33 protein-coding genes, 4 tRNA genes and 11 pseudogenes are annotated in these 42810 nt (G+C 72.8%); 29 read left to right on the top strand and 19 right to left on the bottom strand.

The features are described 5' to 3' along the window. The 4 genes and pseudogenes from ABD794_RS17605 to ABD794_RS17620 all read right to left on the bottom strand — a co-directional run. On the bottom strand, window positions 1-335 hold a 335-nt coding region (locus tag ABD794_RS17605), incomplete at its 3' end, for an MFS transporter (protein ID WP_344964539.1). Window positions 336-385: 50 nt separating this feature from the next. Next, window positions 386-1526: pseudogene (locus ABD794_RS17610) on the bottom strand (PLP-dependent cysteine synthase family protein). Window positions 1527-1729: 203 nt separating this feature from the next. Beyond that, window positions 1730-2125, bottom strand: a complete 396-nt coding sequence (locus tag ABD794_RS17615; RefSeq protein WP_344964490.1) for a hypothetical protein — start codon at window positions 2123-2125, stop codon at window positions 1730-1732. A 49-nt stretch (window positions 2126-2174) separates the two neighbouring features. After that, a complete protein-coding gene (locus ABD794_RS17620; RefSeq protein WP_344964491.1) occupies window positions 2175-3140 on the bottom strand; it encodes a LysR family transcriptional regulator in 966 nt (321 codons plus the stop codon). A gap of 485 nt (window positions 3141-3625) precedes the next feature. On the opposite strand from ABD794_RS17620, the pseudogene ABD794_RS19200 reads away from it, so the two are divergent. The 5 genes and pseudogenes from ABD794_RS19200 to ABD794_RS17645 form a co-directional block, all read left to right on the top strand. Next, window positions 3626-3931: pseudogene (locus ABD794_RS19200) on the top strand (CurL C-terminal domain-containing protein); the annotation flags it as partial. Window positions 3932-4214: 283 nt separating this feature from the next. Continuing rightward, complete coding sequence (locus tag ABD794_RS17630; protein WP_344964495.1) at window positions 4215-5045, top strand: acyltransferase domain-containing protein; 831 nt, start codon at window positions 4215-4217, stop codon at window positions 5043-5045. Between the two features lie 178 nt (window positions 5046-5223). Next, on the top strand, window positions 5224-5451 hold the full coding sequence (locus ABD794_RS17635) for a heavy-metal-associated domain-containing protein (protein ID WP_344964498.1): 228 nt from the start codon (window positions 5224-5226) through the stop codon (window positions 5449-5451). Between the two features lie 100 nt (window positions 5452-5551). Then, a complete protein-coding gene (locus tag ABD794_RS17640; RefSeq protein ID WP_344964500.1) occupies window positions 5552-7813 on the top strand; it encodes a heavy metal translocating P-type ATPase in 2262 nt (753 codons plus the stop codon). A gap of 238 nt (window positions 7814-8051) precedes the next feature. Next, window positions 8052-8507: a hypothetical protein gene (locus tag ABD794_RS17645; protein WP_344964502.1), complete on the top strand. Its 456-nt coding sequence runs from the start codon at window positions 8052-8054 to the stop codon at window positions 8505-8507. A gap of 66 nt (window positions 8508-8573) precedes the next feature. On the opposite strand, the gene ABD794_RS17650 is transcribed toward ABD794_RS17645, so the two are convergent. Next, the gene (locus tag ABD794_RS17650) at window positions 8574-9965 is read right to left on the bottom strand and encodes a metallopeptidase domain-containing protein (RefSeq protein ID WP_344964503.1); all 1392 of its coding nucleotides are present in this window, start codon (window positions 9963-9965) and stop codon (window positions 8574-8576) included. Window positions 9966-10817: 852 nt separating this feature from the next. After that, window positions 10818-12236 (bottom strand): serine hydrolase domain-containing protein, encoded by a 1419-nt coding sequence (locus ABD794_RS17655; RefSeq protein WP_344964504.1) that lies wholly within the window; start codon window positions 12234-12236, stop codon window positions 10818-10820. 140 nt (window positions 12237-12376) lie between these two features. On the opposite strand from ABD794_RS17655, the gene ABD794_RS17660 reads away from it, so the two are divergent. Next, the gene (locus ABD794_RS17660; protein ID WP_344964506.1) at window positions 12377-13144 is read left to right on the top strand and encodes a TetR/AcrR family transcriptional regulator; all 768 of its coding nucleotides are present in this window, start codon (window positions 12377-12379) and stop codon (window positions 13142-13144) included. 1342 nt (window positions 13145-14486) lie between these two features. On the opposite strand, the gene ABD794_RS17665 is transcribed toward ABD794_RS17660, so the two are convergent. After that, window positions 14487-15068, bottom strand: coding sequence for a hypothetical protein (locus tag ABD794_RS17665; protein ID WP_344964507.1), 582 nt, complete (start codon window positions 15066-15068; stop codon window positions 14487-14489). 303 nt (window positions 15069-15371) lie between these two features. Between ABD794_RS17665 and ABD794_RS17670 the strand changes: the two genes are divergently transcribed. Further along, window positions 15372-17618: a HelD family protein gene (locus tag ABD794_RS17670; protein WP_344964509.1), complete on the top strand. Its 2247-nt coding sequence runs from the start codon at window positions 15372-15374 to the stop codon at window positions 17616-17618. A gap of 49 nt (window positions 17619-17667) precedes the next feature. Here ABD794_RS17670 and ABD794_RS17675 read toward each other — a convergent pair whose 3' ends face one another. Together ABD794_RS17675 and ABD794_RS19205 are read right to left on the bottom strand one after the other, a co-directional pair. Beyond that, the gene (locus tag ABD794_RS17675; RefSeq protein ID WP_344964541.1) at window positions 17668-18261 is read right to left on the bottom strand and encodes an alpha/beta fold hydrolase; all 594 of its coding nucleotides are present in this window, start codon (window positions 18259-18261) and stop codon (window positions 17668-17670) included. Between the two features lie 73 nt (window positions 18262-18334). Next, window positions 18335-18541: pseudogene (locus ABD794_RS19205) on the bottom strand (alpha/beta fold hydrolase); the annotation flags it as partial. 179 nt (window positions 18542-18720) lie between these two features. Between ABD794_RS19205 and ABD794_RS17680 the strand changes: the two are divergent. From ABD794_RS17680 to ABD794_RS17695, 4 genes and pseudogenes are all read left to right on the top strand, one after another. Continuing rightward, window positions 18721-19473, top strand: coding sequence for an SDR family oxidoreductase (locus tag ABD794_RS17680; RefSeq protein WP_344964511.1), 753 nt, complete (start codon window positions 18721-18723; stop codon window positions 19471-19473). 37 nt (window positions 19474-19510) lie between these two features. After that, window positions 19511-20105: pseudogene (locus tag ABD794_RS17685) on the top strand (HhH-GPD-type base excision DNA repair protein). Window positions 20106-20266: 161 nt separating this feature from the next. Then, window positions 20267-20565, top strand: a pseudogene (locus ABD794_RS17690) (type II toxin-antitoxin system VapB family antitoxin). 135 nt (window positions 20566-20700) lie between these two features. After that, window positions 20701-21363, top strand: a complete 663-nt coding sequence (locus ABD794_RS17695; RefSeq protein WP_425586059.1) for a LytR C-terminal domain-containing protein — start codon at window positions 20701-20703, stop codon at window positions 21361-21363. 4 nt (window positions 21364-21367) lie between these two features. On the opposite strand, the gene upp is transcribed toward ABD794_RS17695, so the two are convergent. Continuing rightward, window positions 21368-22003: a uracil phosphoribosyltransferase gene (gene upp, locus ABD794_RS17700; RefSeq protein WP_199892021.1), complete on the bottom strand. Its 636-nt coding sequence runs from the start codon at window positions 22001-22003 to the stop codon at window positions 21368-21370. 138 nt (window positions 22004-22141) lie between these two features. Between upp and ABD794_RS17705 the strand changes: the two genes are divergently transcribed. The 8 genes from ABD794_RS17705 to ABD794_RS17740 all read left to right on the top strand — a co-directional run bounded on the left by ABD794_RS17705 (window position 22142) and on the right by ABD794_RS17740 (window position 27421). Further along, on the top strand, window positions 22142-22354 hold the full coding sequence (locus ABD794_RS17705; protein WP_344964516.1) for a hypothetical protein: 213 nt from the start codon (window positions 22142-22144) through the stop codon (window positions 22352-22354). A 186-nt stretch (window positions 22355-22540) separates the two neighbouring features. Continuing rightward, window positions 22541-23065: a tRNA adenosine deaminase-associated protein gene (locus ABD794_RS17710; protein WP_344964543.1), complete on the top strand. Its 525-nt coding sequence runs from the start codon at window positions 22541-22543 to the stop codon at window positions 23063-23065. 34 nt (window positions 23066-23099) lie between these two features. Then, window positions 23100-23606, top strand: a complete 507-nt coding sequence (tadA, locus tag ABD794_RS17715) for a tRNA adenosine(34) deaminase TadA (protein WP_344964517.1) — start codon at window positions 23100-23102, stop codon at window positions 23604-23606. Window positions 23607-23675: 69 nt separating this feature from the next. Next, a tRNA-Ser gene (locus ABD794_RS17720) sits at window positions 23676-23763 on the top strand. 358 nt (window positions 23764-24121) lie between these two features. After that, window positions 24122-24637: a hypothetical protein gene (locus ABD794_RS17725; RefSeq protein ID WP_344964544.1), complete on the top strand. Its 516-nt coding sequence runs from the start codon at window positions 24122-24124 to the stop codon at window positions 24635-24637. Between the two features lie 94 nt (window positions 24638-24731). Then, the gene (locus ABD794_RS17730; protein ID WP_344964519.1) at window positions 24732-25574 is read left to right on the top strand and encodes a DUF4097 family beta strand repeat-containing protein; all 843 of its coding nucleotides are present in this window, start codon (window positions 24732-24734) and stop codon (window positions 25572-25574) included. A gap of 75 nt (window positions 25575-25649) precedes the next feature. Further along, window positions 25650-26633: an ATP-binding cassette domain-containing protein gene (locus tag ABD794_RS17735; protein WP_344964521.1), complete on the top strand. Its 984-nt coding sequence runs from the start codon at window positions 25650-25652 to the stop codon at window positions 26631-26633. Continuing rightward, complete coding sequence (locus ABD794_RS17740; protein ID WP_344964523.1) at window positions 26630-27421, top strand: ABC transporter permease; 792 nt, start codon at window positions 26630-26632, stop codon at window positions 27419-27421. Before ABD794_RS17735 ends, ABD794_RS17740 begins: the two co-directional genes overlap by 4 nt. Window positions 27422-27534: 113 nt before the next feature. Here ABD794_RS17740 and ABD794_RS17745 read toward each other — a convergent pair whose 3' ends face one another. Further along, on the bottom strand, window positions 27535-27915 hold the full coding sequence (locus ABD794_RS17745; RefSeq protein WP_344964525.1) for an STAS domain-containing protein: 381 nt from the start codon (window positions 27913-27915) through the stop codon (window positions 27535-27537). A 649-nt stretch (window positions 27916-28564) separates the two neighbouring features. Here ABD794_RS17745 and ABD794_RS17750 point away from each other — a divergent pair. From ABD794_RS17750 to ABD794_RS17765, 4 genes and pseudogenes are all read left to right on the top strand, one after another. Then, complete coding sequence (locus ABD794_RS17750; protein WP_344964527.1) at window positions 28565-28729, top strand: hypothetical protein; 165 nt, start codon at window positions 28565-28567, stop codon at window positions 28727-28729. A gap of 28 nt (window positions 28730-28757) precedes the next feature. Continuing rightward, window positions 28758-29052: pseudogene (locus ABD794_RS17755) on the top strand (Dabb family protein). Window positions 29053-29250: 198 nt separating this feature from the next. Further along, window positions 29251-30095, top strand: a pseudogene (locus tag ABD794_RS17760) (RNA polymerase sigma factor SigF). A gap of 295 nt (window positions 30096-30390) precedes the next feature. Further along, a pseudogene (locus ABD794_RS17765) lies at window positions 30391-31187 on the top strand (SigB/SigF/SigG family RNA polymerase sigma factor); the annotation flags it as partial. Window positions 31188-31513: 326 nt separating this feature from the next. Here the strand turns inward: ABD794_RS17765 and ABD794_RS17770 are convergent. Further along, a complete protein-coding gene (locus ABD794_RS17770; RefSeq protein ID WP_344964529.1) occupies window positions 31514-31675 on the bottom strand; it encodes a hypothetical protein in 162 nt (53 codons plus the stop codon). A gap of 988 nt (window positions 31676-32663) precedes the next feature. On the opposite strand from ABD794_RS17770, the gene ABD794_RS19360 reads away from it, so the two are divergent. Genes ABD794_RS19360 through ABD794_RS19370 form a run of 3 tightly spaced genes read left to right on the top strand, consistent with a single transcriptional unit; the run spans window position 32664 to window position 34144 of the window. Further along, complete coding sequence (locus ABD794_RS19360; protein ID WP_486389124.1) at window positions 32664-33098, top strand: hypothetical protein; 435 nt, start codon at window positions 32664-32666, stop codon at window positions 33096-33098. A gap of 39 nt (window positions 33099-33137) precedes the next feature. Next, entirely contained in the window at window positions 33138-33269 is a 132-nt protein-coding gene (locus tag ABD794_RS19365) for a hypothetical protein (protein ID WP_486389125.1), read from the top strand. After that, window positions 33269-34144, top strand: coding sequence for an MFS transporter (locus ABD794_RS19370; RefSeq protein WP_486389126.1), 876 nt, complete (start codon window positions 33269-33271; stop codon window positions 34142-34144). The genes ABD794_RS19365 and ABD794_RS19370 overlap by 1 nt, the downstream gene beginning before the upstream one ends. 153 nt (window positions 34145-34297) lie before the next feature. On the opposite strand, the gene ABD794_RS17780 is transcribed toward ABD794_RS19370, so the two are convergent. The 7 genes and pseudogenes from ABD794_RS17780 to ABD794_RS17810 form a co-directional block, all read right to left on the bottom strand. Next, window positions 34298-35089 (bottom strand): TetR/AcrR family transcriptional regulator, encoded by a 792-nt coding sequence (locus ABD794_RS17780; RefSeq protein ID WP_344964531.1) that lies wholly within the window; start codon window positions 35087-35089, stop codon window positions 34298-34300. A gap of 38 nt (window positions 35090-35127) precedes the next feature. Then, window positions 35128-36664 (bottom strand): annotated as a pseudogene (locus ABD794_RS17785) (MFS transporter). Between the two features lie 108 nt (window positions 36665-36772). Further along, a complete protein-coding gene (locus ABD794_RS17790; protein ID WP_344964533.1) occupies window positions 36773-37138 on the bottom strand; it encodes a winged helix-turn-helix domain-containing protein in 366 nt (121 codons plus the stop codon). Between the two features lie 41 nt (window positions 37139-37179). Continuing rightward, window positions 37180-38077, bottom strand: a pseudogene (locus tag ABD794_RS17795) (amidohydrolase family protein). A 61-nt stretch (window positions 38078-38138) separates the two neighbouring features. Then, window positions 38139-38212, bottom strand: a tRNA-Met gene (locus ABD794_RS17800). 47 nt (window positions 38213-38259) lie between these two features. Next, window positions 38260-38332: transfer RNA gene (locus ABD794_RS17805), tRNA-Arg, on the bottom strand. Window positions 38333-38624: 292 nt separating this feature from the next. After that, window positions 38625-38715, bottom strand: a tRNA-Ser gene (locus ABD794_RS17810). 209 nt (window positions 38716-38924) lie between these two features. Between ABD794_RS17810 and ABD794_RS17815 the strand changes: the two genes are divergently transcribed. From ABD794_RS17815 to ABD794_RS19210, 3 genes and pseudogenes are all read left to right on the top strand, one after another. Beyond that, a complete protein-coding gene (locus ABD794_RS17815; protein ID WP_344964535.1) occupies window positions 38925-39362 on the top strand; it encodes an SSI family serine proteinase inhibitor in 438 nt (145 codons plus the stop codon). Between the two features lie 205 nt (window positions 39363-39567). Further along, the gene (locus tag ABD794_RS17820) at window positions 39568-41856 is read left to right on the top strand and encodes a PAS domain-containing protein (protein WP_344964537.1); all 2289 of its coding nucleotides are present in this window, start codon (window positions 39568-39570) and stop codon (window positions 41854-41856) included. A gap of 500 nt (window positions 41857-42356) precedes the next feature. Beyond that, window positions 42357-42810: pseudogene (locus tag ABD794_RS19210) on the top strand (PAS domain S-box protein); the annotation flags it as partial.

Raw genomic sequence — 42810 nt, forward strand, 5'->3', positions numbered from 1 at the left:
TCCGCGGCGAGGTACGCCCGCACCGCGGGGTTGAACAGGGCGCCGGCGAACCCGGTCGCTGCGGAGGCGACGACGAGGGCGGGCAGGCTGTCCACCCAGCCCAGCACGGCGAATCCGACGGTGCGCAGCAGGCATCCGGCGATGATCGGGACCCTGTAGCCGTAGCGGTCGGCGAGCGTCCCGCCGATCAGGAACATGCCCTGCTGCGAGAGGTTCCGCACGCCCAGCACCAGGCCGACGGCCCACGCGGCCAGCCCGAGGTCGTCGGTCAGATGGGCGGCCAGGTAGGGCATGAGCATGTAGAAGGCCAGGTTGATCGCGAACTGGTTGGCCATCAGCAGCCGGACCACCGGCGGGAAGGAGCGCGTGGTGCGCCAGAGGCCCCTCACCGGCCCGCCCGCACGGCGTCCCGGCCGGTGGCCAGCGGGTCGGCGACGGCGGTGCAGCGCGTCCAGCGGGTGACGGTCCGCTCGCCGGGGTGGCCCAGCTCGTCGGGCCCGTCGGCCGGTACGTGCCCGAGGAGCCGGTGCTCGCGGCAGTACGCGTCGTCGAAGACGGTGCCCACGTAGCGCTGCGGGCCGTCGGGGAAGACGGCGGCGATCCGGGTCTCGGCCGGGAGGGCCGCGGCCAGGTGGCGGGCGACGAGGGCCACCGCGCCGACGCTCCAGCCACCCGTCGCGTACTGGTTCCTGGCCAGGGCGCGGCAGGCCCAGACGGCCTCCGGGGCGGCGACCCAGTGCACCTCGTCGAAGAGCGCGTAGTCCACGTTGCGCGGGTAGATGCTGCTGCCCAGCCCGCGCATCAGGCGCGCGGCCGCGGGCTGGGCCGAAGATCGTGGAACCCGTCGCGTCCACGCCCACCACCCGCAGCCGGGGGAAGAAGCCGCGCAGGACGGAGGCGACGCCGGCCGAGTGCCCGCCGGTGCCGACGCTGACCACCAGCACGTCGATGCGGCCGAGTTGGGCGATCAGCTCGTGGGCCAGACCGCGGTAGGCGGTGACGTTGTCGGGGTTGTTGTACTGGTCCGGGCACCAGGCGTCGGGGGCGGTCATGAGGAGCTCGTCCACCCGCTCGCGGCGGGCCTGTTGCCAGCCGCCGGACGGGTGCGGCTCGCGCACGACGTCCACCTCGGCCCCGTGGGCCCGCAGCAGGCCGCGCATCAGCGGCTCCATGCCGGGATCGGTGACCACGGTCACCGGGTGCCCGTAGGTGACCCCGGCCAGGGCGAGGCCCAGCCCGAGCGTGCCGGAGGTCGACTCGACGATCCGCGCGCCGGGCAGCAGGTCGCCGCGTTCCCGGGCGCGGGCGGTCATGTACAGGGCGGTGCGGTCCTTGATGCCGCCCGGGTTCCGGCCCTCCAGCTTGGCCCAGAAGCCGCGGCCGGGGGCGGTGAAGGGGGCGCCGATCCACAGCACGGGGGTGTCGCCCACCAGCCCGGCCGGGGTCTGCGCGGGACGGACGGCGGCGGTGAGCACCTGGGCCGGCGACAGCGGGCAAGGAGCGGAGGACAGGGAGGAAAGGGGCATACCGGAAGAGTTCATCGCGTAGGTCTCCTGCGCGCCTCACCCGGGACTCGGCACGGGAACGGCGAAGTGCCGGGCGGGAGCGCGGTGTCGGGGCGAGTGACGCCGAGGACGCGGTGCCGGGGAAAGTGGCACCGGGGACGCGGTGCCGCGACGGCGGGGACGGCCGGCCGGGCGGCGGCCGCGTGCCGTACGGGCGGGACCGGTCAGGCCCGCCAGACCCCCAGCACCGCGCGGGTGCGCGCGTGATCGACGCCGCACCCCGGCGTCCGCTCCGGCCCCTGCGGGGCACCGCCCGCGCCGGGAGCGTCCGCGGGCGCGCACACCGGCGTACCGGCGTGGTCAGGGCGGTGCGGAGCGACGGTCCGCGGGGCGGCCGGGCCGGCCTCGGGCTCCCCTTCGCAGCGGTGGGGGTGGGCGCCGTGCCCGTGCGAGTCCAGCGCGGCGGACGACGCGACGACGGCATCCGTGACCTGCTGCTGCGCGGACGGCTGACCGTGGGCGCAGCAGAGCACGTACAGCAGCCCGGTCAGCACCACGGCCAGGAGGACCCGGCCGGACGACGCGGACCGGGGCGCGAGCGGAACGGCCCCTGATGCCACGCCGGTCACGGTAACCGATCAACGGCGCGCTGGATACGGGTGCGCCGGATCAGCCCCCCGCGTTCCCTCTCCGTTGCAGTGGAATCTCCACCACCTTCCCCAACTGGCCGCTCGCCGAAGGGAGGTGGGGCGGGACGAGACAGGCGTGCCGGGCGAGGGTGTCGATGAAGGCGGCCGTCAGCGCGTCCGGGTGGCCGCGGGTGTAGGCGGTGAGCATGCGGTGGACCGGCGGGTCCGGGACGCGGACGCGCGGGGCGAGGGCCACGGGGACGATGTTCGCGGGGAAGAGCGTGGGTCCCAGCCCGGCGGCGGCCAGTTGGAGGGCCGTGGCGGTCTGCTGGGTCCGGACCGCGACGCGCGGCTCGAAACCGGCGTTGGCGCAGGCGTAGTCGAGGATCCGGGCCAGCCCGTTCGGCGCCGTGTAGTGGATCCATTCGCGCCCCGAGAGCTCGGTGAGGCGGATGTGCGTGCCCGTCCGTCTCGTCAGCGGGTCGTCCGCCGCGAGGACGACGACGAACTCCTCGCTGCCCAGCGGGAAGACCGGCCCCGGCCAGTCCACCGGCGGGGGTCCGACGGCGACGTCCGCCTCCCCGGCCGTCATGGCCTCCTGGAGGTCGCCCGCGTGCAACTGCTCGGTGAGCGACAGCAGCGCCTCCGGGCGCTCGCGCCGCCACACGGCGAGGGCCGGGGGCAGCACGCCGAAGCTGACCGAGTACAGCGTGGCGACCCGCAGCTCGGGGCGCCGGTTGCCGGCCACCCGCCGGGCGGCCGAGCCGGCCCGGTCCACCTCGGCCAGGGTCGCGCGGGCGTGGGGCAGCACGGCGCGGCCCAGCGGCGTGAGGACGACCGGCCGCGCGCCCCGCTCGACCAGCGGACCCCCGCAGGAACGCTCCAGGCTCTGCAACTGGCGTGACAGCGCGGGCTGGGAGACGTGCAGCCGCTCGGCGGCGCGGGTGAAGGACCCCGAGTCGACGATCGTCACGAGGTACTGAAGCTGCCTCAGAGTCATAGCCATAACCAAAGGTTATGTGGTCCTTGTTGAACAAGCCTTGGACAGGTTCGGACCCGACCGGCCATAGTCAAGGGGTCGGCGCCGTACGCGATTTCCTCCGTGCGGACTCACGTCCGGTGCCCGTCCAGCGAGCTGTCCGCCAGCGGAATTCCCGTGGTGGCAATGCGTTCACCCGGTATACGAATGTCGAGGTTTGCCGTGGTCGTCATCGCCGGTCGGCCGGACGACGGATCCGCCCCCGCGCGCCCGCGCGCCGTCCCGGCGCCCCTCCGGCGGGGTGCCCTCCGGCACGGACCCCGGACCCGCGCCCGCTCCTGAGACCGGCCGGGGCCGCTCGCGGTGCCACCACCCCCCCACACCGTGCGGCCCCGGCCCCATTTCCGCTTCCCCACACGGCAGTTCGCCCCCGGCCGTCACCGGCGTCCATGTCCGCGGTGGCACCGCCCCCCCCTACGCACCGGCACTTCGGAGGACCACCGATGTCGCTCATGGAACGGACGGCGTACGGGGACCGCGTCGCCCCCGGTTCGACGGACCGGTTCCGCGCCGCCCTCGGCCCCCTTCTCGACCGCCTGCGGGCCCCGGGCGGTGTCCCCACCCAGGGACCCTCGACGCCTTCGGTGTGCCCCTTCTCCTTCTCCCCGCCCGCCCGTCACCAGCTGCTGGTGGTCTCCGCGCGGACCGCGGCGGCGGCCGACGAGGAGGCGCGGCGGCTCGCCGACCGCCTGGAGGGCCGGCCCGGCACGGACCTCGCCCACGTGGCACGGACGCTCCAGACCGGCCGTACGCACCACCCCCACCGCAGGTTCGCCGTCGCCCGGGACGCCGACGGCGCCGCGGCGGCGCTGCGCGCGGGCACCGGGGCGGGGGCCCCGGGCGGCGCGGAGCCGCTCTTCCTCTTCGCCGGCCAGGGCGGCCAGCACCTCGGCATGGCGGAGGGGCTGTACCGGGACGAGCCGGAGTTCCGCCGGCATCTCGACGACGCCGCCGCGTGGGCTTCCGGGCCGCTGGGGCTGGACCTGCGCGAGACGCTCTTCCCCGGCCGAAGAGGCCGAACGCCCGGCGGCCGCCGCCCGGTTGGCCACCATCGCGCTCTCGCAGCCGGCCGTCTTCGCCGTGCAGTACGCGACCTCGCGGCTGCTGGAGTCCTGGGGGATCCGGCCGGGCGCGGTGGCCGGGCACAGCCTCGGCGCGTACGCCGCCGCCTGCGCGGCCGGGGTGTTCGCGCCGCGGGACGCGATGCGGCTCGTCGTCGAGCGCGCCCGGCTGCTCGGGACGGTGCCCTCGGAGGCCATGGCGGCCGTACGGCTGTCCGAGGACCGGCTCGTCCGCCTGCTGCCGCCGGAGCTGTCCGTCGGCGCGGTGAACGGGCCCGGCCAGTGCACCGTCATGGGGCCGGCCGAGTCGGTCGCCCGGCTGGCCGGGGAGCTCGGCGGCCGCGGCGTCGAGACGCGGCTGCTGCGGATCGACGCGGTGGGGCACTCCCCCGTCGTCGAGCCGATCCGCGACCGGTTCGCCGCGTTCCTGGGAACGGTGGCGCGCGAGCGGCCCGTCCTGCCCGTCCTCTCGGACACCACCGGACGGTGGGCCGCCCCCGAGGAGCTGCGCTCGGTGGCGTACTGGATCCGGCACCTGCGCGCGCCCGTCCGGTTCGGCGAGGCGCTCTCCACCGTCTTCGCCGGACCCGCGCGCCCCCTGGTCGACGCCGGTCCGGGCCGGGTCCTCTCGGCGCTGATCCGCCGGCACCCCGGGTACGACGCGCGGCAGCCCGTCGTACCCCTCGCCGCGCGCCCCGCCGGGGACGCGTCCCAGACGGCCACGCTGCTGGCCGGCGTCGGCGCGCTGTGGGCGCGGGGCGCCGACGTGGACTTCGCCGCCCTGCGCCGGGGGAGCCGCGGGCCGTCCTGACCCCTGCGCGGCCGTACGCCGCCGTCGTACGCACGGAAGCGGGTGTCCGCCCTTCGGGGCGGGCACCCGCTTCCGCGTTCCCGCCCTCACTCTTTCCAGATACCCCCAGGGGGTATACCGTAGGGGAACGAGAGACACCGCGCGCCCCGCGCGCACCACGCGATCCGAGGAAGCAGCCATGACTTCTCAGCCCAGCACCACCACCGTCTACAAGGTGACCGGCATGACCTGCGGCCACTGCGAGGGCGCGGTCACCGAGGAGGTCTCCGCGATCGCCGGCGTCACCTCCGTCGAGGCCCTGGCCGCCGACGGGCTCGTCACCGTCGTCTCCACCGCACCGCTGGACGACGAGGCCGTCCGCGCCGCCGTGGACGAGGCGGGCTACGAGCTCGTCGGCCGCGCCTGACCCCGAGCGCCGAGGACGAGGCACACCCCGCACCCGCGCCGGGCCGTACCGCCCCACTGATATGGCCGCCGTACACCCGGCCCTCCTCCTGGGAGAACCCATGACCAGCACCGCCCTCGCCACGCCCACCAGGCCCGGCACCGACGTCGAGCTCTCCATCGGCGGCATGACCTGCGCCTCGTGCGCGGCCCGCGTCGAGAAGAAGCTCAACCGCATGGACGGCGTCAGCGCGACCGTCAACTTCGCCACCGAGAAGGCCAAGGTCACCTACGCCGCGGACATCACGGTCGCCGACCTCATCGCCACCGTGGAGAAGACCGGCTACACCGCCCGCGAGCCGGCCCCGCCCGCGGCGCCGGAGCCGACAGTCGAGGCTGTCCCGAATGCGGGCCGCGACGAGACCGAGGGCCTGCGGCAGCGGCTGTGGATGTCCTTCGCGCTGTCGCTGCCGGTGGTGCTGCTGGCGATGGTCCCGGCCCTCCAGTTCGACAACTGGCAGTGGCTCTCCCTGACGCTGGCCGGACCGGTCGTCGCCTGGGGCGCATTCCCCTTCCACAAGGCGGCCTGGACCAACGCCCGGCACGGCACCGCCACCATGGACACCCTGGTCTCGATCGGCACGCTCGCCGCCCTGGGCTGGTCGCTGTGGGCCCTGTTCCTCGGCCACGCGGGCATGCCCGGCATGCGTCACGGCTTCGACTTCACGGTCTCGCGCGGCGACGGTTCGTCCTCCATCTACCTGGAGGCCGCGGCCGGGGTGACCACCTTCATCCTCGCCGGGCGCTACCTGGAGTCCCGCTCCCGGCGGAAGGCGGGCGCGGCCCTGCACGCCCTGCTGGAGCTGGGGGCGAAGGACGTGGCCGTGCTGCGCGGCGGGCGCGAAGTGCGCGTGCCGGTCAAGGAGTTGGCGGTCGGCGACCGGTTCGTCGTCCGCCCGGGCGAGAAGATCGCCACCGACGGCACCGTGGTCGAGGGCAGCTCGGCCGTGGACGCCGCCATGCTCACCGGCGAGTCCGTGCCCGTCGACGTGACCGTGGGCGACGCCGTCACCGGCGCCACGGTCAACACCTCGGGCCGCCTGGTGGTGGAGGCCACCCGGGTCGGCTCCGACACCCAACTCGCCCGCATGGCACGGCTGGTGGAGGACGCGCAGAACGGCAAGGCCGCCGTCCAGCGGCTGGCCGACCGCATATCCGGGATCTTCGTCCCCGTCGTCCTGCTGATCGCCCTCGGCACCCTGCTGACGTGGCTGTTCATGACGGGCGACACCGCCGCCGCGTTCACCGCCGCCGTGGCCGTCCTGATCATCGCCTGCCCCTGCGCACTGGGCCTGGCCACCCCGACCGCACTGATGGTCGGCACGGGACGCGGCGCCCAGCTCGGCATCCTCATCAAGGGACCCGAGGTCCTGGAGTCCACCCGGCGCGTGGACACCGTCGTCCTCGACAAGACCGGGACCGTCACCACGGGCCGGATGACGCTGCGTGACGTCGTCACCGCCCCGGGTACGGCCGAGACCGAACTGCTGCGCCTGGCCGGTGCGTTGGAGCACGCATCGGAGCACCCCATCGCCCGCGCCATCGCCGACGGCGCCGAGGAGCGCACCGGACCGCTTCCCTCGCCCGAGAGCTTCGAGAACGTCGCCGGGCTCGGCGTCCAGGGTGTCGTGGACGGACACGCGGTGCTGGTCGGCCGGGAGAAACTGCTGGCCGACTGGGCCATCGAGCTCCCCGACGGCCTCGCCGCCGCGAAGGCCGCCGCCGAGGCCGAGGGCCGCACCGCGGTCGTCGTCGCCTGGGACGGCGCGGCGCGTGGCGTCCTCACGGTCGCCGACGCGGTCAAGGACACCAGCGCCGCAGCCGTCGCCGAACTGCGCCGCCTCGGCCTGACCCCCATCCTGCTCACCGGCGACAACCGCGCCGTCGCCGAATCCGTCGCCCGCGAGACCGGCATCGACCAAGTGATCGCCGAAGTCCTCCCCCAGGACAAGGCCGACGTCGTACGACGCCTCCAGGACGAAGGACGCACCGTCGCCATGGTCGGCGACGGCGTCAACGACGCCGCCGCCCTCGCCACCGCCGACCTCGGCCTCGCCATGGGCACCGGCACCGACGCCGCCATCGAAGCCGGCGACCTCACCCTCGTCCGCGGCGACCTACGAGCCGCAGCCGACGCCATCCGCCTCTCCCGCCGCACCCTCGGCATCATCAAGGGCAACCTCTTCTGGGCCTTCGGCTACAACATCGCCGCACTGCCGCTGGCGGCGCTGGGCCTCCTCAACCCGATGATCGCAGGCGGGACGATGGCCTTCTCGTCGGTCTTCGTCGTCGCCAACAGCCTCCGGCTGCGCGCCTTCAAGTAACCGCGCCGAGAAGCCCCGTTCACCTCCGCTTCGCTCCCCTCGCCGCCTCCCGCGGCGGGGGGAGCGTCACCTTGACGCCCGGCATTCCTACTGTCGAACCTGTCACATCATCCGGACGGAGGAACCCGGCCGCGAATCTCCCCAACTCCCCTGCCGGGCCGACAGGATGCGCTGCGTACCGAGAACGAGGCTTCCGCGCAACGGCAACCCGGTGGAAGCCCTGAGCCAGGAGAAACGCATGTCTCACGCAGGAATGCGGCGCGCCGCCATGGTCGCCGCCTCGGCCGCGCTGCTGACCGGGGCCGCCGCGGCCGCCGGGAGCACGGCCTCCGCCGACGTGTCCCACCACGACCACGGGGTCGTCTCCCACCTGCACAAGGCCGCGGGCGACCACGCCAAGCAGGCGGGCCAGCAGGCCCAGGGGACGGTCACGGCCACCACGGTCAAGACCCAGGGCGCGGTCAAGGACGCGGTCAAGGACCAGGGCCAGGGCAAGGACAAGGGCAAGCACCTGGGCTGGGACAAGGCCGTCGACAAGAAGGCCGACCACTGGGACGCCAAGCACAAGTGCTGGCAGCGCTGGGACGGCGACTCCCGCAGCTACGCCCAGTGGGACGAGCACGCCCACTGCTGGAAGCGCCACCACAACGGCCACTGGCAGAAGTGGGACACCGGACACAAGGCGTGGAAGTAACCACCGCGCCACAGGCGTTGTGTCGCCGGCCCGCCGGGGCGGGCCGGCGACACGCGTCCGCGCCGCTCAGCCGCGCAGCGAGCACGTGGCCCGCGCCGTGCGGCTCGGGTCGCTCTCCGAGCGGGCGGTGAGCGTCACCTTCCCGTGCCGGTCGGCACCCGGCTTCGCCGCGACGGCGACGTCGACCGGGACCGAGGCGCCCGCACGAGCGGTGGCCAGCCGGTTGGGCAGCCACGCGGACCAGCCCTTCCCGGCGGCCGAGGCCGACAGCCGGTAGACATCGGATCCGGTGTACGGATCGCCGCCCGCGGCCCGTCCGGTGTTGGCGAGGGCGAAGGTGCACACGGCCCGCCCGTCGGCCGGCCGGCCCTTCTGCGCTCCGCCCCGCAGGGCGACGCCCCGCGCCTGCGAGCCCGCCCCGTCAAGGGACTTGACGCCCACGCTGTAGGAGAGGATCCCGGACGCGTCGCGCCGGACGTCGAGTATGTAGAAGTGGAGCCGGTTGGCCTTGTCCTCGTACTCGTACGAACTCCCGGAGTCGGCCCCCGCGTGGAACAACGCGTCGCTGAGCTGCCGGTAGTCCCCCATGGTGATCCTCTGCGGGGTCCCGTCGGGGCGGACGAAGTCGGTCAGCCCGATGTCCTCGGGGTGCGCGTCGACCACCCAGGCGAACGGGGCCCGGTCCGCGTTCTTGGTCTTGCTCAGCAGGACGCCGCTGTCCGGGGTGAACGAGTCCATGCCCATCCGGTCGACGACCTCCACGGTGTAGTTGTCGTAACCGCCGCCGTCGCACAGCGGGTCCTTCGTGCGGTCGCAGGCCGGGGAAAGGTCGCGGCCCATGCTGATGTTGACGCCGGTCAGCCCCTTCTCGCCGGGCGGCGCGGACCGCGCGGTGACCCGGGCGACGACCGTGCCGGACTTCCTCAGCGCGTCGCGGTCGAGCCGCAGCACGTTCTTGTCGTCGACGATGCCGAGCTTCATCTTGTCCCGGAGCACGTGCTGGGCTCCCATCGAGCCGCCCGCCGTGGCGGGGACCATCCACCGGGTGTGCGGACCGCCCGGACCGTTGAACGAGCCGCGCGAGAGCATGCCCCATATACCGGTGTAACTGCGGCTCAGTGGTGTGCCGTAGGGGTTGTTGTAGTTGTCGCCTATGCCCAGGATGTGGCTGAGCTCATGGGCGAAGGTGGCCATCCCGGAGCTCTCCGCCTGCGTGGACGACCCGTTCTCGGCGTTGGGCCAGATGCGGGCGGCCGCCTGCCAGGAGGTCCACGGCACGTACCGCGTCGCGGCCGCGTTGCTCCCGGAGGCCAGCGGCGAGGGCGGCCCCCAGGCGGCCGGCACGTCCTGCGCCGACCGGAACTTCATCTGGCCGAACTCCTGCCAGGCGGACGACTCGTCGACCCCCGCGGTCAGGTAGAAGACGAAGTCGAACTTCTTGGTCTTCTCCGCTCCCACATCGGCGACCCAGGCCCGCTTGCCGTCGGCCCGGATGTCTTTCCCGCAGCTGTCGCCGACGGGACAGGCCCCCCGGGTTCATCCCCGGCTCGATGCCGTACTGGTAGGACTTCCACGGCATCCGGTACACGCCGAAGGAGGTCAGATCGACCCCTACGCGCCCTCCCGAATCCTCCATCCAGTACTCGTTGATGGTGTGACCGTGGTTGAGCGTCCCGGGCTTGTTGAGAAAGTCACCGTAGAACCGGGCCAGTTGATTCCTGGGGACGTTGGACGCGGTGGACTGCGGGTTGCCGAACTTCCCGGCCCCCGGCGCCTTGCTGACCGAGAACTCCTCGTCCGGGTAGTCGAGGAGCACGAGCGCGCCCTTGAACATCCGCTTCGTGGGCTTCACCGCCGGGTCGGCCCAACGGGTCCCGGGCACCGACCGGTACTCGGCCCAGGTCATGTCGTCGGGGTTGCGCCAGTGCTGCGGGTCGATGGGGTGGACGAGGGGCTGCCGGGGCCGGGCGGCATCGCCGTCCGTCGCCAGCGCAGGCCCGGCGGCCGCGGCGGCCAGGATGCCGAGGAGGCCCAGGACGACGCGTATTCGCCGTAACCGGCCGGGTCTCGAGTGACGTTTGGGGGACAAGACTCACCTCTGGTCTGATGGGGGACGTGGCAAGCCGTTCGGTGGGAGCGCCCACCGCGGTCACGGTAGGGCGAGGGACTGGCGGGGCGCCAGAGGGTGCGCGAGCCCTCCCGATACGGACCGCCGGACCCTCACACCGCCCGCAACCGCCCCGCACGCGGTGCCACTCGGCCACAGCCGCCGGTCCCCTCGCGGGACCGGCCGGCCGCGGTCGCCGCGGATCACGCCGCCTTGGGCGCCGCCCGCATCCCTATGCAGCAGTAGTGGCTCCCGTCGGCCATGGTGGTGAAGACCACCGGCATCCAGTCCTCGCTGAAGGCCGCGCCGACCCCCGACGCGGCGAACACCGTCTCCGTCGTCGCCCCCGACACCGTCCGGGACACCGGCACCAGCTCGGCCTCGATCGGCGGGGAGAAGTCCTTCATCCCGTCCACGAACTCGTACACCAGGCGCCCCGCGCCGTCGTGTTCGGCGACGGTGATGACGACGCCCGCACGGGTGTAGGTGCCGGTGAAGGGCGCGAGGTCCACGGCCGGCGGCACGGCCGGGGGCGCGAAGGCGTCCGGCATCCGGGCCCCGGCCAGCTCGTCGAGCAACTCCCGGAAGAGCTCCGCGTAGAGCAGGCGGGCACCGCCGCCGTTGGTGGTCAGGGCTATGGCCACGCCCGCCTCCGGCGCCACGCGCAGATAGGCGTACTGACCTATCGAGGCGCCGTCGTGGCCGTAGCCCCGCACCCCGTTCCAGTCGTAGAGGCTCCAGCCCAGGCCCCAACCGTCCGCGCTGACGGACCACTTGTCCGGGCAGTCGACCTCGCGCCGCTGCATGGCGGCCACCGTGCCGGGGGCGAGCACCGGGGAGCCGTCCGACGCCACCCCGCCGTCGAGGTGCATCCGGGCGAACCGCACGATGTCACCGGCGCTGGCGATGACCCGGCCGTACGGGCCGGCCGAGCGCGGCATCAGATCCCACGCGGGGGCCGGCTCGGGGTCCTGTCCCGGCTCTCCCAGATGCCCCATCGCGGCGCGGAACCGCAGGGCCTCCTCGGGCAGAGTCATCGTCCGCTCCAGGCCCAGCGGTTCGAACAGGCGCTGCTTCAGCGCCTCGTCCCACGTGAGCCCCGTGAGCACCTCGATGATGCGGCCCAGCACGTTGTACGCGATACCGCTGTAGGAGAGGGCCGTCCCGGGCGGGCAGTCGAGGGCGACGCCCTTGGCGGCCTCGACATAGCGGGCGAGACAGTCGTCGCCACGGCCGGTGTCGAGTGTGAAGTCACAGGTCAGCCCGCTGGTGTGGCTGAGCAGCCGACGGACCGTGATGCCCCGGGTGGCCTCGGGATCGGCCACCGAGAAGTCGGGCAGGACATCGGTCACCGGGGCGTCCAGGTCCAGCTCGCCGGCCTCGGCGAGCTGCATCACCAGCGTCGCCGTGTAGATCTTCGCGATCGAACCGAGCTGGAACACCGAATCGGTGGTCGCCTCCACCCCCGTGCCCCGGTGCAGCACCCCGCTCGCCAGCTCGTGCACCGTCCCGCCGACGAGCACCGCCAGCGACGCCCCGGGAACCCGGTGCTCGGCACGGAGCGCGTCCAGCCGCGCCTGCCAGCGTGCGGCGTCGAACGTGGTCGTGAGGTTGCTGGGCATGACGTCCCCCCGTCGTGAATGGCTCGGACCCCGGCGGCCCGGCCTGACACCGAACACTGTACGGACTTCCGCACGGTGTGCGCAAGAGCGCACAGCGTTCGGCTGTGCGGGTATCCTGGGCGCGAGAGAAGGGAGGCCGCATGCCGGCCGACGACAGGGACCAGCCGAAGCAGCCGATCACCTCGGTGTGGACCCGCCCCCGCCGGGGCAGACGCGAGCAGCCCTCGCTGAGCCGCGAGCAGATCGTGTCCGCCGCCCTCGAACTGCTCGACGCGGAGGGCGTGGGCGCGCTGAGCATGCGGAAGCTCGGCACCCGGCTCAACGCCGGGGCCACCTCGATGTACACCCACGTGGCCAACAAGGACGAGCTGATCGAGCTGGTCGTGGACGCCGTCTACGGCGAGGTCGAGGTGCCCGCGCCCGACGGCCGGGACGGCTGGCGGGACACGACGGAGCGCTGCGCGCACAGCCTCCGCGCGACGGTCCTGCGCCACCCCTGGATGGCCTCGGTGGCCGGCGAGCTGGGCGTCACCCAGCTCGGGCCGAACGTGATGCGGCTCTCCGAGGGCATGCTCGCCCTCTTCGAGGCGGCGGGCCTGCCCACCGGCGAGGCCGACCTCGCGGTCTCCACGCTCACCTCGTACGTCATGGGCATCACCACCGCCGAGGCCGCGTGGCTGACGACCCTCGCCCGGCACGGGCAGAGCGAGCGCGAATGGATGGAGAGCCTCTGGCCCGCCGCCGAGGAGGCCGCCGACGGCCACCCCCAACTGCAGGTGCACTACGCCTCGTTGCGCCACAAGGACCCGCGCGAGACGCGTGAGGAGAAGTTCGACTACGGCCTGCGCATGGTGCTCGACGGCCTGGAGGCCCGGCTGACGGGCACGGGAGACACCGGCACCGGCTGACGCGGCACCGGCGTCAACACCCGGCGGTGACGCGGCGACCGCCCGTTCCACCCATCGGGGGAATCACGGCCCGAACACGGCTGGATCGGCAGCCCGTTGTACAAGCTGTCCGCATGCGGGGGCGGGTGGGGGAAGTGCTGAGGACGGGGTTGCTCGCGGGGGTGGCCACCGCCGCGTTGCTGGGTCCGGCGCCGGCGGCCGCGGCCGCCGCGGCCGGGGATCCCGGCGGGGGCACCGCGTCCCGGGCCGTCACGGCGGATGCAGCCGCCCGGGCCCAAGTCCCGGCCCCGGTCCGGGTCGAGGCCCAGGCTCACGCCGGGGCCCGGCTCCAGGCCCTGCCCTTGCACGCCGCCGTCGGCGCGGAGGCCGTCGTCACCGTGGGAAACCTGCGGTTGTGCGTCGTCGCCCACGGCACCGCCTCCCTCGGTCCCGGGCCCCATGGGGTATCCGCTGCCGCGGAGTTGTGGATCCGCTGCCCCACGCCCCGCCCGCCGACGCCCCCGCCACTCCCACCGGCTCAGCCGGCTCCGCCCGCCCAGCCACCCGCCGTTCCTCCCGTACCCCCTGCTCAACTCCCCCCGCCTCCCGCCCCGCCCGCTCCCCCCGCGCCGCCCCCACCGGCACCTCCTGCACAGGCGCCACCCCCTCCAGCACCTCCTGCTCCAGTACCTCCTGCTCCGGCGCCACCCGCACCGCAACCTCCTGCCCCCGTGCCACCCGCACCGCAACCCCCTGCTCCAGTGCCACCCGCCCCACAACCCCCCGCTCCGGCACCGCCGCCGCGTGCCCCCAACCCCGTACCTCCCGCCCCTGCCCCACCCGCACCCGCACCTCCCGCCGCCATGCCGCCGCAGCGGCCGCCGGCGCCGGTGCCACCCCGCGTACCGGCCGCACCCCCGCCACCGAACCCCCCTCTCCCGCCGACACCCCCGCCCCCGCCTGCGCCCTCACCTCCACCGACCACGGCGCCATCACCCCCGACACCGACGCCCCCGGCACAGAACCCACGACCATCACCCCGCACGTCACACCGCTACCGGGTCGGCGCGACCACCGCGCGCTCCCAACCCCCCGTTCGCCACACCTCGTTGGTCACCCTCACCCTCCTGCTGATGACCCCGGCGATCCTGGGCGTCGCGCTGCTCCGGCCCCGCTCCGGCAGCAGCCGACGGGGCGGCTGACCCGGCGGGGCAGGAGCGCGCCGGACGAAAGAGGGCACAGAGGGAAGAGGGCGCGGAGAGGGACAGGAAAAGGGCAGGGAAAAGCCGCGGCCGGTGGAACCGGCCGCGGCTTCGGGTTGCGCGGGAGGCCGTGCAGGGTTGCAGGAGAGATACCGCCGGGGTCATCGCCCCATGTGAGCGCTGAACGTGCCGTCGAAAGTCAGCACGATGTACATGCCGTTCGCGTCGAGACCGGCATCGCGCCCGTTCGCGTCCATCTTCGCGACCACATGGCCCCGGCTGATGATCTCCATCTTGGCGTGAGAGCGCTTCACCCGGGTGACCTTGGCCTTGCTGCCGTCGGGCAGGCGGTACGTGCCCGCGCCGTAGTGCGCGCCGCCCACCCAGGAGGTGACGCGGCCGTCGGGGGTGAGGACGATGTAGACGCCGTTGGCGTCGAGCCCGCCGTCACGGCCGTTCGCCTCGACGTCGCCGAGCACGCGCCGGCCGTCGCCGATGTCGAGGCGGTAGTGGTGCCCGCCCAGCTTGTAGAGCTTGGCCTTCCAGCCGCCGGCCACCTTCACGTCACGGACGAACGTGCCCTTCTTCCCCTTCTGTGCCGGGGACTTGGCGACGGTCCGCACCGCGGCGGGGGCGTCGGAGGGAGCGGCGAAGGCACCGGCCGCCGGAGCGAGGAGCAGCGCGGCCAGGGTGGCGGTGACGGCGGCGCGGGCGGCGGTACGGCGGCGGACGTTCGTGGACACGTGTGGCTCCCGATCAGTTCGTGGACGGAGGCGGCTGCGCCCGGCAGTGGCCGGCCGCAGCAACGAATCTACGGACGCCGGTTGCCGGATTCGTCCGCTCCCCGTCACAGCCGCGTGACAGGAGGGACGGGTGTTGTCACACGCCGATCCCCCATGGATTGCCCACCGATTCCGCACAAAGAAATGCCCCGGACATATTGACGTCCGGGGCATTTCTCTGCGTATATTGAGTATTTCTGCGCCCACAACTCGTGGTGCACAGAGAAGCTTTGTTAGGGCCATGATATCGGGGCGGGAGTCACCATGTCAAATGCATCGGATCAAGAATTGCGCCGGGAACAGGAATTCGTCGACAACCTCCACACACGCCTCGAAGAACTCATCGCGCGGACCGAAAGCGGGGTGACGGAGGCGCTCGCCGCGACCGGCGGCACCTTCCAGGCCAGGCTGGAGCGCGACATCCTGGTCGCCGAGCGGTCCGGGCTGCTCGCCGCGTTCGAGGCCGGGGAGCACGGGCTGTGCTTCGGCCGACTGTTCTTCCGGGACGGAAACGACCACCACATCGGCCGCATCGGTATCCGGCGTGACGACGCCGAGCGCACGCCGCTGGTCATCGACTGGCGGGCCGAGGTGGCCCGGCCGTTCTATCTCGCCACCGGCCACACTCCGATGGGTTTGCGCCGCAGGCGTCACATCAGCACCCAGGGCCGCAGGGTCACCGCCCTGCACGACGAGATCCTCGACCTCACCGACACCGAACGCACCGGCCACGAGGGCAGCGACGCCGACACCGTGCTGCTGGCCTCGCTCGACGCCGCGCGCACCGGCCGGATGCACGACATCGTGCAGACCATCCAGGCCGAGCAGGACCGGATCATCCGCGCCCCGCACCGCGGCATCCTGGTGGTCGAGGGCGGCCCCGGCACGGGCAAGACCGTCGTGGCGCTGCACCGCGCCGCGTACCTCCTGTACGCGCACCGCGAGCAACTGGCCCGCCGCGCCGTGCTGATCGTGGGCCCCAACCCGGCGTTCCTCGGCTACATCGGCGAGGTGCTGCCGTCGCTCGGCGAGACCGGCGTCCTGCTGGCCACGCCCGGCGAGCTCTTCCCCGGCGTGACCGCGACCGGCACCGACACCCCGCGGGCGGCCGCCGTCAAGGGCGGTGCCGCGATGGCGGACGCGCTGGCCGCGTACCTGCGCGACCGCCAGACCCTGCCCGACCCCGCGCTGGAGATCCCGCACGACGACGGCGACCTGCTCCTCGACGCCGACATCGCACGCGAGGCGCGGCGACGGGCCCGCGCGAGCGAGCTGCCGCACAACCTCGCCCGCGCCACCTTCGCGTTCTCGGTGATCGACGCGCTCACCGAGCAACTGGCCGACCGGCTGGGCGCGGATCCGTTCGGCGGGCCCAACCTCCTCGGCCCGGACGACGTCGCCCAGTTGGGCAAGGCGGTGGCGGCCAGCCGCGCGGTGCACTCCGCGATCGCCGAGCTGTGGCCCCCGCTCACCCCGCAGCAGCTGGTGACGGACTTCCTCGCCGAGCCCGTCCACCTCCCGGAGGCCGACGCGGACGCGATCCGCCGCGCGGAGGGTCCGTGGACGCCGGCCGACGTGCCGCTGCTCGACGAGGCCGCCGAGCTCCTCGGCGAGGACGACTCGGCCGCCCGAGCCGCCGCCGAGGCCGAGCGGCAGCGGCAGATCGCGTACGCCCAGGGGGTGCTCGACCTGTCGTACGGCTCGCGCACCCAGGAGTTCGAGGACCTCGCGGACGACGACTCGGAGGTGCTCGCCGCCCACGACCTCGTCGACGCCGAACGCCTCGCCGAGCGGCACGAGGAGGCCGACCACCGCAGCGCCGCCGAGCGCGCCGCGGCCGACCGCACCTGGGCCTTCGGCCACATCATCGTGGACGAGGCCCAGGAGTTGTCCGCCATGGCGTGGCGGCTGCTGATGCGGCGCTGCCCGACCCGCTCGATGACCCTGGTCGGCGACCCGGCGCAGACCGCCGAGCCGGGCGGCTGCGGGGCGTGGGCGGAGGCCCTCGCCCCGCACGTCGGCGACCGGTGGGAACACGTCCGGCTGGGGGTCAACTACCGCACTCCGTCGGAGGTCATGGAGGTCGCGGCCGAGGTCCTCCGGGCCGCGGGGAATCCTTCCTTCCGTCCGCCGCGGTCGATCCGGTCCACCGGGGTGCGGCCGTGGGCACGGCGGGTCGACGACGTGGCGGGAGCGGTGGCGTCGGCCGTCGCGGAGCACGCGGGCGAGGGCGGCCGGGCAGCCGTCATCGCGCCGACCCGCCACCACGCGGCACTGTCCGCCGCGCTCCCGCAGGCCTCCTGCGGAGCGGCGCCGGATCTCACACGCCCGGTGGTGCTGCTGGATCCGCGGCAGGCGAAGGGGCTGGAGTTCGACACGGTGATCGTGGTGGAACCGGGTGAGTTGGGGTTGAGCGATCTGTACGTCGCCCTGACACGGGCGACGCAGCGGGTGGGAGTGGTGCACGCGGGGGCGCTGCCGGCCGGGCTGGAGGCGGCGCTGACGCGCTGAGCACACCCGCCCAAGTGCCGCTCCTCGCAAGCGGAATCCACAACCGGAATCACTTCCCGAGGAAGTCCAGGATGCGCCGGTTCACCTCCTCCGGCGCCTCCACCATCGGGAAGTGGCCGACGCCCTGGAGCAGGACGCCGTCCGAGCCCTCGGGCAGGGCGGCGACGATGTCCGCGAGGATCTCCTCGTCGACGACCGGGTCCTCGCTGCCGTGCAGGTACAGGGTCGGCTGCGTGGGCAGCCCGGCGAGCAGCCGGCCCATCTCCCACTTCTCCGTGCCGAACGCGTCGGCGGGGAAGTTCTGCCGGTAAAGGCCCAGCCCCATGCGGAGGTTGGCCGGATCGCGCAGGGCCTCCTTGCCCGCGCGGATGTCCTCGGCGGGGTCGTAACCGGCGATGTCGCCGCTCCAGTGGTTCCACAGCCAGTCGAGGTAGCCGAAGTCGTTCACCGGCACGAGCTGGTCGGCCACGCCCATCTGGAAGAAGTAGAAGTGGCTGTTCTTGTGGATCTGTTCGGGGACGGCCGCCCGGCGCTCGTAGAAGCGCACCGGCGGGACGTCCGCCACCACGACCTTCGACCAGCGCTCCGGGGCGAGGGCCGCGGCGCCCCACGTGGTGAAGCCGCCCCAGTCGTGACCGACGATGACCGCGTCGCCGTCCCCCGCCCAGCGCCTCGTGCAGCGCGTTGGCGTCCGCGACCAGGTCCTTCATCAGCATGCTGCCGTCCGGCGGCACCTGACTGGGGGCGAAGCCCCTCATGTACGGGGCGACGGCCCGGTATCCGGCGGCCGCGAGGACCGGCATCAGGTGCCGGTACATGCCCGGGGTCTCCGGGAAGCCGTGCAGCAGCAGGGCGAGCGGGCCCTCGCCCTGCTCGACGTAGGCGAGCTCGATGCCGTTGACGGTGATGCGCTTCGTTTCCATGGGTCCTCCCCAAGTCCTGTAAACGAACGTTCTAGCCAGACCGTAGCACGCATTGGAACGAACGCTCTATCCATTCGGTCGACCGTAGACCTCCGTGACGCCGCACCGGCATCCGGGCGAAGCGGGTGACCCCCCGCCGCCGAGGGGGTACCACTGCATCACCGACCCCGGGAGCCCCCATGCGCGTCCAGAACGCCGTCGTCCTCGTCACCGGCGCCAACCGCGGCATCGGCAGCGCCCTCGTCACCGCGTTCCTGGAACGCGGGGCGGCGCGGGTCCACGCGGGCGCGCGGGACCCCGGGACGCTGGCGGCGGTGACGGCGCAGGACCCGGAGCGGGTCCACCCGCTCGCCCTGGACATCACCGACCCCACCTCCGTCACCTCCGCCGCCCTGACCGCGTCCGACGTGACGGTCCTGGTCAACAACGCGGGAACACACGCGATGGGGCACCTGCTGGAGATGGACCTCAGGGACGTCGAGGCCGTGATGAACACCAACTGGCTGGGCACGCTGCGCGTCCTGCGCGCCTTCGCGCCCGTCGTCGAAAGCAACGGCGGCGGGGCCGTGGCCAACGTCATCAGCGTCGGCGCCTTCGGCGGGACGCCGTCGATGGGCGGCTATCCCGCCTCGAAGGCCGCGCTCAACGCACTGACGCAGGCCGTGCGGCTCGACCTCGCCCCGCGCGGCATCGCCGTGCACGCGGTCTTCCCCGGTCCGGTCGACACGGACATGCTGCGCCTCACCACGGACACCCTCCCCGCCATGACCGGCTTCCCCCGCGCGACCACCGCCGACGTCGCCCGGGCGATCGTCGACGGCGTCGAGGCGGACGCGGAGGAGATCTTCCCCGACCCGTTCGCCGAACAGATCGGGGAGGAGTGGCGCCGCGATCCCAAGGCCGTGGAACGGCGGCTCACCGCCATCGAGTGACATGCGACGGGGGCGGCCCGGAGGGATCATCGGTGCCATGGACGCCACGGAGCACCCCCTGCGGCTCGCCCAGCAGACCGAGGCCGACGCGCTGCTCTCGCGCAGCCCGCTGGCGGCGCTGACCGGCATGCTGCTGGACCAGCAGATCCCCCATGGAATGGGCCTTCACCGGCCCGTACACCATCACGCAGCGCCTCGGCCGCGACGACCTGGACGCCCACGAGATCGCCGCCTACGACCCCGAGGCGTTCGAGGAACTGTGCGCGCGGAAGCCGGCCGTGCACCGCTACCCGGCAGCCATGGCGAAACGCGTGCAGCTGCTGTGCCGGTACCTCGTCGAGCACTACGACGGCGACGTCACCGCGCTGTGGTGGGACGTCGGCACCGGCCGCGAGCTGCTGGCCCGGCTGGAGGACCTGCCCGGGTTCGGGCAGCAGAAGGCCCGGATCTTCCTGGCCCTCCTGGGCAAGCAGCTCGGGGTGCGGCCGGAGGGCTGGCGCGCCGCGGCGGGCCCGTACGGCGAGGAGGGCAGCCGCCGCTCGGTCGCCGACATCACCGGGCCCGGTTCGCTGGCCGAGGTCCGCGCGTACAAGCAGGAGATGAAGCGGGCGGCCAAGGCCGCGAAGGGCTGACGCCCCCGGATCCCGCGCCGCGGAGACCGGCGGCCGCCGGTCCACAGCCTGTGCACAGAGAGCCGCCGCCACGGGGAGGCTCCCGGTATGCGGCCGATTGTCGCCTTCCGACTCCCGTGCCATGGCTGCGCCGGGAGCCGCGGGCCCGGTAGGCTTTCCGTGTGATCTTCAAGCGCATCGGAAACGGTCGGCCGTACCCCGACCACGGCCGGGAAAGCACCCGCCAGTGGGCGGACGTCGCCCCGCGCCCGGTACGCCTTGACCAGCTGGTGACCACCAAGCAGCAGCTCGACCTCGAAACGCTGCTCGCGGAGGACTCGACCTTCTACGGCGACCTCTTCGCCCACGTCGTGAAGTGGCAGGGCGACCTCTACCTGGAGGGACGGCCTGCACCCGCGCGGTCCGCGCCGCGCTCCAGCAGCGTCAGGTCCTGCACGCACGCGTGCTCGAACTGGACTGACCAGTAGGCCCTTTCATGGCCCCTCGTCCCTGATTTCACAGCGGTTTACGGCCGGTATTGGCCCTTTTGGGTTGGGGTCGGCGCAACCGTTGATCATCTAGTAGGCACCGGCCCCGCCCGCACTACGCTGCGCCCATGAGCATGCTCACCCCTCCTGGCATGGGCGGAAAGTATCGCGTCACAGGTCGTCGCTTCCCGCACATGCGCCGGCCGAGGAGCCCGAAAAGGATCGTGCTCGCCGCCGTCACCGCGGTGGCCGTCCTGGGACTGGGTGGCTGGGGGACGCTCCAGCTCGTCGACGTCTTCTCGGGCGGCGGGGGCTCCCCACAGGCGGCCCGGAAGAACGGCGACTGCGGCAGGGCCGCGCACGGCGACCACACCGACGCACGGGCGGCCGGTCACGCCGCTCCGCGCGAGCAGCTCCCCAGGCCCGGCGACATCACCGTCAACGTCTACAACGCCACGCCGCGCAGCGGCCTCGCCAAGACCACCGCGGACGAGCTCAAGCAGCGCGGCTTCCGCATCGGCAAGGTGGGCAACGCCCCGGCGCCCTACGACAAGAACGTGAACGGAACGGCGCTGCTGCTGGGTGCCCCGGAGGACACCGACACGGCGATGCGCGTGCTCCAGGAGCAGGTGGAAGGTGCCGAGGTCAAGGCCGACGTCCGCAAGTCCGAGGAGATCGACCTGATCATCGGCGCCGGGTTCAAGGAGCTCGCGCCCCAGAAGGGCACGAGCCCCCGGCCGGCGGCCTCCCCGCCGGCGGCCTCGCCGTCCGGGGGTGCCACCAAGTGCTGACGGATCAGCCGGCCGTCCCGTACATGCGGTCGCCCGCGTCGCCGAGACCCGGGACGATGTAGCCGTCCTCATTGAGGCGCTCGTCCACCGAGGCGGTGACCACGGTCACCGGCGCGCCGGCCAGCTCGCGCTCCATGACCTCGACGCCCTCCGGGGCGGCGAGCAGGCAGATCGCCGTGACGTCGTCCGCGCCGCGGGTGATCAGCTCGTTGATCGCCGCGACGAGGGTGCCGCCGGTGGCCAGCATCGGGTCGAGGACGTACACCTGGCGGCCGGAGAGGTCGTCCGGCATGCGCGTCGCGTAGGTCTCCGCCTTGAGGGTCTCCTCGTTGCGGATCATGCCCAGGAAGCCGACCTCGGCCGTGGGCAGCAGGCGGACCATGCCGTCGAGCATGCCCAGGCCCGCCCGCAGGATCGGCACGACCAGCGGCCGCGGGTGCGACAGCTTGACGCCGGTGGTCGCGGTGACCGGCGACTCGATGTCGACCTGCTCGGTCCGCACGTCACGCGTCGCCTCGTAGGCGAGCAGGGTGACCAGCTCATCGGCGAGCCGCCGGAACGTGGGGGAATCGGTGCGCTTGTCGCGCAGCGTGGTGAGTTTGTGCGCCACCAGCGGGTGGTCGACGACGTGGATCCGCATGACAACGACATTAACCGAGCTTTCGGACACCGGCTCCCGGCCGCACGGTGGCATCAAACCATCACTTAGGGGGAAAGTGGGCACGTACGCCCGGTGCGCCCCGCCGGGCGAGGACCTCGGCACGAGGTGGTGCTGCCCATGGCCGACCGTGACGAACGAGAAGCGAGGCGCCCCGAGGGCGCCGACGGGCCGGAGGCGTCCGCCGACGGCGACGCGGAGCGACGGCGCAGGCGCGCACAGTTCCTCCGTGAGCTGAACGAGGCGAGGGAGCTGCGCGACCGGGTGCAGCCGCGCAGGGCGAGGGCCGCCCGGATGCGCCAGCAGATGCGGATGCGTACGTTCCGGTGGTGACGGCCCGGCCCGGCGGGCGCCCGGATGGCTGCGGCCCGGCCGCCGGGTGAGCCACATCTCTCGGACTACTGCACGACGCAGCGCGGAAGACCTCTCGCAACGGCCGGGTTTCTGCCACGATTCCGAGTGGGCGGGGTGCTGTCCCCGTCCGGCCCGGCACCGCCTATGACCAGTGGGAGAGTCACGGTGTACTTCGCCGCATTGCTCGCGCGCTCCGACGACGGGTGGCAAGCGAGCGACACAGACCTCGACAATGTGGAGACCCTGACCGATCTCGCCGACCTGGCCCGCGAGGCCGCGGTCGACGACGACACGGTCCTGGTGCTCATCGAGCAGGAGGACGCCTGGTTCGGCATCATCCGGGTGGACGGCGACGACGACCCCCGCGTCTTCATCTCGGACGCCACCTCCGCCGCCCGCAGCTCCTACGGCGCCCTGCTCGTCGACGAACTGCTCGGCCGGGACAAGGGCGAGGACGACGACCTCGACACCCTCGACCTCGACGGCACGGAGGACGGCGAGCCCGAGGCCGAGGAGCGGGACGAGGAGCCCGAGGCCGAGGAGGCGGTGCCGAGCGGCCCGCTGGGCGACTCCCATCTCCTCGACGACGTCGGGGTGGGCGAGAAGCGGCTCCTCGCCCTCGACGGGGACGCCCTGGGTGAGATCGCCGACGCGCTCGGCTGCACCGAGGTCCTGGAGGCCGTCCGCTGACCGTCCCCGCGGCCCCCTCGCTCACACTGGTCCCATGAACGACGCCCACCCCGGAGCCGACCCCGGCTTCGATCCCGGCCTCGACCCCGTGCGAGCACCCTGGCAGGAGCCCATGCGCGCCGCCCTGGAGGAGGCCGGGCTGGCCCCCGCCACCGGCGATGTCCCGGTCGGGGCCGTCGTCCTGGCACCGGACGGCACCGTCATCGGCCGGGGCCGCAACGAACGCGAGGCCACCGGCGATCCGACCGGGCACGCGGAGGTTCTCGCCCTCCGCGAGGCCGCCCGCGCCGTCGGCGAATGGCGGCTCTCCGGCTGCACCCTCGTGGTCACCCTGGAGCCGTGCACCATGTGCGCGGGGGCCATCGTCCTCTCCCGTCTGGACCGCGTCGTCTACGGCGCGGTCGACGAGAAGGCCGGGGCGGCCGGCTCCCTGTGGGACGTCGTGCGTGACCGACGCCTCAACCACCGCCCGGAAGTGGTCTCCGGGGTTCTCGCGGACGAGTGCTCCGCGCTCCTCACCCGCTTCTTCCGCGACCGCTGACGACCTCTCCGCCCGGGGTTCCGGGAACCGATTTCGGAGTACGGCCCATCGTCCGCTAAGCTTCCTCTCGGTAGCGTGTCCGAGCGGCCGAAGGAGCTCGCCTCGAAAGCGAGTGTGGGGCAACACCTCACCGAGGGTTCAAATCCCTCCGCTACCGCTCTTCGCCCGAGGGCCCGACCTGAACCAGGTCGGGCCCTCGGCCGTTTCCGGCGGCTGACGGTGCGTCGGACGACCGGCCACCCCCAGGCCGCGGCAGGGCACTCGACCGTCCCCGAGATCGTGGGCGGCGTACCGGACCGGGGCCGGGATGGCACACATGGCATCACGTGGCGCCAGGCGTGGCGCCTTGGCGCCACCACCACCCTCCGAGAGCGCCCGACAGACATGGCGGCACCGCAGACCCAGACCTCCCCTCTTCGAGTTTCCGCAGGTCAGAGCCACTTCCGCCCTACCTGGCACCACGAGATGCCATCTAGCGCTTGCACATGACGCCATCGTGGTGCCATGATGGCGTCATGGACCTCACCCCGTATGTCGAAACCCTCCGCCGCGAACTCGCGGTGGCCGCCGAAGCCGGCGGGGAGGACGCTCGCGAGCTGGCCGACAGGCTCACCGCTCCCCTGGAGTCGGCGACCCGGCTGACCATGCTCAACGTGCTCTCCGCCGCGACGGACGAGATCACCCGCGAACTCGCCCCCGGTTCGGTCGACGTACGGCTGCGCGGGCTGGACCCCGACTTCGTGGTGACACTGCCGCCCACCGCCGGCGCCCCCGCGGAGCCGGCCGAGGCCGTCGAACCGCTCGGTGCCCCGGTTCCGGCCGACGGCGACGAGGGCGGCACCGCGCGCGTCAACCTGCGTCTGCCGGCGCACCTCAAGGCCCGCGCCGAGGAGGCCGCGAGCCGCGCGGGCCTGTCGGTCAACGCCTGGCTGGTGCGGGCCGTGTCGGCCGCGGTCGACGGCGGCACACGGCCGCGCACGGCGGAGAAGACCCAGACCGTCGGACAGAGCATCACCGGCTGGGTGCGCTGACCGCGCCCCGCCCGCACCGCCCCGAAAAAGCACCGCACCCACACCACGTCCCACCAGCAGGGACGCCCCACGGACCCATGAGGACGGTACAGCCATGCCTTCTTTCGACGCCCCCGCACCCATCTCGGCCACGACGCACGTGGAGGCCGGTTCCCTCCGGTTCATCGCGGGCGACCGCCCCGACACCGTCGTCGAGGTGCGGCCCCGCAACCCGCAGAAGGACCTGGACGTGCGGACGGCCGACCAGACCGAGGTCATGTACGCGAACGGCGTGCTGACCGTCAGGACGCCCAAGTCCAATCTGTTCGGCCGCACCGGCATCGTCGACGTGACGGTCGAACTGCCCACCGGCTCAAGCGTCGACATGACCGGCGCCTGGACCCAGATCCTCGGCGAGGGCCGGCTCGGTGAGGTCCGCGCGAAGACCTCGTCCGGCGACGCCCGCTTCGACACGACCGGCCCGCTGAACCTGACCGCGTCGCACGGCTCGATCACCGTGGACCGCGTCGAGGGCTCGGCCGAGATCACCACCAGCACCGGCAGCCTGCGCGTCGGCTTCGTCGACGGCTCCGCCGTCCTGAAGAACTCGCACGGCACCACGACCGTCGGCGTCGTGACCGGCGAGCTCCGGGTGCGCAACGCCAACGGCGACATCGACGTCCGGCGCGCCGAGGACTCGGTCACCGCCACCACCGCCCACGGCACCCTGCGCGTGGACGAAGTGGCCCGTGGAACCGTCGAGTTGGAGACGTCCTACGGTGCCATCGACATCGGCATCCGCGAGGGTTCGGCCGCCTGGCTCGACGTCAGCGCGGGCTCCGGTCAGGTGCGCAACACGCTCACCGCGTCCGAGGCCCCGGAGAAGAGCGAGGACGCGGTCCGGATCCACGCCCGCACCCGGTACGGCAACATCGACATCCGCCGCGCCAAGCCCTGAGCGCCCCGGCGTCAACCGGCCCCGCCCCCGGCCCACTTCAGCCCTCAAACGGAGGACCCCATGGCTTCTTTTGTCATGCCCACAACCAGGCAGGGCGGCGGTCACCCGGCGCCGGCCGCCGTCTCCGCCGTCGGTCTGCGCAAGTCGTACGGCGACAAGACCGTCCTCGACGGCATCGACCTGCACATCCCGACCGGGTCCGTGTTCGCGCTGCTCGGGCCCAACGGCGCCGGCAAGACCACCGCCGTGAAGATTCTGTCCACTCTCGTCACCGCCGACGGCGGGCAGGCCCGGGTCGCGGGCCACGACATCGCCACGTCCCCGGACGGGGTGCGCGCCGCGATCGGCGTCACCGGCCAGTTCTCGGCCGTCGACGGGCTGATCACCGGCGAGGAGAACATGCTCCTCATGGCGGACCTGCACCACCTGTCCAGGCGGGAGGGGCGGCGGGTCGCCGCCGGGCTGCTGGAGCGGTTCGATCTGACCGACGTCGCCAGGAAGCCCGCCCAGAGCTACTCCGGCGGCATGAAGCGCCGCCTGGACATCGCCATGACCCTGGTCGGCAACCCGCGGATCATCTTCCTCGACGAGCCGACCACCGGCCTCGACCCGCGCTCCCGCCACAACATGTGGCAGATCATCCGCGAGCTCGTCTCCGACGGCGTCACCGTCTTCCTCACCACCCAGTACCTGGAGGAGGCCGACGAACTCGCCGACCGCATCGCCGTGCTGAACGACGGCAGGATCGCGGCCGAGGGCACCCCCGACGAACTGAAGCGGCTCATCCCCGGCGGACACGTGCGACTCCGCTTCTCCGACCCGGCCGCGTACCGGTCCGCCGCTCTCGCGCTGCGCGAGGCCGCCGGGGACGACGAGGCGCTGTCGCTGCAGATCCCCAGTGACGGCAGCCAGCGCGAGCTGCGCTCCATCCTCGACTGGCTGGACTCCGCCGGCATCGAGGCCGACGAACTGACCGTCCACACCCCCGACCTCGACGACGTGTTCTTCGCCCTGACCGGCTCCGACCGGCCGAACCAGCCCATGGAGGCTGTCCGATGAGCTCCCTCTCCCTCGCCGTGCGCGACTCGTCCACGATGCTGCGGCGCAACCTCCTGCACGCACGCCGCTACCCGTCCCTGACGCTGAACCTCCTGCTGACGCCCATCATGCTGTTGCTGCTCTTCGTCTACGTCTTCGGCGACGTGATGAGCGCGGGCATCGGCGGCGGCGGCGCGGACCGCTCCGAGTACATCGCGTACCTCGTCCCGGGCATCCTGCTGATGACCATCGGCGGCACCCTGGTCGGGACCGCGGTGTCCGTCTCCAACGACATGACCGAGGGCATCATCGCCCGCTTCCGCACGATGGCGATCCACCGCGGTTCGGTGCTCGTCGGGCATGTGGTCGGCAGCGTGCTGCAGGCGGTCATCAGCGTGGTCCTCGTGGGCGCCGTCGCCGTGGCCATCGGCTTCCGGTCCAAGGACGCCGGCGTCCTGGAGTGGCTGGCGGCGTTCGGACTGCTCGCGCTCTTCGCCATGGCGTTCACCTGGATCGCGGTCGGCATGGGCCTGGTCAGCCCGAACGCCGAGGCCGCCAGCAACAACGCGCTGCCGCTGATCCTGCTGCCGCTCGTCTCCAGCGCCTTCGTCCCGGTCGACGCCATGCCCGGCTGGGTCCGGCCGGTCGCCGAATACCAGCCGTTCACACCCGCCATCGAGACCCTGCGGGGCCTGCTGCTCGGCACCGAGATCGGCGACAACTGGTGGATCACCATCGTCTGGTGCCTGGGCCTGACCGTGCTCGGCTACTTCTGGTCGACCTCGAAGTTCAACCGCGACCCGAAGTAACCGCCGTGACAGCGCGGGCCACCTCCCGCAACTCGCCGCGCCCGAGGGCGGCTTGCTCCGACACCGCGTCGGCGCAATCCGCCCCGTCGGCGCTCCACCACGGGGACCGGCGGCTACGCCGGCACGCTCCCGTCCCGCGGGCCGCACGCCACATCGGCCACCGGCGGAGCGTCCAGCCAAGTGAACGCGGTCTCCAGCTGGACGATCCGGATCACCTTGGACACCCTGGGCCCGCCCCGCACGACGCGCAGCCGACCGCCGCAGCGCACCGCCCGGTTCCGCGCCCGGAGCAGCAACCGCAGCCCGCTCGCGTCCAGAAACGTCACTCCCCGCAGGTCGATGACGAGGTCGGCACGGCACCGGCCGGCCAACGCCTCGATCCGCGGAGCCAGTTCCTGCTCCGCCAAGATGTCGATCTCTCCCACCAGTTCAATGGTGATCGCTCCCCCCGCCACACGCTCCCGCATGGTGAAGGCGAGCTCGTACCCGCCCATGCGAACCTCACCGTTCTCCCTCACTGGTAAGCCGCCCCGGGACACAGGTCTGCCCCACAAGGGACCCGCTCGCACGCACCGGGACGGCCGGACCCGCAATCCGGGGGAACGCCTCGGGCCGTGTGCCCTTTTGGTGCCCCGGGCATGGGCGCTTCTCACCTCAACAGACCCAGACTTCATCGGAGTTCGGGAAATCGTGGCCGGGTGCGCGCCGGAAATGCACGGAGCCCCGGCTCCGGACCGAGTGCGCGAAACGGTCCGGAGCCGGGGCTCCGGCTGTCGCAGGAGGGGGGAAGCGGCATCGGGGGGACAAGCCGCTTCCCCCCATGAGGACACGGCCTCCGAGTTCGGGCCGCAGTCAGGGGGGAAGCGCGCGGCCCGGACCCCGCAGAGAGGATCCATGTCCCCGCCCTTCGAATTCCTGCCAGATCCGAACGGGCGTTCCTCCATCCTCCGCCCCCGAATACCGTGGACCGGTGGGCGAAGGGCCCGCATTGCAGGGCCTTAAGTCCTTAAAGACGGCGTGAGTACGGACCGGGCCCGACCTGCGCACGACCCGCGTTCGGGCCTGATCGCTCGTCCGTGTGTGCGGTTAGACTCTCGCGAGCGCTCCGGGGGACGGACGACGGAACGGGGAGGCGGATACGTCATGGCGCAAGCCAAGAAGGTCACATTCTGGGTCCTCGCCGTATTCGTGGGGTACACGATCATCCACTCCCCCGCCCGGGCGGCCGAACTCGTGCAGATAGGCTTCGAGGGGATCTCGGACGCCGCCAAGAGCATCGGCGAGTTCATGACCCAGCTCATCAATTGAGTCCCGCGGCCCGGAAGGCGGCATGACCGTGATCCGTCACCTCGTCCTGTTCAAGCTCAACGAGGGCGTCGAGCGCGACGACCCCCGGGTGCTCGCCGGCGTGGAGGCGTTCGAGCGGCTGGACGGCACCGTCCCCGAACTCCGCTTCTGGGAGTGCGCCTGGAACATCTCGGACCGGCCGATCGCCTACGACTTCGCCGTCAACTCCGCCGTCGAGGACGCCGAGGCCCTCCAGCGCTACCTGGACCACCCGGCGCACCGGGCGGGCCGCCGGCCTGTGGCGGGAGTTCGCCACGTGGGTGATCGCCGACTACCCGTTCTGAACCGCGGATCCGCCCCCGCACCCCTCAACGGCCCCCCGCCCCACGGCAGGGGGCCGTTTCGCATGCCGTCCACAGCCCACCCCCACGGTCAACACGGAGTAATGCGGTGCTTGCACACAGTGGACATGTCTTGTGATGCTATGACCGCTTTTGACGGATGAGTTGCCCTGGAGCCTGATCGCGAAGGGTGGTGTGATCGTGCCGGCCCCAACAGCGTCAGAGGAGACGGCGTCGGAAGAGAACCCCCCGCAGGCCCCGGAGACGCCGACCCGGGAGAGCCGGGGCGCGGACGCCAGGGCGCTGACCCAGGTGCTCTTCAAGGAGTTCTCCCGACTGGAGCCGGGCACCCCCGAGCACGCCCGCGTGCGCGCCGCCCTGATCGAGGCCAACCTCCCGCTCGTGCGCTACGCGGCGGCGCGTTTTCGCAGCCGCAACGAGCCGATGGAGGACGTGATCCAGGTCGGCACCATCGGACTCATCAACGCGATCGACCGGTTCGACCCCGACCGGGGCGTCCAGTTCCCCACCTTCGCCATGCCCACCGTCGTCGGTGAGATCAAGCGTTACTTCCGCGACAACGTGCGCACGGTGCACGTCCCGCGCCGGCTGCACGAGCTGTGGGTGCAGGTCAACGGCGCCACCGAGGACCTCACGGTGCTGCACGGGCGGTCGCCGACCACCGCCGAGATCGCCGAGCGGCTGAAGATCGGCGAGGACGAAGTGCTCGCCTGCATCGAGGCGGGACGCTCGTACCACGCGACCTCGCTGGAGGCCGCCCAGGAGGGCGACGGACTGCCCGGCCTGCTGGACCGCATCGGCTACGAGGACCCGGCGCTCGCCGGCGTGGAGCACCGCGACCTCGTGCGCCACCTGCTCGTCCAGTTGCCGGGAGCGCGAGCAGCGCATCCTGCTGCTGCGCTACTACAGCAATCTGACCCAGTCGCAGATCAGTGGCGGAGCTGGGGGTGTCCCAGATGCACGTGTCGCGGCTGCTCTCCCGGAGCTTCGCCCGGCTGCGCTCCGCAAATCGAATCGATGCGTAACCCGTGTTGGGGGATACGCCCCTTGACCTCCCTGATGCCCCGTGAGGTCATGCGGCAGATATGTCGACTTGACGCTACAGCGTGTTTGCCGACATGTGACATTCTGCTGGAACTTGCGTTTTGCCACAGCGCAGCCTCCGGTATTCAGGTGGAGGCTGAACCCCTCGCGTGATGATGGTGGGTTGCTGTGATCCGTCCGCGACCTCAAGGGGGTGGCATGTCCGTAGACCTGGGAGCAGGCGCGACAGGTGCTCGCCACTGACGACGCACCGCACGCGCGTGCCGTACCGACTGCGAACTCATCTACACCCGCACCCTCTCCTCCGCTCCCCTGTTTCCTGCGGCTGGCGGCCCTGGACCGGGACAGCGCCGCGAGCGTACGTACGTCCGTGACACCCCTCATCGAGACTCAACCTCCCCCTCGTGCGGTACGCGGCCGCGCGCTTCCGTGAGCCGCAACGAGCCGATGGAGGACATCGTCCAGGTCGGCACCATCGGGCTGATCAAGGCCATCGACCGCTTCGACTGGTCGAAGCGGGGCGTGGATTCCCGACGTTCGCGATGCCCACCGTGGTCGGTGAGATCAAACGCTTCTTCGCGGGACACCAGCTGGTCGGTCCGGGTGCCGCGCCAGGCTACCAGGAGCTCCGGCTCGCCCTGACGAAGGCCAGCGACGAGCTCGCGCAGAAGCTGGACCCGCTCCGCCGACGGTGCCCGAGCTCGCCCTGTGCCTGGGCCGTCTCCGAGGAGGACGCGTGGTCGACGGTGCCTCGCGGTCGCAACGCCTACACGGCCAGCTCGCTGGACTCCCCCTCGCCGAGGACGACGGCGGCGAGGGCTCGCTGGCCGACCGGCTGGGCTACGATGATACACGGCGGCTGGGAGGGCGTGGAGTACCGCGGAGTCGCTCCAAAGCCGCTGCTGGCCAAACTGCCGCCGCGGACGCGCCAGATCATCATGCTCCGGTGTGCTTCGCGAACATGCACGCAGTCCCAGATCGGCGAGGAGGTCGGCATCTCCCAGATGCACGTCTCACGGCTGCTGACCGCGGACGCTCTCCCCAGCTGCGCGAGGGCCCTGATCGCCGACTGACGGGCGCTGCACGGGCGCCCTGACCCTTCATCACTCCGTCAACCGTACCACCGACCACCGTCCTCCGGACATGCAGCGGCGGCGCGGCCACCACATCGCGCGCGGGGGCCGCGGGCCGTCCGGCCGGACCGACGTCCACCGCACCACCGGCCGACCGCCCCACACCCCGGGACGGCCGCAGCCCGCGCCTCACCGCCGACAGACACCCCCGTCTGCGCAGAAGGCGCCCGTCGTGAACGCGCCGCCCGTCGCGGGCAGGCCACAGCGGCGCACCGCCGCCGAAGCGGCCGTGCGCCGGGGATCCGCAGCGCCCTCGGGGCGCCGCGTCAGGCGAGCGCCACCCAGGCCACCGTCGCCACGACCACGATCGCGACGATCACGCGACGATCAGGCCCACGCGCGGACCGGAGGAGGCCGCCCGACGGCCCCGGAGGACGGAGCGGTGCCTGCCGGCCGCCCGTGCCCTCGTCGACGAAGGCGCGGAACATCTGGGTGGTGCTGCCACGCCGGTCCTGGTTGCCCTCGGGCTGGTACTGATGGGGTTGCCATGGCTCAGGACCCTAGCGAAGACGGTCCCGGACCGCGCGCAGGGGGCCGGGAATTCCGGCCGTCCGTACCGCCCTTCACTGCCCCACATTCCTTGATCGGTCATCGCCCGCTCCTCGTGCCGAACGCCGCCCACTCCTTGATCGTTGAACTTTGACCGCCCTTTTACCCCTTTTCGTTTGCCTTCGGCAACCAAACTTCCTTATGTGCCCTAAGCAACCTAAGCGGGAGGGTCCGGATTTGGCCGCGCACGAGCAGTACCACGAGCTCGCCCAGCAGCTCGGCGCCATCGGCGTCACTCAAGCGCGCCTCGCCCCGGGTCCCTCCCCCCCCGACTGTCCGCCCCACCTCGGTCATCGTGCTCGAACTGCTCAGGTCGGTACGGCGAGATGCGCAATGAGCAAAGCTCGCGGAGCTGCTGGTCGTCGACATATCGCGTGACCAGCCGGCACGTCGCGTACGCCGCCGAACGCGGCTGGCTCGTAGCGCCGGCCGGACCACCTGGACAAGCGCTCCCGCCTGCTGAGCCTCACGCCCGGCGGAGCGGCACTGCTCGACGAGGTGGCACCGCTACACCGAGGTCGACTGGCGCACTGCCCTGAGCGACTGCGAGCGACGCGACGTCGCCCACGCCATCGGGCTGCTCGCCCGCGCTCCCCGCGAGAGCTTCGGCGAGTGCCGTCCGCACCTCCCGCCCCGGAACTCGCGCCCCGCACCGCCACATGACCGTACGAAGCATGATGAAAGGAAGTCCATGGCCAAGACCCACACCGTCAGGTGTGCGGGATGGAGCACACCGAACCTCACGGCCCGAGGCCGCCGGCGCCATGACGCACGGCCAGATCATGCGGGCGCTGTCCGGGCTGCTGCTCGGGATGTTCGTGGCGATCCTCTCCTCGACGATTCGTCTCCAACGCCCTGCCGAAGATCATGCACGATCTGCACGGCCAGCCAGTCCGCCTACACCTGGACCGTGACGGCCTCCCTGCTGGCCATGACCGCCACGCACCCCCGCTGTGGGGCAAGCTCTCCGACCTCTTCAGCAAGAAGCTGCTGGTCCAGGTGGCCCTCGTGGTCTACGTGGCCGGCTCCGCGCTGGCCGGTCTCTCGCAGAGCACCAGCATGCTGATCACCTGCTCGCGTCGTCCAGGGCATCGGCGTCGCCGGGCCCTCTCGGCCCTGGCGCAGATCGTCATGGCCGCGATGATCTCCCCGCGCGAGCGCGGCCGTTACAGCGGCTACCGTCTGCGCGACTTCGCCGTCCGCCACCCGTCGGCGGCCCGCTGCTCTGGCGCGGCGTCATCACCGACACCAGCTGGCTGGGCTGGCGCTGGTGCTTCTACGTCGGCGTGCCCTTTGCCGTGATCGCGCTGATCGTGCTCCAGCGCACCCTCCACCTCCCCCGTGGTCAGCGCCAGTGTGAAGGTGGACTGGCTCGGCGCCTTCTTCATCTCCGCCGCGACCACGCTGCTGCTGGTGTGCGGTGACCCTCGGCCGGCAAGAACTACGACTGGCTGTCCTGGCAGACCGCCGTGATGGTGGCCGGCTCCGTGGCGCTCGGCGCGATCTTCGTGTTCTGTCGAGTCCAAGGCGCCGAACCGATCATCCCGCTGCGGCTGTTCCGCAACAAGACGATCGCCCTGACCTCCGCCGCGAGCCTGTTCGTCGGTGTGGCGATGTTCGCCAGCACCGTCTTCCTCTCGCAGTACTTCCAGCTCTCGCGGGGCGAGACGCCGACCATGTCGGGCGTCATGACCATCCCGCTGATCGCCGGCCTGTTCATCTCCTCGACGGTCTCCGGCAACATCATCACCAGGAACGGCCGTTGGAAGGCGTGGCTGCTCGCCGGCGGCGTCCTGCTCACCGCGGGCATAGGCCTGCTGGGCAGCATCCGCCACGACACCCCGTACGGGCAGCTCGCCTGCTACATGGCGCTCATGGGCCTCGGCCTCGGCATGATGATGCAGAACCTGGTGCTCGCCGCGCAGAACCAGGTGGCCCCCCGGGACCTCGGCGCCGCCAGCTCGGTCGTGACCTTCTTCCGCTCCCTGGGCGGTGCGGTCGGCGTCTCGGCGCTGGGCGCCGTGATGGCCACCCGGGTCAAGGACTACGTCGTGGACGGCCTGACCGCGCTCGGCCCCAAGGGCGCCGCGCTCGCGCAGCAGGGCGGTGGCGGCGGCAGCATCCCCGAGGTCAAGAAGCTGCCCGAGCCGCTCCGTTCGATCATGGAGGACTCCTACGGGCACGGCGTCGGCGACGTCTTCGCCTACGCGGCGCCGACCGCGCTGATCGCCTTCCTGCTGACCCTCTTCATCAAGGAAGTGGCCCTCAAGGGCCGCCCCGGTGCCCCGGCGGACGCGAACGCCCCGGCGGACCAGGCGGCGGAGGCCACGCCGGCCAAGGCCGGCTGACAAGCCCCGGCCGGTGCCTCCACGAGCGGGGAGGCACCGGCCGGCGACCCGGGGACGGCACGGCCGGTCCCGGGCGAACGGCCCCGGTGACGGTGCGCGCGACTACGGCAGGGGACGGCCGGCGCGCACCGCCCGGGGCCGCTGCATCTCCCGTCACGCGTCCCGCAACCGGTCCCGCATCGCCTCGATGCCCGCGATCACCGTGTCCAGCCCGACCTCGAAGTCGCGTTCCCACATCTGCTCGACGCCCTCTTCGGCGCGCGCCTGCGTGAACTCGGCCGTCTCGCCGTACGAGGACAGGAACGCCTTGTTCCCGACGACGGCCTCCATGACCTGCTTCAGATACGCGTCCCGCGTCATGCCCGCGGCGCGGCACCGTTCCCGGTACAGCGCCTCCACGGTGGCGAAGCCGTAGACGAACTGGAACACCGCCCCGATCGCCCCGGTGGCGCGGCTCGGTTCGACCCCGCTGCGCCGCATCACCCGCAGCGTCGTGTCGGAGAAGCGCAGCGAGTGCGGGCCGACGTTCAGGTACCGGCCCACCAGGCTCGCCACCCACTCGTGGGTCACGAGCAGTCCGTGGTAGCCGACGGCCAGCCGGCGCAGCTGGTCCTGCCAGGACTCGCCCTCGTCGTCGGGGTCGGGGAGCGACATCTCCCCGGCGACCTCGTCCAGGGCCAGTTCCAGGAGGTCGTCCTTGTTGTCGACGTACCAGTAGACCGACATCGCGGTCACCCCGAGCTCGGCGGCGAGGCGGCGCATCGAGAACTTGGTCAGCCCCTCGGCGTCCAGCAGCCGCACCGTGGTGGCGACGATCTTCTCCCGGTCGAGCCCGCCCGCCTGTTCGCGGGCACGCTCCGCGTCCGCCCGGCGGCGTGGTGAGGGCTTCTCCCCGGTCAGCCAGACACTGATCCTGGGATCTCTCGCGCCGCTGCTGCTCGCCATGTCGGTCTCTCCGCCCTGCCGGTGGTCTGCTTCCGATGCTAGGCCCTGGCCTGCGCGGATTCCTCCGCGCCTGCGGGCCGTTCCGCCCGGCGGAGCAGCACCGCGGCCACCACGCCGCCCGCCAGCACCGCGGCCGCGCCGACCAGCTGGCCCGCCTGCACACCGGAGGCGAAGGCGTCCTCGACCGCCGAACGATCCACGTCGGTACGGGACTTGGCCAGCGCCACGGGCAGCGAGCCCGCCCCGGCCGCGACCGCCGGGAGCAGCGCGGCGAAGCGGGAGTTGAGGACGGCGCCGAGCACGGCGACGCCGAGGCCGTTGCCGAACTCCTGGAGGGTGCCGTTGACCCCCGGCGCCGACGCCGGCCTTCTCCGGCGGGATCGCGGACATGACCGCGTTCGCCATCGCGGGTGCCGCCAGCGCGATGCCGCCGCCCATCAGCACCAGGCCGGCGAACATCCCGCCGTAGCCGTGCGAGCCGAGGAGCGCGATCACGGCCAGCCCGACGGCCAGCAGCGTCATGCCGCCGGCGATGGCGAGCGGCCCACCGATCTTCGCCATCAGCCGGGCGCCGACGCCGGCGAGGTTGAGGACGACGATCATCAGCGCCAGCGGCGTCATCCGCAGGCCGGTCTCCAGCGGCCCGTAGTGCAGCACCAGTTGCAGGTGCTCGGTGAGCAGGAACAGCGAGCCGCCCATGCCGAAGGCCACGAGGATGCCGCCCATCACCGCGGCCACGAACCGCTTGTGGCGGAAGAAGTGCATGTCGAGCATGGGGTACGGGATGCGCAGCTCCCACAGGACGAAGAGCGCGAGGACCACGATCCCCACCGCGCCGGAGACCATCACCCGTGCCGAGGTCCAGCCGTGCTCCGGGCCGGAGATGATCGCGAAGACGGCGCCGGTCATGCCGATGGTGGAGAGCACCGCGCCGAGCGGGTCGGGCCGCTCACCGGCCGGGTTCTTCGACTCCGGCACCAGCTTGAGGACGGCGAACAGGGCCAGCGCGGCGACCGGAACGTTGATCAGGAAGATCGATCCCCACCAGAAGTGGTCCAGCAGCACGCCGCCGATGAGCGGTCCGCTGGCGAATCCCAGTGAACTCACCGCGCCCCACAGGCCGATGGCCTTGGTGCGCTCCTCGGCGTCGAAGGTCTGGACGACGACCGCGAGCGTGGTGGTCATCAGCAGCGCGCCGCCGATGCCCATGCCGGCGCGGGCGGCGATGAGCTGCCCGGTGGACTGCGACAGTCCGGCGGCGAGCGAACCGATGCCGAACAGGGCGAGACCGGTGGCCAGCATCTTCTTGCGTCCGTAGCGGTCGGCGACGTTGCCGGCCGTCAGCAGCAGCCCGGACTGCACCAGGGAGTACGCGCTGATCATCCACTGGATGTCCGAGGTCGCGGCGCCCATCTCCTCGGTGAGGGACGGGATGGCCACGTTGAGAACGGTGTTGTCGAGCAGCACGGTGAGCTGCGCGAGGCATATGACGCCCAGGATCAGCCACCGCGTGGGCAGCCGGGACGGACCGGCGGACGCGGAGGGGGCCTGGGAATCGGTGACGGGCGCCGACATGGGTGCTCCTTGCACGGGTGACGCAGAGGGACCGACGAGATCGATCTACACCGTACAGGGAACTCTTATACGCCGTACATTCTTTTTTTCGCGGCAGTCCGCGCGCCGCTACGGGGCGGGCTTCAGCACGTACCCCATGCCGCGCCGCGTGTGGATCATCGGAGGGCGGCCGGCGTCGATCTTCTTGCGCAGGTACGAGATGTAGAGCTCGACGAGATTGCCGCGGTCGCCCGGCCCGAAGGCGTGGGCCCAGACCCGGTCCAGCAGCAGCGACTTGCTGAGCACCCGGCCCGGATTGCTCATCAGCTGGCGCAGGAGCGCGCATTCGGTGGCGGTCAGCCGGATCTCCGCGCCGTCGCGGTACGCCACACGGTCCGCCACGTCGAGGACCAGGTCCCCTACGGCCAGCGGGCGCACGGCACTTGGGACGCCCGGTACGGGACGGGTGCGTGCTTCGGAGGATGCGGTGGTCATGACGGTGATGCTCGGTACGGCCCGTGAGAACCGCCTTGCCCTCACCTGGGAATCGTCTGAGAATCCCCCGGCAGCCCGAACAGCCGGGCGGCGTTGTCGTGGCAGACCCCGCGCAGCCAGGCGTCGTCCTGGCCGAGGCGGGTCAGGGCCGCCAGCGCATGCCCGTATCCGTAGGGGATGTTGGGGAAGTCGCTGCCGAAGAGGATCCTCCCGCCGAGCTCCGCCAGGCGGGGCCGCTCGGCGGCCGGGAACGGCGCCACGGCCTCGATGAAGTCGGTGAAGGCCATGGTCGTGTCCAGGTGGACGCCCGGGTACCGCTCGGCCAGGCCGAGGAAGGCGCCGTACTCGGGCACCCCCATGTGCGCGACGACCAGCCGCAGGGACGGATGCCGGGCCAGCACCTCGCCCACCGGCCCCGGCCCGGTGAACGCCCCCGGCACCGGCCCCGAGCCGCAGTGCACCACCACCGGCGTCCCCGCCTCGGCCAGCAGCCCCCACACACCGTCCAGCAGCGGGTCGCGCGGGTCGTAGCCCGCCCACCTGGAGGTGCGACTTGAAGATCCGCGCCCCCGCGCCGAGCGCCTCCCGGACGTAGTGGACGGCGTCCGGCTCGGGGAAGAAGGTGGCGGTGTGCAGGCAGTCGGGCGTCCGGGCCGCGAAGTCCGCCGCCCAGGCGTTGAGCCACCGCGCCATGTCCGGCTTGTGCGGATAGATCATCGAGGTGAAGGCGCGGACCCCGAAGCCCCGCAGCACGGCCAGCCGCTCGTCCTCGGTCCGCCGGTAGGTGATCGGCCAGGGCCTGCCGGTCAGCGGACCCGCCGCGTCGAAATGGGCCCAGACCTTCGTCAGGACCCGCTCGGGCATGAAATGCGTATGGACGTCGATCAGGCCCGACAGCCCCAGGCTCCGCCGGAAACCGGATATCTCCTCGTCGCGCACCGTCGCCCCTCCCGGGAAACGCCGCAGGCCCGGTACATGAGTACCGGGCCTGCGATCGAAGTAGCGGGGACAGGATTTGAACCTGCGACCTCTGGGTTATGAGCCCAGCGAGCTACCGAGCTGCTCCACCCCGCGACGGTCGAGTGACCGGAGCCAATTGCTTGGCACCGACCCCTCGGCTGTGCGCTCGGCAGGATTCGAACCTGCAACCTCTTGATCCGTAGTCAAGTGCTCTATCCGTTAAGCTACGAGCGCTCGGCTTCCCGGCGGTTTTTCTTGCCGGTCGGCGTTGCGGGAACAACATTACATGAACTGCGCCGAGAGGCGAAATCCTTTGCCGTCACCCACTCTGACCTGGGGAAACGTCTCGTAGCACCCCGCAGCGGGGGCGGCGCGGAGATCACCGGAAGCGGGTCGTCCGGGCAGCACGGCCGGCGAACGTGACCGGGAGCCCTGGTGGGAAACCCGGTCGGGAACCTGGCCGGGAACCTGGCCGGGAATACAGAGGAGCCCCGGTCGTCATGACGACGACCGGGGCTCCCGGCTGCGGAGGCGGAGGGATTTGAACCCTCGATGGGCTTTAAGACCCAAACCGCATTAGCAGTGCGGCGCCATAGACCGGACTAGGCGACGCCTCCAGCCGCACCCGCGCGTGGGCGAATGCTGCATGCAGATGATGACACAGCACAGGGCCTCGCCACCAACCGCACTCCAACGGTACCGGTCTCCGCGCCCCGCGGGCAAAGCAGTTCCGGGCGCGCAACGCCCGGCGCACCCGCGCGTTAGAGGAGTGGGGCTCCGGCCATGCCACCCGCCCCGCACCACTCGCACCCCCTGGAGTCCCCGCATGCCGCTCCGCCGTCTCGCCCTCGCCGCCGCGCCGGTCCTGCTGCTCGCCGCGCCCGCGGCGGCCGCCGCACCGCTCCCCCTGCCCCCCGGACCGGGGGCCGGCGACCACCTCACGGTCACGGTCACCGACAGCGGCCGGCAGGACGGCCGGTACGAGCTGTACTGCCACCCGGCCCACGGCACCGTCCGGGACCCGAAGGGCGCCTGCGCCCAGCTCGACGAGCAGACACGCTGGGGCAAGGATCCGTTCGCCCCCGTCCCGCCGGGCGCCAACTGCACGATGATCTATGGCGGTCCCGACCACGCACACGTGTCCGGCACCTGGGCCGGCCGGCCGGTCGACACCGGCTTCAGCCGGACGAACGGCTGCGAGATCGCCCGCTGGAACAAGTTCTCCCGGCTGCTGGGGGATCCGCCGCGCCCGTCCGGCAAGTGATCTTCCCCGCGCCCCCGATGCCCCCCGAATGCCGCGCGACAGGCTGCGGCGCACCCCTCATCCGCCGTCGCGCCGGACTCCGCAGCCCGTAGACTTCCCCCCAGCAACACGCCGCAGGGGCGGCGGTAGTCCACCGGCCGCCGTGCCGGGGGTGCCCCCGGTCCTGCGGCTCGCACGGTGCGGTAACCAGGGAGGAAGCGTCGCAGTGAGCAGCAGGCCATCCCGAGGCGCTGCTCGCCTCGCAGCCATACTCGACGCCCTTCCCGACGCGCTGTTGCTCGTCAACTGCAACGGTACGGTCGTCAACGCCAACCACATCGCGCTGGAGACGTTCGAGGTCCCGGGCACCGGGCTCGTCGGGCGCGGACTCCTCGACCTGCTGCCCGCGTTCGACTCGCGCCGCATCCCCGGCTCGATGCGGCTGCCCGACCACGACGCGAACGGCGGGCGCACCAAGCCCACCCGCATGATCGCCCGGCGCACGGACGGCACCCAGTTCCCCGTCGAGGTCAGCAGCGCCAACCTCACGGACGGCCGCACCCCGTACGCGGACCAGGGCTCCTACACCGGCGACGAGCTGCTGATGCTCGTCGTCCGCGACCTGAGCGGCACGCTCGACACCGAGGCCGAACTCGCCCGCCAGCAGCGCCAGACGGAGATGATCCTGCGCGCGGCGGCCGAGGGCGTGGTCGGCGTCGACATCGCGGGCAAGGTCGTCCTCGTCAACCCCTCGGCCGCGCAGATCCTCGGCTACCGCGCCAGCGACCTGGGCGGGCGGGAGCTGCACCCGCTGATCCATCACTCGCGGGCGGACGGTTCCCCGTTCCCGTACGAGGACTCGCCGATCGCCGACACCCTGCGCTCCGGGCGCAAACACCGGGTGCGGAGCCAGGTGCTGTGGGCCAAGGACGGCCGCGCGGTGCCGGTCGATCTGACCACCGCCCCGGTGCGCGACGGCGACCAGCTCGTCGGCGCGGTGATGACCTTCACCGACCGCCGCCCGTACGACGCGCTCGCCGCGCGCCACGCCCAGTTGGTGGCGGTGCTCGACAGTTCGCTGCGCGGCCCGCTGGACCGCCTCCGCGGCGAGCTGGGCACCCTGGCCGCCGACCCCGCCGGGCAGTTGTGGCCGGAGGCGAACCAGATCCTGCACCATCTCGCCGCCGGCTACGGGCGGATGGCGCGCCTCGTCGACAACGTGCTGGAGTACCAGCGGCTGGAGGCCGGCGAAAGCAAGATCGTTCGCGCGAAGGCGAAGCTGGACGAGGTCGTCGCGGCCGGGGTCGAGGGGGCCGTCGAGCTGATCGGCCCGGGGCGCGCACAGTTCGCCGTGCACGCCCCCGCCATAGAGGCCGAGGTCGACGCGGAGTGGTTCGCCCGTGCGCTGGCGCATCTGATCGCCGACGTCGCGGGCGTGGACTCCACCGGTGACGCGCCCGCCGGGGGCACACCCTCCGGCGACTCCACGATCGTCGTCGCGGCGGCGAAGCGCGACACGGCCGTCCGCATCGAGGTGCGCGGCCCCCGCCCGGGCGGCGACCCGGTCCACGGGCCGGTCGTGCGGGGCATCGTCCAGCGGCACGGCGGCGTGCTGCAGACCCACGACGTGCCCGGCGCGGCGGGCGGCAAGGCGTACGTCCTGGAGGTCCCGGTCTCCGCGGAGGCCGGGCCGGTGACGCCCGCCGACCGGCCGGACTCGCCGCCGAGCATCGGCAGCGGGACGACGATCATGCCGATGCCGGGGCAGCGGACGGCGTCCGCGCCCGCCGCGGGCACCGGTTCCGGCGGCGAGGGTCCGGCGGCGCCCGGGGCGTCCGTCCCCACCCAGCCGACGGGCCGCCGGCGCGGCCCCGCCCGGGCGGACGAGGAGGGGGCCCACGACGGCTCGCCGGCCTCCCGGGCCAACCGGCACGGCCGGAACGACGACCCGGCCCCGGTGCCCGCGCCGACCGGACGGCGCGCCCGGCGCGACGCGACGACGGCCGCCGCGCCCGAACCGGACGTCCCGCGCACGGCGTTCGCGCTGCCCCCGGCCGAGGCCGACCGCCCGTCCGGCGCCGCCGCCGAGGCCGCCGTCCCCACCGGACGGCGGGCCCGCCCGCGCCCTGCCCGAGGCACCCGAGCACCCGGCTCCGGAGGGATCCGGGGCCGACGTTCCCCGTACGGCGTTCGCGCTGCCCCCGGCGGACGCGGACCGCAAGCCGGAGGCTCCGGCCGGGGACGCCCCCGGTGCCCGTCCGGTCCCGGCCCAGGGCGGGCCGGTGGGACGCGGCCGCCCCGGGCGCGCGGGAGGAGGCCGGCGCGGCCGGGAACGCGCCGCTGGACGTGGCCGGACTGCTCGGAATCACCGGGCGGCGCACGCCCGTTGGGGCTGCCGGCACCGGCGGGAACGGGCCGGGAAGTGCTGTGCCGCCCGGCGCACCGCCGAGCCGCGCCACGGGCCCCGCGGCGCCGGGAGCGGCCGGGAACGGCCCCCTGGACATGGCCGGGCTGACCGGAACCGCGGCGCAACGCGGGCCGGTTGAGGACGGCAGCACCGAGGACGGTCCCGCGGGGGCTCCTGTTCCGGGGGCGAACTCCCGGCGCGGCAGGTCCGTCGAGCCGCCGGCCACGGGCCCGAGCACCGGGCCTTCGGGCCCCACCACCGCAACGACCGTGCACGGAAGCCCGGTTGAGCCCGTCGCGGACGCGTCCGGCGCTCCCGGCGGGCACACCGCTCCGGACGAGCCGACGCCGGGCGGCTGGGGTCCCGGCGGGCCGGTCGGTCCCGTGGGTCCGGCCGCCCCCGCCGGTGCGTCCGGCCACTCCGGGCCCACCGGCCCGGCCGGCCACGAGGACTCCGGCGCCGCCGCACCACAACACCCCGGGGGTCCCTCCGACCACGCCGGTCCCGCAGGCCCCACCGCGCCGACCGGCCGTCGCCGCGCTCGGCGCGCGCTCGCCGAGGAGCCGGGCGCCGCGGCGCAGCAGGGCGGCGGCGGAGCCGACGGCACGGCACAACCCATCAGCGTGCGGACGTTGGGGCAGGGCGCGCCCTTCGCCCACGGCGGCGGTGCCGACGGCGAGGCGCAGCCCGGCGGCACGGGCGTCGGTTCCGGCCGGCGGCGCAAGCTGGGCAATCCCACCGAGGGCGAGCGCGAGGCGCAGGCCCAGGCGGCCGCCGCGGCGCCGCGGCCCGGACCGGTCGGCCCGCGTCCGCCGGCCGCCGCGCCCCAGGGGCGCGCCTTCGCCATAGGGGCACCGGACGAGGGGGCCGAGGGCCCGGAGCCGCTCGACGGGCCGAACGGGGCCGTGGAGATCGTCGGCACGGGCGAGACCGTCCCGCCGCCGGTGGACGACGAGCTGCCGCCCGAGCCGTTGGACAACCCGCGCCGGCTCCTCGTCTGGCCCGCGCCGGACGCGTCCACCCGGCAGGCGCTGACCGAGCGCGGCTACCGGCCGGTGATCG

The sequence above is a fragment of the Streptomyces thioluteus genome (assembly GCF_039535865.1).

What these genes read in the sequence shown, in the direction of transcription:
- ABD794_RS17770 (WP_344964529.1), bottom strand. Translation starts at nt 31,675, where the DNA reads ATGTTCCGCGCCTTCGTCGACGAGGGCACGGGCGGCCGGCAGGCACCG.
- ABD794_RS17620 (WP_344964491.1), bottom strand. Translation starts at nt 3,140, where the DNA reads ATGGCTATGACTCTGAGGCAGCTTCAGTACCTCGTGACGATCGTCGAC.
- ABD794_RS17780 (WP_344964531.1), bottom strand. Translation starts at nt 35,089, where the DNA reads ATGGCGAGCAGCAGCGGCGCGAGAGATCCCAGGATCAGTGTCTGGCTG.
- ABD794_RS17645 (WP_344964502.1), top strand. Translation starts at nt 8,052, where the DNA reads ATGTCTCACGCAGGAATGCGGCGCGCCGCCATGGTCGCCGCCTCGGCC.
- ABD794_RS17640 (WP_344964500.1), top strand. Translation starts at nt 5,552, where the DNA reads ATGACCAGCACCGCCCTCGCCACGCCCACCAGGCCCGGCACCGACGTC.
- ABD794_RS19360 (WP_486389124.1), top strand. Translation starts at nt 32,664, where the DNA reads ATGCACGATCTGCACGGCCAGCCAGTCCGCCTACACCTGGACCGTGAC.
- ABD794_RS17730 (WP_344964519.1), top strand. Translation starts at nt 24,732, where the DNA reads ATGCCTTCTTTCGACGCCCCCGCACCCATCTCGGCCACGACGCACGTG.
- ABD794_RS17655 (WP_344964504.1), bottom strand. Translation starts at nt 12,236, where the DNA reads ATGCCCAGCAACCTCACGACCACGTTCGACGCCGCACGCTGGCAGGCG.
- ABD794_RS17705 (WP_344964516.1), top strand. Translation starts at nt 22,142, where the DNA reads ATGGCCGACCGTGACGAACGAGAAGCGAGGCGCCCCGAGGGCGCCGAC.
- ABD794_RS17680 (WP_344964511.1), top strand. Translation starts at nt 18,721, where the DNA reads ATGCGCGTCCAGAACGCCGTCGTCCTCGTCACCGGCGCCAACCGCGGC.
- ABD794_RS17660 (WP_344964506.1), top strand. Translation starts at nt 12,377, where the DNA reads ATGCCGGCCGACGACAGGGACCAGCCGAAGCAGCCGATCACCTCGGTG.
- ABD794_RS17790 (WP_344964533.1), bottom strand. Translation starts at nt 37,138, where the DNA reads ATGACCACCGCATCCTCCGAAGCACGCACCCGTCCCGTACCGGGCGTC.
- ABD794_RS17745 (WP_344964525.1), bottom strand. Translation starts at nt 27,915, where the DNA reads ATGGGCGGGTACGAGCTCGCCTTCACCATGCGGGAGCGTGTGGCGGGG.
- ABD794_RS17750 (WP_344964527.1), top strand. Translation starts at nt 28,565, where the DNA reads ATGGCGCAAGCCAAGAAGGTCACATTCTGGGTCCTCGCCGTATTCGTG.
- ABD794_RS17735 (WP_344964521.1), top strand. Translation starts at nt 25,650, where the DNA reads ATGCCCACAACCAGGCAGGGCGGCGGTCACCCGGCGCCGGCCGCCGTC.
- ABD794_RS17725 (WP_344964544.1), top strand. Translation starts at nt 24,122, where the DNA reads ATGGACCTCACCCCGTATGTCGAAACCCTCCGCCGCGAACTCGCGGTG.
- ABD794_RS19370 (WP_486389126.1), top strand. Translation starts at nt 33,269, where the DNA reads ATGGTGGCCGGCTCCGTGGCGCTCGGCGCGATCTTCGTGTTCTGTCGA.
- ABD794_RS17635 (WP_344964498.1), top strand. Translation starts at nt 5,224, where the DNA reads ATGACTTCTCAGCCCAGCACCACCACCGTCTACAAGGTGACCGGCATG.
- ABD794_RS17740 (WP_344964523.1), top strand. Translation starts at nt 26,630, where the DNA reads ATGAGCTCCCTCTCCCTCGCCGTGCGCGACTCGTCCACGATGCTGCGG.
- ABD794_RS17695 (WP_425586059.1), top strand. Translation starts at nt 20,701, where the DNA reads ATGAGCATGCTCACCCCTCCTGGCATGGGCGGAAAGTATCGCGTCACA.
- tadA (WP_344964517.1), top strand. Translation starts at nt 23,100, where the DNA reads ATGAACGACGCCCACCCCGGAGCCGACCCCGGCTTCGATCCCGGCCTC.
- ABD794_RS17815 (WP_344964535.1), top strand. Translation starts at nt 38,925, where the DNA reads ATGCCGCTCCGCCGTCTCGCCCTCGCCGCCGCGCCGGTCCTGCTGCTC.
- upp (WP_199892021.1), bottom strand. Translation starts at nt 22,003, where the DNA reads ATGCGGATCCACGTCGTCGACCACCCGCTGGTGGCGCACAAACTCACC.
- ABD794_RS17670 (WP_344964509.1), top strand. Translation starts at nt 15,372, where the DNA reads ATGTCAAATGCATCGGATCAAGAATTGCGCCGGGAACAGGAATTCGTC.